This is a genomic window from Aquamicrobium sp. LC103, from assembly GCF_001014615.2.
In the GTDB taxonomy this organism is placed as follows: Bacteria; Pseudomonadota; Alphaproteobacteria; order Rhizobiales; family Rhizobiaceae; genus LBCQ02.
Window position 1 is genome coordinate 113,386 of the sequence record NZ_LBCQ02000012.1, and the last position, 55,730, is coordinate 169,115.

Consider the following 55,730-nt stretch of genomic DNA (forward strand, 5'->3'; position numbering starts at 1 on the left):
GGATCGAGCCGAGGCCGAAGGACAGCGCGAGCGCGCTTCCCATCAGCCAGATGGTGTTGGGCAGCCTCTCCAGTATGACGTCGAGAATCGGACGGCCGAACGTCACCGACCAGCCGAGATCGAGCCGGGCGAGAGAGGTTAGGTAGAGCCAAAGCCGCGCGCCGAGCGACTGGTCGAGCCCGTAGCTGGCGCGCAGCGACTGAACCAGCGCCGGATCGCCGCCGCCGATCGAAAGCACATAGGCGTCCACGGCATCGCCGGGTGCGGCCTCGAGCAGCAGGAACGTGCCGACGATGACGATCAACAGCACCGGAATGCTGCTGATCAGGCGGCGTCTAAGCAGGTGAAAGGCGCGTTGCATGCGAAGCGGGTATCCGTCGGTTGGCCCGACAGTTCTATCATGGCGTCAACGCGATATCCGCCCAATTGGAAACCGCCCAGCGAGGATTGTTGGAGACGTTCCGCACATCGTCGCGGGCAACGGTGATGAAGCCCCATTCGGCGACGTTGATCAATGGCAAGTCCTCGGCGACGAGCCGCTGGAATTCCTTGAACAGTTCAGTACGCTCGGCCACGTCCATGGTTTCGTTGGCCTTTTCGATGAGCTGGTCGATCCGCGGGTTGACGTAGCCGCCCTGGTTGGAGAAGGGCACGCCGGCGGGTGTGCCGCTCTTCACCAGGATGGTGGTGGAGATAGCGGGGTCGTTTCGATAAACGGTCGGCGCGACCGCGAGGTCGAAATCGTGATCCGTATAGACCGCTTTCTGGTGGGCGGCGGAATCATTGTTGACCACCGTGGCGTCGATGCCGACCGAGGAGAGGGCCTGGCGCAGATAATCGCCGAACTGACGTGTTTCGGTGAAATAAGGCGCCGGCAGCAGCCGCAGCTTGAAGCGGATGCCGTTCGCGTCCTTGGCATAGCCGGCCTCGTCGAGCAGGGCGTTGGCCTTGTCGAGGTCGAAATCGTAGGTCGGCACGTCGGCGGTATAGAATTCCGGCGCGTTCTTCGGGATGATGCCGGTCGAAGGCGCGGCATAGCCCAGGAAGATCGTCTTGACGACGAAGTCCTTGTCGATCGCATGCGCGATCGCCTGCCTCACCTTGCGATCCGCAAGCTCCTTGCGGCGGTGGTTGACGTCGACGGCAAGTTGATAGGTGAGTCCCTCATAACCTTTGGAATAGACCTTGATGCCCTCGACCTTCGAGATGCGCTCCAGGTCGGTCAGCGGCACCTGGCTGAAGGCTGCGAGCTGTATTTCGTCGGCCTCCAGCGCGCCGGCCGCCGCTGCCCTGTCGGGCAATACACGGAAGATGATTTCATCCACCTTCGGCAAGCCCTCGGCCCAATAGTCCTCGTTGCGCTCCAGCCGGTAATATTCGCCGGGCCGGTGCTCGGTGAATTTGAACGGACCCGTGCCGACGAGCCGGTTGTTGGCGGGGCTCGCCGCGATGTCGGCCTCGCCCTCGAAGACATGCCTGGCCACGACGCTGGAGACGACCGGCAGCGCGTTTCGGATGAGCTGGAACGGGGTCGGCTTGGAGAATTTGAAGATGGCGGTGTGGTCGTCCGGCGTCTCCACCGCCTCGAGATTTTCGAAAACAAGCCGGCCGAGATTCTGGAGCGGTTTCCAGACCTCGAGCGCGGAGAATGCGACATCCGCCGAAGTGAAGGGCGTGCCGTCGTGCCAGGTGACGCCCTCGCGCAGCTTGAACGTCGCCGAAAGGCCGTCGTCTGAACCTTCCCACGATATCGCAAGGCGAGGTTCGAGGCCGTTCTCACCCTCGAACGACGCTTCGGCCAGCGGCTCTATCACCTTGCTGGAAATGAAGAAGACGCCGTTGGAGGCGACGATCGCCGGGTTCAGGTTCCTGGGTTCGGAATCGGAGGCCACGATCAGCCGTCCCCCATTCGCGGCTTCCTGTGCCATGAGCAGCGAGGGCATGGCGGTGGAGGCCATCAGGAATGCGGAACTCTGGAGCAATGCGCGTCGGGAAACTGGTCTTTCAATCATGGGGTCTCGTGCTCCGGAAAGCCGGCGGTGGAGGATGCCCGCCATGTTCGAGCTTATAGTCGAGCAGCGCATTCATCCAAGGCGAGAAATGAATTGTTGCACGGGAGGCCCCGCAGGGAAAATTCTCCTGACGGAGCAGGGGGCAGGGAGTAGGGGGAAGGCGGAGCAGCCGGCGGGCGCGATTCAGCACTTGGCGTTGGCGCGCCGCCAATCCTCTGCTACCTGACATATGCCTCTTTCAGGCACGCGCATCGATCCCCCGCATTCCGGAGCGAACATGACCGACCGCATACAGATATTCGACGGACATAACGACACCCTGCTTCGCCTGCATCTCAAGCAGGGCGAGGATCCGGTGAAGGCCTTCCTGGAAGGTGACGGCGCCGGCCACATCGACCTCCCGCGCGCGCGGGAGGGAGGGCTGGTCGGCGGTCTTTTCGCGATCTTCGTGCGTTCCCCGGAGGGCAGGAGCGCCGATGTCGAAGCCATGATGCAACAGCCTCGATACGACGTGCCGCTGCCGGCGGGTTTCGGGTCCGAAAGGGCCTTGGCCGAAACCCTCGCCATGGCGTCGATCCTCTTCCGGATCGAGCGGAGCTCCGAGGGGCGGGTGAAGATATGCCGCGATACCGCCGACATCGCCTCCGCGGTCGAAGCCGGTGCGCTGGCGGCCGTCCTTCACATCGAGGGAGCGGAGGCGATCGACGCGAGGTTCGACAATCTGGAGGTGCTGTACCAGGCAGGCCTGCGCTCGCTCGGCCCCGTCTGGAGCCGGTCGAATATCTTCGGTCACGGCGTGCCTTTCCGCTTTCCGTCGACGCCGGACACCGGCCCCGGCCTCACCGATCTCGGCAAGGAGCTGGTCCGCCGCTGCAACGGGCTCGGCGTCATGATCGACCTGTCGCACATCACCGAGGCCGGTTTCTGGGATGTGGCCGAGATCAGCGATGCGCCGCTCGTGGCCTCCCACTCCAACGCCCACGCCGTCACCCCGCATGCCCGCAACCTGACCGATCGGCAACTCGCGGCGATCCGCGAGAGCGGCGGTCTCGTCGGCGTCAACTATGCGACAGCCTTCCTTCGTCCCGACGGGCGGATGACCACGGACACGCCGTTGGAGATGATGCTGCGCCATGTCGACCATCTGGTCGAGCAGCTCGGCATCGATCATGTCGGGCTCGGTTCAGATTTCGACGGCGCGGCGATCCCTCGCGAAATCGGCGACGCGGCCGGACTCCCGAACCTGGTCGTCGCCATGCGCGAGCACGGATACTCGGCGAAGGAGATCCAAAATATCTGCTTCGACAACTGGTTGTCGGTGCTTGAGCGGACTTGGAAGAATCCTCGCTAACTTATTGGATTCGTGCGCATGCTGGCGCTTGCGGCGGTTTCATCCGCCGCAATCCAGCCGGCTGCCTAGTCCCGGTGCTTGCTACGCGTGCAGCAGGCGTCCAGCCACGAAATCCTGTACGCGACTCCACAGGCTCGGCCGCTCGCTGCGCGCGATGTGGTGGCGCAGGCGTTTGGCAAGGCCTTCGCCGGTCATCGCTCCATGGTAGTGGCAGTCGCAAAGCAGGCGATGCGCGTCCGCGTCGGTGAGCTGGAAGAAATCCATCACGTCGCCGAGACGGTCGCTCTCCAGACCCTCCTCACGAAGGACCGGATCGGCGAAAGCCACCGAAAGCGGGGTCTGGTCGCCGCGCAGTGCCCGGCGTTCATAGGCGGACATGTATTCGATCCGGCGCAGCGCGTTGATCGGCTCGTCATGGCGGTCAAGCAGGCTGGCCCACCGTTCCAGACGCTCGCTGCGCGTCATCTCCGCGGGCGCATCCACGGACGCAACCGCCTGTGCATTGGATACGATAATACGAGGATCTTGGTGCTTCATAGCAGCCTCCGCACGAGACACTATTGAGGCGCAGGAGAATAGCACGAGCACCCTGCATGAGAAAAAGAATTGATCCCTCGGCGGATCACGATTCTTTGCATGCGGGCGCCCCAGTCGGCGACGGAGCCGTTCTCGCTTCCCTTAAATGCCGAACCGCGAAGGCGAGAAAGGTGCCATTGGGATTGCCGGCGTTTCGCCCGATAGCATCTGTGCCGCCACCAGCCCGGTGATCGGGCCATTGGAGAAGCCGATATGGCCGTGCCCGAAGGCAAAGAACAGGCGGCTGTTGCCACGGGGATGGCCGATGACCGGCAGGCCGTCGGGCGTCGAGGGCCGGCTGCCCATCCAGATCTTCTCCCCGGGAGTATCCGCTAGGGGAAGGCTGCGCTGAGCATCCGCGACGACGGCGCGGATTTGGCGCTCGTCGCGCGGGTCGTCGGGCCGGGCGAGTTCGACCCCGCTCAGCACCCGGACCAGTTCGCCCATCGGAGACATCACATAGCCGCCGGCGGCATCGAAGACCGGCCGGTTGAGGAGCGCGTTGCCTGCCGGGCGCAAATGGAGATGATAGCCGCGCTCCGCCGCCAGCGGGATGCGGCAGCCGAGCGCACGGGCCAGGCCCGCCGACCTGGTGCCTGCGGAAAGGACGACCTTTTGCGCGACGATGGTCTCGTCTCCGGCCCGTACCGTTACCGCGTCGCCGCCCTGTTCGATGGAGCGGGCGGCAGCTTTTACGAAAGCCGTGCCGCGCGCCCGCAGATGGTCGGCATAGGCTTCGACCAGCGTGCCGGGGCTTTCAACCGATCCGGAATCCGCAAAGAAAAGGCCGCTCGTGAAACGGGGGCGCAGATGCGGCTCGAGATCGATTATGGCTCCGGCGTCGAGCTCCTCGACGCGCACCCCGTGCTCGGCGAGTACCGAGCGTTCCAGCTTGGCGGCGGCGGCACCCCGTTGGTCGCGATAAAGCCGCAGATAGCCATTGCGCTTGATCATGTGGCGCGCGCCGACGCGCTCGGCGAGCGCCATGTGCCGGCTGTAGCTTTCGGCGACCAACGGGTTGAGCGCCGACGCGGCGCGCCGCCACGCAGGCTCGTTCGCGGCGGCCAGGAAGCGGGGCAGCCAGGCGGCGAAATCGGGAAAGGAGGTGAGGCGAATGCGCACGGCGATGTCGCGCCCCATCGCATAGCGCGGCAGCTTGGCCAGCAGGCCCGGTCCGGCGACCGGAAAGATGGAGCCTCTGCTGATCACGCCGGCATTGCCGTAGGATGCGCGCGCGAGCGCGTCATCCGGGTCGATCACGACGACCGAACGGCCGCGCTCGACAAGTTCCAGCGCCGTTGACAGACCGACGATGCCCGCGCCTATGATCGCAATGTCGGTGCGATGTTCTGCCATGAAACGATCCGGCTTTTCTGAAAAAATTTACCGGCAGAAGTAAACGGGGGTTGTCGTTGTGGCAATCCGCCCGATTTTGTCAGGAGCCGACATTTCGGATGCGTTTTGTGAAGTTCCGGACTTTGACATCGTGCAAATATGTTGATATCAACCTAGTTAGGGTTTGGGGCTGTCCACAACGTCCAAGGGAGATACCAATGAAATATGTAGAAGGGTTTGTCGCGGCCGTTCCGGTAGCCAACAAGGACGCCTATCGCAAGCACGCCGCCGAGGCTGCACCGCTGTTCAAGGAGTTCGGCGCGACCCGTGTGGTCGAATGTTGGGGAGACGACGTGCCCGAGGGCAAGGTCACCGACTTCCGCCGCGCGGTGAATGCGGAAGACGGAGAGGTCGTGGTCTTTTCCTGGGTCGAATATCCTTCGAAGGAAGCCCGCGACGCCGCGAACGAAAAGATCATGTCCGACCCGCGCATGAAGGAGATGGGCGGCCAGATGCCGTTCGACGGCAGACGCATGATCTTCGGCGGTTTCGCACCTATCCTCGATGCCTGAGGAGGAGGCAATGGGCAATCAACATGGCGAATTCATCTGGTACGAATTGATGACGTCCGACGCGGTCGCGGCAGCCGATTTTTATGGCGCGGTGGTAGGCTGGAAGGCGCGTGCCTTCGACGAGTCGGCTGGCGGCTATCGGATACTGGCCGCCAGCGACGCGGATGTGGCGGGGCTGTTGCCCATCACGCCGGAGATGGCGGCGAAAGGCGTGCGACCGGGGTGGCTCGGCTATATCGGCGTGGACGACGTCGATGCGACGGCCGCTGCCGTCGTCGAGGCCGGTGGTACGCAGCACCTTCCGCCGACGGACATTCCGGGTGTCGGGCGCTTCGCGGTGCTGGCCGATCCACAGGGCGCCGTATTCCAGATCATGCGCGGTTCGATGGAAGGGACGAGCACGGTGTTTGCGCCAATGGAGAGCGGTCATTGCAACTGGAACGAGCTCGCCACCAGCGACCAGAACGCCGCCCTTTCCTTCTATATTGACCGCTTCAACTGGGAAAAAGGCGACGCCATGCCGATGGACGGCGCGGGCGAATACCGATTCATCAACCGCAATGGCGAGATGATCGGCGCGGTGATGAACCGCATGGACGAGGCCGCGCCACCGGCCTGGACGTTCTATTTCGGCGTGGACGACATCGATGCCGCGGTGAAGGCGGTCGCGGAGAAGGGCGGGGCAATCCACTACGGTCCCGCCGAGGTGCCCGGCGGCGCCTTCATAATCGTGGTTGCCGACCCTGAAGGAGCGATGGTCGGCTTCGTTGGGCCACGCAGGCAGTGAGGACGCATGATCATGAAAGTCAAACAGCATCTCTGGTTCGAAAAGGATATGGAGGCGGCGATCAGCCTCTACACCTCGCTCATTCCCGGCTCGAAGCTGGAATGGACCTCGACTATCCCGGCGGAAACGCCGAGCGGACCCTCAGGCAGCGTCAAGCTGGCGGAATTCACGATCGGCGACCAGCGTTATATGGCGATCGAGGCCGGACCGCTCGATCCGTTCAATCACAGTTTTTCGATCATCGTGGAATGCGACGACCAGGAGCAGATCGACCAACTTTGGGACGCGCTGAAGGAAGGGGGTTCGGTCGAGCAATGCGGCTGGCTGCGCGACCGCTGGGGGCTGAGTTGGCAGATCACGCCGAAACGGCTCGGTGAACTGATGAGCGACCCCGATCCGGCAAAGGCGAAGCGTGTGACGGAAGCGATGCTGAAGATGGTCAAGTTCGACATTGCCGGGCTCGAGGCCGCGGCGGAAGGCGAGGTTTAGGTCGCGGAACCGAGCTTCCTGACCTCGATGCTCCTTCCCCTCGCTGCGACCGAAATCTCGAAATGGTCTGTCTGCAGGACGTCGAGAACGAGCGAGGGGCGAAACGTGGCGACGTTGATGCCGCCGCGCAGCCTGACGCTGTCGTAGAGGATGCCGGCCCGTCCCGACGTCCTCACGCCTTCTCCGAAGGATTGCGAGGCGGCGTAGCTGTCCGACAGATAGAACTCGGGGTGGGCTGCTTGCTGTCCGCGGATGTCGACATGTTCCCCGCCGATCCGCGCCGAATAGGCGCGGTAGGTGCGCGACAGTTCCGGCAGGTGCCGGGCGACCGCTTCGCGGCGCAGATGATGGCCGACCTCGGCCGCCGAGGTCCTGACATCCACGGCGGCGTACCAGGCGCCGAGATCGCCGGTGTTGAAGCGCATGCCCGTCGGCGAAACGTGAAGGAAGGCCGCCATCACGACGCTGGCGTTGGCGCGACCATAGACCCACTCGCTCCGCGGCAGGCGATCGACGCGCTCGGCGACGAGGCGATCGTTGGTCCAGCCGGCAAGCTCCATTACGGCCGCCAGATCGGCCGCGGTGGCGACCGTGTCGAACAGGCCGATTGGCGGAAACCGGGACGGGATGAGGCGGTGTGTCGGCTGCGGTGCCGGCGCGAGGGGAAACGTCACCTGAAGACGATATCCGCTTCGCCATAGGGCTGGAACCCGGCGTCCGCCGCGTTCGGCTCCATATATTGTCCGCCTCTCGCCGCGTCGAGGAAGCGGCGGACCATCACCAGACCATCCTGAGAGCCGCTGGTTATCAGCGCGAGCGGCGGCTTGCCGCCGAATATCGTTCCCTCGTGCGGGCCGCGCAGCCAGGCGATCGCCTCGCGCTCGCTCGGGTAGAGCACGCCCAGCGCCTGATGAATGCCGAGAACCACGGAGATGCGCGTCAGCACGTCGACGTCGAGCGTGAAATCCTGATGCTCGCGCGCCAGCTTTGCCCAATTGTGATAGGTCGAGCGCGAGGGATAGCCGAGGATCAGCCGGCGTTCCTCCTCGTTGAGGCCCCACAAATCCGCGATCGTCAGGAAAGTCCTGAGCGCGGGTGCGCTCAACCGGCGGCGATTGGCCGGCGCGAACCTGGAACGGTCGAGCCGCCGCGGCGCTTCCTCAAAGATTTCACGAGGCTTGAGTGCCGGTCCCATGACAGGGTCTCCTTGTCTTTATCCAGATATAGTCCAAATCTGGACAAAAGAAAAGGGCATCGCTTCACGAAGCGGCGCAAGGCGTGGTCCAGTCGGAAGTCGGCGCTGCGTCGAGCATATCGCAATTTTCGCCGATATCGTGCATCGCAAAGGCATCACACGGTTTGCCTGGCGGCTTGCCTCCTCGTCGCGCTGTACCGCAGCCCGCCAGGGAGGCGGCCGGTTCGAGCGCATGCCGTGACCGCATTGCCGTATAGAGGGAAAAACGCCGCATGAGCTTTGCAAACGGAAGACGCTATCTTGCCATTCCCGGGCCCTCCGTCATGCCGGACCGCGTGCTGGCCGCAATGCATCGCGCGGCACCCAACATCTACCAGGGCGAGCTCGTCGAGATGACGCGGGGGATCATCGCCGACCTGTGTCGCGTCGCGAATTCCTCCGGCCACGTCGCCATCTACATGTCGAACGGGCACGGTGCATGGGAAGCGGCCAATGCGAACATGTTCTCGCGCGGCGACCGAGCGCTCGTCGCGGCAACGGGGCATTTCGGCCATGGCTGGGCCGAGAGCGCCCGCCAGATGGGCATCGCGGTCGATGTCGTCGATTTCGGCAGGAGCACCGCGCTCGACGCGAACCGGATCGCGGAGGCGCTGGAAGGTGACCGCCGACATGAAATCCGGGCCGTGCTGATGACCCATGTCGACACGGCCTCCACCGTCCGCAACGACGTGGCGGCGGTTCGCGCAGCGCTCGATGCCGTCGGCCACCCGGCGCTGCTCGCCGTCGACGCTATCGCCTCGCTCGGCTGCGATCCCTTCCATTTCGACGAATGTGGTGTCGATGTCATGATTTCGGCCAGCCAGAAAGGCCTGATGGTGCCGCCGGGTCTCGGCTTCGTCTGGTTCTCGCAAAAGGCGCTGGAGGCCTCGCGCTCGTCGAACCTCGTCACGCCCTATTGGGACTGGAAGCCGCGCGCCTCGGCGACGGAGTTCTACCGCCATTTCGGCGGCACCGCGCCGACGCACCATCTCTATGGATTGCGCGAATCCCTGACGATGATCCTCGATGAGGGGCTGGAACGGGTCTGGGCGCGCCACAAGGTGCTGGCGCAAGCGGTGTGGGCGGCGTTCGACGTGTGGGGCGGGGCCGGCAATATCGCGCTCAACGTCCGCGACCCGCAAATGCGCTCGCATGCGGTCACCGCAGCGCGCATCGGCGACGGCGGGGCAACCCGGTTGCGGGCCTGGCTCGAGGAATATGCCGGCGTCACCCTCGGCATCGGTCTCGGCATGGCACAGCCGACGGAACCGACCTACGACGACTTTCTGCGCGTCGCTCATATGGGCCATGTGAACGCGCATATGACGCTCGGAACGCTGGCGACCATGGAGGCCGGCATGCAGGCGCTCGGCATTCCCCACGGAAACGGCGCGCTCGACGCGGCGGCGGGCATCATTGCCGAGGCGGCGAAGGCAACGGGCGAGGCTTGACGAATATCCTTCCGTGGAGGCCGGCGCCTCGGTCTAGCCGCCTCCGGCGAAGAAGTTCATCCGGGTAATCGCCGTGTGGTCTGCCTCGACCGCCATGATGGCGACGAAGACGAGCACGGCGATCGGCGGCAGCAATATCGCCCAGGACAGCGCCCATCGCTCCCACACCATGTGCATGAAGATGGCGACGATCAGCCCCGCCTTCAGCACCATGAAGAGCAGGATCAGGCTCCATCGCAGGTAGCCCTGAAGACCGATGTAATCGACGAGATAGGAACATGCGCTGAGAATGAACAGCCATGCCCAGACGATGAGATAAATCCTGATCGGGTGATGCTGCCCTTCGGCATGCTCCGCCGCATCGGCGGTGTCCGAAATCAGAGTATCGTGCTCGCGTGCGGATGCCTCTGCCATGTCGTCCTCTCACCAGAGATAGAAGAACGCGAAGATGAAGACCCAGACCAGGTCGACGAAGTGCCAGTAGAGCCCCATGATTTCGACATGCTCGTAATCGCCGCGTCGGCTGGTGAAGAAGCCGCGCGTGCCGCGGTCGTAGTCTCCGCGCCAGACCTTGCGGGCCACGATCAGCAGGAAGATCACTCCGAACGTCACATGCGTGCCGTGGAAGCCGGTGATCATGAAGAAGCTCGACCCGAACTGCGCCGCGCCCCAGGGGTTTTCCCACGGACGTACGCCCTCGGAGATCAGCTTCGACCATTCGAAGGCCTGCATGCCGACGAAGGTCGCCCCCATCAGCGCGGTCAGCAGGATCATCAGCACGGTCATGCGGCGGTTGCGCCTGTAGGCGAAGTTCACGGCCATCGCCATGGTGCCGCTGCTGGAGATGAGCACGAAGGTCATGATCGCGATCAGAAGGAGAGGCACGCTGACATCGCCGACATGGAGCCCGAACACCTCGCTTGCATTCGGCCACGGCACGGTCGTCGACATCCGCGCCGTCATGTAGGCCAGGAGGAAGCAGCCGAAGATGAAGGTGTCGCTCAGGAGGAAGACCCACATCATGGCCTTCCCCCAGGAGACGTTCTTGAAGGCGCGCTGGTCCGACGACCAGTCGGCGGCGATGCCGCGCAGGCCGTCGGGCCGCTGATGCGTCGTTCCATTGCTGGTTAGCGTTTCGGCCATTCGCTCGATCCTTCAGCTCAGCAATTGGCGGCAGATGTCGATGAAGTCGCTTGCCCAGCCGGCCAAAAGGACGAGGACGGCAACCCAGATGAACAGCAAAAAATGCCAATACATGGCGCAAAGCTCGACGCCGAGCTTCAACCGTCCGTCCAGCGGCTTGGTCCAGGTCCTGTAGGTCGTCAGCGCGAGAGCGACCAGGCCGCCCAGAATGTGCAGCCCGTGCATGCCGGTCAGCAGATAGAAGAAGCCGTTGGCCGGGTTCGAATCGACGAAATAGCCGGCAGCGGCCAGCTCCCTCCAGGCAAGCAACTGCCCGGCGAGAAAGGCAAGCGCGGTCAGCCCTCCGGTGATCAGCGCGAGCCTCGTCGTCCTGATCTCGTCGTTACGCGACGCCAACACCGCGCAATGCAGCGCCACGCTGCTGAGGAAGAGGATGCCGGTATTGAGCCACAATAGCCGCGGCACCGGGGGCGCCTGCCAGTCCGACAGCTCCATGCGCATGAAATAGGCACTCGCAAACAGCGCGAAAAGCGCGCCGACGACGGCGAGGAAGACGCCGAGGCCGATCTTCGCGGTCGGCATGCCGGTGACGTCCTCTTGCGCGAACGCCACGTCCGGGCCGTGCTCGAGCCAGGGCTTCGACATCAGCCGCTGCTGGGAGAGCCACCAGCCGGCAATGCCCGCGATCACCAGCAGGAAGACGAGGATGACGCTCATGCGTGCCTCGGCAGGTTCGGAGGACCCGGATCGTTCTGGGCGATGAAGTCCTGTGGCGCGCCCGGCACGCTGTAGTCATAGGCCCAGCGATAGACGACCGGCAATTCCTTGCCCCAATTGCCGTGCGCCGGCGGCGTCTGCGGCGTCTGCCATTCCAGCGTCGTCGCCCGCCAGGGGTTGCCGCCGGCCTCCTTGCCGTAGCGCAAGCTCCAGAACAGGTTGAACAGGAACACCATTTGGGCGAAGCCGACGATCAGCGCGGCCACCGTGATGAAGGCGTTGAGGTCGTGGACGGAATCCGGGATGAACGCCGTCTCGCCGAGCTCGGGATAGCGCCTTGGCACGCCCACGAGACCGACATAGTGCATGGGGAAGAAGATCGCGTAGGCGCCGATGAAGGTGACCCAGAAATGGAAATGGCCCATTGCGTCGTTGAGCATGCGGCCGGTTATCTTCGGGTACCAGTGATAGATCGCGCCGAAGATCACCATGATCGGGGCCACGCCCATGACCATGTGGAAATGCGCGACCACGAACATCGTGTCCGACAGCGGCACGTCGACCACGACGTTGCCGAGGAAGAGACCGGTGAGGCCGCCATTGACGAAGGTGACGATGAAGGCGAGCGCGAACAGCATCGGCAGCGACAGGTGGATGTCGCCGCGCCACAGCGTCAGCACCCAATTGTAGACCTTGATCGCCGTCGGCACCGCTATGATCAGCGTCGTGGTGGCGAAGAAGAAGCCGAAATAGGGATGCATGCCGCTGACATACATGTGGTGCGCCCAGACGATGAAGGAGAGGGCGCCGATCGCGACGATCGCCCACACCATCATCCGGTAGCCGAAGATGTTCTTGCGCGCATGCGTGCTGATGAGGTCGGACACGATGCCGAAGGCGGGCAGGGCGACGATGTAGACTTCCGGGTGGCCGAAGAACCAGAACAGATGCTGGAAGAGGATCGGGCTGCCGCCGCCATAGGAGAGCTGCTCGCCCATCTCGACCAGCGCGGGCATGAAGAAGCTTGTGCCCAGCAGCCGGTCGAAGAGCATCATCACGCAGGCGACGAAGAGGGCGGGGAAGGCCAGTAGCGCCATCACCGTCGCAGTGAAGATGCCCCATACGGTGAGTGGCAGCCGCATCAGCGTCATGCCGCGCGCGCGCGCCTGCAGCACGGTGACGACGTAGTTCAGCCCGCCCATGGTGAAGCCGATGATGAACAGGATGAGCGAAAAGAGCATCAGGAGGATGCCCCAGTCCTGGCCGCCCGGCGTGCCGGAAAGGATGGCCTGGGGCGGGTAGAGCGTCCACCCGGCTCCGGTCGGACCTCCGGGCGCGAAGAAGCTCGCGACGAGGACCAGCACCGCCAGCAGGTAGATCCAGTAGCTGAGCATGTTGGCGTAGGGAAAGACCATGTCCCTGGCGCCGACCATCAGCGGGATCAGGTAGTTGCCGAAGCCGCCGAGGAACAGCGCCGTCAGCAGATAGACCACCATGATCATCCCGTGCATGGTGATGAACTGGTAGTAGGCCTCGGGCGTGATGAAATCGAACGTGCCCGGAAATCCGAGCTGGAGACGCATCAGCCAGGAGAGCACCAGCGCGACGAAACCGATCGCCATGGCCGTGCCGGCATACTGGATGGCGATGACCTTGGCGTCCTGCGAGAAGACATAGGTCGTCCACCAGCTATGCGGGTGATAAAGCTCGACGTCGGGGACTTCGGCGGGCGGGACCGCGTCGCGACTTCCGGGTGTGACATCGACCATCCATTCACCTCCCTCGTTGCGCCGGTCGGGAAGTCCCGCCGGCCCGGCACCTACGCTTTCGCCTCCCCGCTCACGGCCGCTCCTCCTCGAGCGTCCCGACCTGCTGGGCCTCCGAAAGCTGGGCGAAGGTCGACTGTTCCGCCAGCCAGGCGAGATAGTCTTCCTCGTTGTCGACCATGACGATGCCGCGCATGAAGGCGTGACCGACCCCGCAAAGCTCGGCGCAAAGCACCTCGAAGGTTCCCGTCCGCGTCGGCGTGAACCAGAAGTAGGTGACCGAGCCCGGCACCATGTCCATCTTGGCGCGGAACTCGGGCACGTAGAAATCGTGCAGCACGTCGATCGAGCGCAGCAACATCTTCACAGGCTTGTCGATGGGAAGATGCAGGTCGGCGGCCTCGACGACCACGTCGTCCTGGCCGTTCGGATCCTCTGGATCTATGCCGAGCGGATTTTCAAGGCTGACCAGGCGGTTGTCGGATTTTCCTAATCGGCCGTCCTCGCCCGGCAGGCGGTAGCTCCACTGCCATTGCTGCGCGATCACCTCGACCTCGGTGGCGTCGTCCGGTACCGAGATGAACTGGCTCCACACATAGAGCCCCGGCGCCAGCATGGCCGCGACGCCGATCGCGGTGATGACGGTGAGCCAGGATTCCAGTTTCCTGTTTTCCGGCTCGTAGGCCGCCTTCGAGCCTTCCTTGTGCCGAAAGCGAAAGACGCAATAGGCCATGAACAGCACGACGGCGGCAAAGACGATACCGGTAATCCAGAAGGTAATGACGAGGGTGTTGTCGATATAGCCCCAGTTCGACGCGATGGGCGTCCACCACCAAGGGCTCAGGAGGTGGAACACCACCGAGCCGACAACTACCAGAACCAGTACAACCGCAATGGCCATGACCCAGTTCCTCCAGGCATTTCCGTGGCGCACAGAAGGCTTTTTCGGAGATGCCGGGGCATAATGCTTGATTTATCTTCGAAATTCCAGAGCCTCGACTTGCGAAACCGGCTGCGAGCCTACCACCACTTCGATGAAGTCGGGAAAAAACCTGCTCAACCTCTGGTATGAATTCATGGAAACCTGACTGGATGGCTCATGGAGTGGCCTTTCCAAAGCTGTGCATAGTTGACGCAAAACGTGATCGATAATGATCGTTTGCCGTTGACTATGCCAAAACGATCATAAACAATCATCACCATGAGGAGAGGGACGGATCCCCAGGTGAGCGTGGTGCGCGTAAGATTTCCGCAGGAGCGGCATCAGCAGATGATCGATCTGATCGCCGAGCGCGGCCGCGTCGCGACCGCGGAGCTGGCGACGCTGTTTGACGTTTCGCTTGCCACCGCGCGACGCGATCTCGACGTGCTGGAACATGCCGGTCTCGTTTCCCGTACCCATGGCGGCGTCGTGCTGCGCGGAAGGAACGATGGCTCGACGGAGCCGCTGTTCCTGGAGAAGCTGCGCCAGCACCAGAACCTCAAGCAGCGCATAGGCATCGCCGCCGCCGAGGAGCTGCCTGACGGCAAGGTCGCCATTCTCGATTCCGGCACCACGACGCTGGCGATAGCGCGCGCGATAGCCGGCCGCCCTGTGACGATAGTGACGATCGATCTCAAGGTGGCCGAGGCCGCCGCAAGCGGGGCGACCGAGGTCCACCTCGTCGGCGGCCACGTGCGCAACGGCTATTTCAGCATCGTCGGCGCGTGGGCGACCTCCGCCCTGCAGTCGATCAGGGCCGACGTCGCCTTCATGGCGGCCGACGCGATCGACGAGGCGGGGATCACCAATTCGACCTTCGACGAGGCCGAAGTGAAGCGTGTCGTGCTCTCCCGGGCATCGCGCTGCGTCCTCGTGGCCGACCACAGCAAGCTCGGAGCGCGCAGCTTTGCCGACGTCTGCCCGCTCGATGAGGTCGATCTTTTCGTCACCGATCGCGGCGCCGAGCCGATGATCGGACCCTATCGTCAAAAAATCAGGGATATCCGGCTGGTGTGACCCCAAGCGCGCCGCCCATGAAGAAAGGCAGGAAATGACCAAGTTCGAGAAGTTGTTCGGCAAGAAGAAGCCGATCATCGCCATGGTGCACCTCAATCCGATGCCCGGCACACCGCTCTATGATGCCGAAGCCGGCGTCGAAGGCATGGTGGAGGCCGCGCGTCGCGACCTGCAATACCTGCAGGACGCGGACGTCGATGCGGTGATGTTCGGCAACGAGAACGACCGTCCGTACGAGCTCAACGTCGATATCGCCTCGACGGCCACGATGGCCTACATCATCGGCCGCCTGCGTCCCGAAATCCGCAAGCCGTTCGGCGTCAACGTGCTGTGGGACCCGATGAGCACGGTGGCGCTCGCAGCCGCGACCGGCGCCTCCTTCGTGCGCGAAATCTTCACCGGCACCTACGCTTCCGACATGGGGCCGTGGACCCCCGATGCCGGCAAGGCGCTGCGCTACCGCAACGCGCTGCACCGAGACGATCTGGTGATGCTCTACAACGTCTCGGCCGAGTTCGCCGATTCCATGGACAGGCGCAGCCTGCCCGACAGGGCACGTTCGGCCGTGTTCTCCTCGATTCCCGACGCGGTCCTGGTTTCGGGCGCGATCACCGGCGAGGCTGCCGAGATGTCGGATCTCGAGGCGGTCAAGGCGAAGCTCCCGGACACTCCGGTTCTCGCCAACACCGGCGTCCGCCATGCTACGGTCGCAGATATCCTCAAGATCGCCGATGGCTGCATCGTCGGCTCCTCGCTCAAGGTCGACGGTAATACCTGGAATTCGGTCGACCCCGAGCGGGCGAAGGAGTTCATGAGCATCGTCAAGAAAGCGCGCGGCGAATAATCGAGGCGAGGTACGCGATGGACGCACGACAGGATACGACAAAGGCCTATCTGCAAAGTCTTGCGGTTCTGACGATCGCCGTTTTCACGGCGATCGCCCTGGCAAGCCCGAGCTTCCTGTCTTTCAACAATCTGCGTTCCATGGGCTTCCAGTTTCCCGAATTCGGGTTGCTGGCGCTCGCGGTCCTGCCGACGATGATCACCGGCGGCATCGACCTGTCGGTGGTCTCGGTGGCGAACCTCGCCTCGATCATCGCCGCCGTCATCCTGCGCGCCGGGCCGGAGGTCGCCTGGCTGGCAGTGCCGGCGGCGCTCGCCGTCGGCCTCGCCTGCGGAGCCTTCAACGGCTTCCTCGTCGCCTATCTGCGGCTGCCGCCGATCCTCGCCACACTCGGCACGATGCAGCTCTTCGGCGGCATCGGCATCATCATCACCCAAGGGCCGGCGATCACCGGACTTCCTTCCTGGTACACCGCCTATGGTTCCTGGTCGATCGGGGGCTATGTTCCGCTGCCGCTGGCGATCTTCACGGTGGTGGCGCTGCTGCTCGCCTTCATCCTGCGCCGCACGGGGATGGGGATTCATGCCCGGCTTTACGGCTCCAACCAGGTCGCCGCGCGCTTTGCCGGCATAAGGGAAAAACGGCTCATCGTGCGCGTCTACGCGCTTGCCGGCCTGATCGCGGCGATTGCCGGGCTGGTGGTGCTAGCACGCGTCAATTCCGCCAATGCCGACTACGGCAGCTCCTACCTGCTGCTCGTCATCCTCATCAATATTCTCGGCGGGGTGAACCCGGCGGGCGGCTTCGGCACGGTCAGCGGCGTCGTCATGGCGGTCGTCTGCCTGCAGTTCATCTCGAGCGGGCTCAACATTCTCGCCTTCAGCGCTTTCACACGCGATCTCTTCTTCGGCGGGCTGCTCGTGCTCGTGATGTCGGTTCGCGCGCTGACGGGATCGTTCAGCTTCGGCACATTGTTTCGTAGAAAGGCTTCGACCCCATGAAGGGAAGACTTGGTACCATCCTGCAATCGCTCATGCTGACGCCGGGGCTTTCCGGCCATGAGGACAGGGTGCGCCGCCTCATCGCCCGCGATCTTTCCGACCTTCCCCTGAAGATGCGGACCGACACGCTGGGCAATCTGATCGCGACGCTGGAGGGTGATGCGGGAGCTCCGTCCGTCATGCTCTTCGCGCATACCGACCAGCTTGGCTTCGTCGTGCGCAAGGTCGAGCAGAACGGGCTCATTCGCATCGAGCGGCTGGGCGGCATTCCCGAGAAGGCGCTGCCCGCTCAGGCGGTGCTGTTCTGCGTCGGCGAGGGCAGGGACGTCCAAGGCGTCGTCGCCAACAAGAGCCATCACGCCACGCCGGCGGAGGAGAAGTACAAGGTCACGCCCTATGCGGAGCTCTTCATCGACGTGGGCGCCGAAAGCGCGGAGGACGTGCGGACGCTCGGCATCGAGATCGGCACCGCCGTCGTCTACGACCCGCGCTTCATCAAGCTCAACGACAACCGCATCATGGGCACCTCGGTGGACGACCGCGCCGGCTGCGCGGTGGTCATGGAAGTCGCCCGACAGATGGCGGGCGAGGGTCCGCGTCCGACGATCCATTTCGTCTTCGCGGTGCTGGAGGAGTTCAACCTGCGCGGAGCGATGGTGGCGGCGCAATCGATCAAGCCGGACATCGCCATTCAGCTCGACCTGGCGCTCAACTCCGACACGCCGGACATGGCCCATCGCGGCGAGGTCGCGCTTGGCGGCGGGCCAGCCATGAGCCTCTATTCGTTCCACGGCCGAGGCACGCTGAACGGCACCATTCCGCATCCGGCGCTGCCGAAGCTCTTTTCCGACACCGCGCGCGAGGAGAACATCCCGCTGCAGCGCACGGCGCATACCGGCGCGCTCACGGATTCCTCCTATGTCCAGCTCGTGGAGCAGGGCGTCGCCTGCATCGATCTGTGCTTTCCCTGCCGTTACACCCACACGGCTCTGGAAATGTGCGACCTGCGCGACCTTGAAAGCCTCACCCGCCTGCTCGTCGGCGCGCTCCGCCGCATCGATGCCAAGTTCAGCCTCGACAGGGATCTCTACACCTGATGAAAGCCTATCTCGGCATCGATATCGGCACGTTTGAATCGAAGGGCGTCCTCGCCGACGCAGACGGTCGGGTGATTGCGACCGCGCGCAGGGCGCACCGCATGCTGGTTCCGCAGCCGGGCTGGGCCGAACACGATGCCGAGAAAAACTGGTGGGGAGAATTCTGCGAGATCAGCAACGAGCTGATCGCGACTTCCAGGTACGACCCCTCCGCCATCAAAAGCGTGGCGGTGAGCGGCATCGGCCCCTGCATGCTGCCGGTGGATGGCAACGGTGCGCCGCTCATGAACGCCGTGCTTTACGGGGTCGACACGCGTGCCAGCGAGGAAATAGCGGAACTGACGGCCGAGGTCGGGCTCGACGAACTGCTGGCAAGTGGCGGCAATGCGCTGACGTCGCAGTCCGTCGGGCCGAAAATTCTGTGGCTGAAGAAGAACCGGCCGGAGATTTTCGCGCGCACGCGCTGCGTGCTCAACTCCTCTTCCTTTCTCATCCATCGGCTGACCGGCCGCTTCGTGATCGACCATTATTCGGCGGGCTCCTTCAACCCGCTCTATGACATCCGCGCCCAGGGCTGGAGCGATCGTTATGCCGAGCGCATCATCGCGCCGGACCGGCTGCCTGAGCTTTTGTGGACCACGGAGATCGCCGGCGCGGTAACGCCGGAAGCGGCGCGGCAGACCGGGCTCGCAGTCGGCACGCCGGTCACGGCCGGCACGATCGACGCCGCGGCGGAAGCCGTCAGCGTCGGCGTGAAGGACGCCGGCGAAATGATGATGATGTACGGCTCCACCATGTTCATCATCCTGGTGGCCGACCGCCGTATCGAGGATCCCCGCCTCTGGTACGCGCCCTGGTTGTTCGAGGGCCAGCACGCCTGCATGTCGGGCACGTCGACCAGCGGCACGCTGACACGCTGGTTCCAGGAGCAGTTCGCGCGCGAGCTCGATCCCGAAACGGCGCTGGCCACCTTGGCGGCGGAGGCCGAAAACTCGCCACCCGGCGCCAACGGGCTGGTCGTCCTTCCCTATTTCTCGGGCGAGCGCACGCCGATCCACGACCCGGCGGCCCGGGGCGTGGTCTTCGGCCTCGACCTCACCCACAGCCGATCCGACATTTACCGCGCGCTCCTCGAGGGCATCGCGCTCGGCGTCCGCTCGGTGATCGAGACCTACGAGGAAGCAGGCGCTCCCTTGAAACGGATCGCCGCGGTTGGCGGCGGCACCAAGAACAGGATCTGGTCGCAGGCGATTTCCGACACGACGGGGTGGAAGCAGGACGTCTGCGCGAACACGATCGGCGCGGCCTACGGCAACGCTTTCCTGGCCGCGCTCGCGATCGGCGACGCGGCGCGCGACGACATCATGCGGTGGAACGAGGTGGAGCGCGAGATAGCGCCAGACGCGGAAAGTGCCGCGGTCTATCGGCGCGGCTATCCGGTCTTCAAGGAGCTCTATTCCCGCACGCAGGATCTCATGAAGGGTCTTTCGACACGAGATGCATGAAAATGGTCCGGCTGGAAGCCATGGTGGCAAACGGGACCAGAAAACAGAGCATAAATAACAAGGAGGACGACATGAAATTCGATTTCAAGAAATTGGCGCTCGGCGTCGCGTTGGGCTTTACGCTTCTCGGCGGCGCCGCCGCGGTTGCCCAGGACGCCAAGCACGAGATCGTCACCGTGGTGAAGCTGTCCGGCATCGCCTGGTTCAACCGCATGGAGGCCGGCGTCGCGGAATATGCCGAGGAGACCGGCAACAACGCGACGCAGGTCGGTCCGGCCTCGGCCGATGCCGCGCTTCAGGTCCAGATGATCGAGGATCTGATCGCCCGCAATGTCAACGCGATCACGGTCGTTCCGAATTCTCCGGAAGCACTCGAGCCGGTTCTTGCCAAGGCGCTCGAGGCAGGCATCAAGGTCGTCGGACACGAGGCGTCGAGCCTCGAAAACGTGACCTACGACGTGGAGGCCTTCGACAATGCCGCCTATGGCGTGCATCTGATGGAAGCGCTCGCCCAGGACATGGGCGGCGAGGGCGAATACGCCGTGTTCGTCGGCCATCTGACGGCAAAGACGCACAATGAGTGGGTCGACGCGGCGATTGCCTATCAGAAGGAAAAATACCCGAAGATGACGCTCGTCGGGGGCAAGATCGAGAGCAACGAGCAGCAGCAGACCGCCTACCAGAAGACCAAGGAACTGCTGCGCACCTATCCGAACCTGAAGGGCATCCAGGGTTCGGCCGGTGAGGACGTCGTCGGCGCCGCGCTCGCCGTCGAGGAAGCCGGGCTCACCGGCAAGGTCACGATCGTCGGCACCAGCCTCGTCTCGGTGGCCGGTCCCTATCTCGAAACCGGCGAGATCAAGATGATCTCGTTCTGGGATCCCGCCAAGGCCGGCATCGCCATGAACAAGGTCGCCGCCATGGCGATCGAGGGCAAGGAAGTCACCGACGGCATGGATCTCGGCGTCGAGGGCTACAACTCCGTCAAGCTCGACGGCAAGGTGATCTACGGCCAGGCCTGGGTTGACGTGACCAAGGACAACATGGACGAGTACGACTTCTGAAGTCGCGCCAAGTCCGCCGCCGGGCTTCACCGCTCGGCGGCATTCCTTCGGTCAACGAGTGGTCACGATGGCGACATCACAAGACAATGAAGGGCGCGTTCTCGAAATGCGCTCCATCCGCAAGGCCTATGGGCCGGTGCGGGTTCTGGAGAATGTGGACCTGACGCTGGACAGGGGCGAGGTGCGTTGCCTCGCGGGCGAGAACGGCTCGGGCAAGTCGACGCTGATCAAGATCCTCTCGGGCGTGGTCACGGCCGATGCGGGCTCGGTGTCGTTCGCCGGGCGCACGCTGGGCGCCGATCCCGTCGCCGCCATCGATGCCGGCCTGTCGGTGATCTACCAGGACTTCTCCCTCTTCCCCAACCTGACGGTATGGGAGAACATCAGTTTTCTTTCCGCCGTGAACCGCGGCGACTTTGTTCATCGACGTTTGTCGCGGCGCGGCCGCGCCATCGAGACGCTGAAGCGCATGCAGGTGGAGATCGATCCGGACATGCCGGTCGAGCTGCTGCCGGTCGCCTCAAAGCAACTGGTCGCGATCGCCCGTGCGCTCGCCAATGATGCCCGCGTGATCGTGATGGATGAGCCGACCACCGCGCTGACGCGCAGCGAGGTCGCCCATCTCATGGAAATCGTCGGCGCGTTGAAGAAGGACGGCGTCGCCTTCCTGTTCGTCAGCCACAAGATCGAGGAGGTCTTCGCGGTCTGCGATTCCATCACCGTGCTGCGCGACGGTCGTGTCGTGGTCGAAGGCCCTATCGGCGAATTCGACAGCGCGCGCCTCGTCGAGGCGATGACCGGTCGCTCCATCGACAGCCAGCGTCTGCCCCGCGAGGACATGGCCGAGCAGACGCCGTTTCTTGTCGCGAGGGGGCTCGGCAGGCGCGGCGAATATGCCGACGTCGATCTCGAATTGCGGCCGGGGGAGATCGTCTCCGTGGTCGGCCTTTTGGGCTCCGGCCGCACCGAGCTTGCGCTCAGTCTGTTCGGCTATCTTGCGCCCGATGCCGGCGTGCTCGAAGTGGCCGGCCGGCCGGTTTCCTTCCGCGGCCAGAACGACGCGATGGATGCCGGCATCGCCTATGTGCCGGAGGACCGTCTGACGGAGGGGCTGTTTCTCAGTCAGCCGATCCGCGACAACATCGTGGTCTCAACGCTGGACAAGAATACGCGCGGCTTCGCGATCAACGCGAAAGGTCTTACGCAGCGCGCCGCCGCCGCGGTCAAGCGCCTGCGCATCAAGACGCCCGGCGTCATGCCGGCGGTTGCGACGCTGTCGGGCGGCAACCAGCAGCGCGTGGTGCTGGCGCGCTGGATGGAGCGCTCGCCGAAGCTGATGATCCTCAACGGGCCAACCGTCGGCGTCGACGTCGGCTCCAAGCGCGAAATCCACGAATTGCTCGTCTCGCTCAGTCGTTCCGGAACCGCCGTGATGGTGGTGACCGACGATATCAGCGAGGCGATCGCGCTTTCCGACCGAATCCTCGTGATGGTGCGCGGCCGCATCACCGGCAGTTTCGATGCGCGGAGCGTCGACGAGGAAACACTCTACGAGGAAGTGATCAAAGAGGACCGCGCATGAGTTCGGTTTCGCGCATATTGGCAACCCCGCAGGGCGTCGTCTTCCTGACCGCGCTACTGTTCGCGCTGGTGCTCAGCCTTCTCAATCCAGCGTTCTTCACGCCCGCAACGCTGATCGATCTCCTGCGCAATTCGCTGGTGACCGGCATCTTCGCGCTTGGCGTGATGATGGTGCTCGCGTCGGGCGGCATCGACGTCTCCTGCACCGCGATCGGCGCGTTCGCGATGTATGCGACGATGAAGATCATTCTCGGCATCGATTTCGACATGCCGATCATCGGCTATTTCCTGCTAAGCGCGGCGATAGGGGCGGGACTTGGCCTGCTCAACGGCATCCTGATCGGCGGTCTCGGCCTGCCCACGCTCATCGTGACGTTGGGCACGCTCAGCCTATATCGCGGCGCGCTGCTTACCTTTCTCGGCACGACATACATCACCGCCGTCCCGCGCAAGGTGATCACCTTCGCGAGAAGCGTGCTGGTGCGCATGGAGAACGCCGTCGGGCAGATGGTCTCCTTGCCCTATTCCTTCCTGGTGCTGCTTTTCGTCGCCATCGGCGTTGCGGTGCTGATGAACTTCACCATGTTCGGCCGCAAGATCTATGCGATCGGCGGCTCGGAGGAAGCGGCCGCCCGCATCGGCATCCGCATCAGACGCGTGAAGGTGCTTATCTACGTGATCGCCGGCGCAATCGCCGGCCTTGCCGGAATGACGCACCTGACGCTGTCGCGCATGGCCAATCCGTTCGACCTGGTCGGCATGGAGCTCAACGTAATCGCCGCCGTGGTGCTGGGGGGCGCCCGCATTACCGGCGGCCATGGCACGGTGGTCGGAACGCTGCTCGGCGTCTTCGTCATCACCATGATCAACACCACCCTGCTCATGGCGGGCGTTCCGTCCTACTGGCAGAAATTCGTGATAGGCTGCCTGATCGTCGTAGGCACGGGCCTGCCCATCCTCATCGACCGTTTTGCCCGCCACCGCGAGCGCATCTCGCGCCCGATCGGCGCCTGACATTCCGGAGGAAACGCATCCATGAAGAAGATACTCAACAATCCCGCCGACTACGTGGACGAGATGCTCGAGGGAATGGTCGTGGCCCATCCCGAAATCTATGCGCAGCCGGTGCGCAGGGTGATCGCGCGCGCCGGCGGCGCCACCGCGGGCAAGGTAGGCATCGTCACCGGGGGCGGTTCCGGCCACCTGCCGATCTTCACCGGCTATGTCGGAAAGGGGCTGCTGGACGCCTGCGCGATCGGTGACGTCTTCGCCAGTCCGTCGGCCGAGCAGATGGCCGAGGCGATCCGCCTTGCCGACGGCGGGGCTGGCGTGCTGCGCCTCTACGGCAATTACGGCGGCGACGTCATGAATTTCGACATGGCCGGCGAGATGGTCGAGATGGAGAACGACATCCGCACCACCACCGTGCTGCTCACCGACGACGTGGTCTCCGCCGCGAAGGAAGAGGCGGAGAAGCGCAGGGGTGTCGCCGGCATGGTCTATGCCTTCAAGATCGCCGGTGCCGCGGCCGAGGCAGGCTCGGACCTCGACGAGGTCACGCGCGTCGCGCAGAAGGCCGCCGATTCTTGCCGTTCGATCGGCATGGCGCTCACGCCCTGCACCATTCCGCAGGCCGGCAAGCCGACCTTCGAGATCGACGAGGGCGAGATGGAGATGGGCATGGGCATCCACGGCGAGCCGGGAATCTGGCGCGCCGCCATCAAGCCGGCCGACGAGATCGCGGACGAAATGATGACGCGCCTGCTCGACGACCAGCCACTGGCCAGGGGCGACAAGGTCTCGATCCTCGTCAATTCGCTGGGCGCGACGCCTGCCGAGGAGCTCTACATCCTCTTCCGCCATGCGAAGAAGCGGCTCGATGCGGCCGGCGTCGAGATCGTCATGCCGCTCGTGGGCCGCTACGCGACCTCGATGGAGATGACGGGCGCGACGATCACTCTCATCAAGCTCGACGACGAGCTCGAGGGGCTCTTGAAGGCGCCCGCCCATTGCGCCTTCTGGACCGTTTGAGGAGGGTGGCGATGATCGACAGCAAGGCGATCGCCACGGCGCTCGGACGCATCGCCCGGCACACGGCCGGTGCCACCGACGAACTGTGCTCCGCCGATGGCGCGCTGGGCGACGGGGATCTCGGCATTACCGTCTCCAAGGGTTTTGCCGAGGCCGCCGCCGCCGATCTGCCGGCCGATGTCGGGCTCGCGCTGCTCGAGATCGCCAAGGCATTCCAGCGTGTGTCCTCGTCCTCCTACGGAACGCTCGTCGCGACCGGCTTCATGGCGGCGGCCAAACAGTCGAAGGGGAGGGAAGCGATCGATCCGGCCGATATTCCCGCTCTCGTCACGGCCGCCCGCGATGCGATGATCCAGCGCGGCAAGGGCGCGCTCGGCGACAAGACGGTGCTCGACGGCATGGATGCGATCGCCCGGGCTCTGGAAGGTTTGGAGGCGGCAGGCATGATCGACGCGGCGATCAGGGCCGCCGGCGCGACCGTCGAAGAATACCGCGGCAAGCCCAACAAGCTCGGCCGCGCGCGCATGTTCGGCGAGAAGAGCATCGGCCTCGTCGATCCCGGCCAGCTCGCCCTTCTGCGTATCGTCGAAGGCTTGAAATCCTGAAGGTTCACGCGGCAAAGACCGGCGAACGGCGACGATCCCGCTTGAAACATCGCTCCGGATATCTGAAAGGATGTCCGGACGATTAGCTGCATCTCAGTCCCGGGGGAACGAAACATATGTCCGATCCGCAAATCCTGTGCATGGGTGAACCTTTGATCGAGTTCAACCAGGTCGACGCGGGCGGGCACTATCTCTTCGGTCATGGCGGCGACACCTCCAATTGCGCGATAGCCGCGGCGCGAGCGGGCGCTTCCGTTTCCTATTTCACCGCTCTCGGGCAGGACGAGTTCGGCGACAGCATCATGCGGCTTTGGGCGGAAAACGGCGTCGACGCGTCGCGCGTCATCCGCGATGCGCAGGCCCATACCGGCATCTATTTCGTGACCCATGGGCCGGACGGCCATGTCTTCTCCTATTTGCGGGCGGGATCGGCGGCAAGCCGGGTAGGCCCGCGCGATCTTCCCCGCGATCTCATTTCCAAGGCAAAGATCTTTCACGCTTCGGGCATCAGCATGGCGATCAGCGCCTCGGCCAGCGATGCCGTCCTGGAGGCGATTGCGGTCGCACGGGAGGCCGGCGTGCGGGTCTCCTTCGACACCAATCTGCGGCTGAAGCTGTGGCCGCTGGAGCGGGCGCGGGCGCTGACGGAGGCCGCGATGCGACTGACCGACATCGCCCTGCCGGGGCTGGAGGACGCGCATCAATTGACCGGGCTCGATGACCCCGATGCGATCGCCGATCATTATCTCGAGCTCGGTGCCAGGATCGTCGCGCTGACGCTCGGCAAGGAAGGCTGCCTCGTCGCGACACCCGAGGAACGGCGCCGCGTGCCAGGCATCAAAGTCGATGCGGTCGACGCAACGGGGGCGGGGGACACGTTCGACGGAAATTTTCTTGCCGAATATCTGCGCGTCGGCGATCCGTTCCAGGCGGCGCGTTTCGCCAATGTGGCCGCCGCGCTTTCGACATGCGGCTATGGCGCGGTGGCGCCGATGCCGTCCCGCGAGGATACGCTGAAGGTGCTGGGCGCCTAACGGCGCAGGTACGCGCCACCGCCTTGCCAAAAGCAATGGTTTCCATTTGGCTCTGGAGAGCCAAGCCGAGCGGGATCGAGCGCCGGCACCCTCTGCTTCCATGCCGCTGAGCGCTCATATTCTTGAGCAATTTTCGGTTGTGTCGTCGTTGACCTATACGACTGGGCGCGCAGGCCGCGTCGTCTTCCGAAGTCGTCGCTAATCCTGAATCGCGCCACGCCCTTGCGTTTTCAGCAGTTCGATATTCGTCTGCAACGCCCGGCCTCGAGCCTGGCTTTGGCGCCGGTTGAAATCCACGAGCATATGTTCGAGGTCAATATTTTGGCCAAAACATGCCTTGGTGGCCGGCATTTTTCCACGCTTCCGTAAAAAATTATTGCCAGCGATTCCAAGCAGATGGCGATTGATTGCCGGCGAACGGGCGACGTGCGTCAAACACCCCCCGTTGACAGGTGGCGCCGTGCGAAGAATTATATTCGAGATGCATACGTCATATTCTAATAGAATACAAGAGCAAAGCGGCGTGCGGCCGCTCTCCACCGTCATAAAGACGCTGGCGGTGCTCGACGTGCTTTCTTCGAGCCCGAGAGGCATGCGCCTCCCGGAGATCGCCTCGGCGATGAACCTTTCCCGTCCGACGGCCTACCAGCGGCTTCTCACATTGATCGAGGCCGGTTGGGTCGAGCAGGACGAAGACATGCGATATCGCCTGTCGATGCATGCCTGTCGGCTTGCCGCGTCGGCCCTGGAGCATGCCGACCTCGGAACGCGCACGCAGCCCGTTCTGGAAGAGCTCGTCAGGAAGGTGGGCGAGACGGCGTCTCTCGCCGTCCTCGATCGCGGCTTGCCGTGCATCGTCTCGCGCGTCGACACCGAAAGCCTCCTGCGCGCCGAGCAGAAGATCGGCACGACGCTATCGCTTGAAGGCTCAGCCTCGGGGCGCGTGCTCGCCGCCTTCGCCGACGAGGCGACGCTGGCGCGCCTCAAGGCGAGCGGGGAACCCTTCGCCTCCGAGGAGGTGCTCGCCGCGGTTCGCATCGACGGCTATGCGATATCGAGCGGCTATACCCGCAGCGGCGTCATCGCCATCGCCGCCCCGATTTTCGACATTCGCCACAGATGCCTGGCCACGCTTTCGCTGGTCATGCCGGAGACGCGCTTCAAGCTCGAAGCTTTCAAGGAGCCGCTGCTTGAAGCAGCCGCCGTCATCACAAGCATACAGCAGGGAAAGCATCGGTGAGATGACCATCACGCCGCAACACAAGGACGAGGCCGCCAACAGGCCCCGGCCCCGGCCGGGATCGAAGGTAATGAGGCCGGAAAGCCTCGCCGCGATTCAACCGTCGCGCTTCAGCGGCGCCCGCGCGTTCATGAACAGGATGCTGCGTGAGCGCTGGGATATATCGATCGAGCGTTTCGACGTCGACGAGAACGCTTCCGGCACGATCGTCTATTCGATCAAGAGCCCCGGTCGCGAATTCAGCTTCATCTGCTTTTCCCGACCCCCGAGCCGCACGGCGCGCACGGGCCGCATCATCGGCCAGGCCTGGGACATGATGGGCACGCTCAACGAAGGCCCCGCCACCGAAGCCGACATCCAATCGGCGCGCGAGGAACTGCCCAAGCTCTATACCGGGCGCGCAACGCCCAACGCGCTGATCTGGTGCCGCTCGAATCGCTCCATGCGGGTGTTCGACCAGACCCTGGAAGCTCTTGCCGAAGGCCGGCAGCCATCCGTCGATGATCTCGCCAAGGTCTGCTACCTGATGCGCAATACCGGCCTCGACGGCAACGGCACCTTCGGCACGCGTTCCTTCCCGTCGCTCGGCAAGGACCACCCGCTCGGCGGCGTGCTGCAGGCGCAGCTTCTCACAGCCTATATGATGCGCGAATATTCCTGCGATCTCGTGGAGCATCTCGCCCGTCTCAAATCCGAAAAGGCGGTTTCGCTCGATCCAGGCATCCGTCGCTATCTCGGCGTCGGCAACGGTTCCGCGCTGGGCCTGATCTTCTTCGTTCATCGCCATCCGCGTCTCGTCGATGCCTGGATCGGCGCGCGTGAAGCGTCGATCGCGAAGGCGCGGGCTCTCGAGCTCGGCGCCGGCGATCCGCGCATCGGGCGCCTTCTCGAACTGGTGCGCCGCGCGGTCACTTTCCGCGGGCAGGACCGCATGGTCTACGAAGCCTTCACCTCCAGCAGGGAGGTGGCGTCAGACCTGGAGAAGGCCGCGGATGCGCTGGTCGAGCTTCGCGACAACGGGCTCGTCGATGGTAAGAAGCATCAATTCCCCCTGGACGCTCTGGTCGATCGTTTCGAACGATCCGCCAAGCCGGAATCGCTGGAAACGCTGCTTTCGCTGCTGATCGAACTGGTTCCGGAAGAGGCCGACAGGCTCTTCATCGATATTCATGGACCCGATGAGTTCACGATCACCCCGGCGGAGACGCTTGCGAGCCTGGGGCACCTCATCGAGGACGAATATTGCTGGGCGCTCGACACCGACATGTCGGGACCGGACGCCTACAAATATGTCTGGTACAAGTCCGAGACGGCCGAGGAGCCGCGCCGCGGAGCGCGCGAGGAAGTGCCCGACGCGCACGATCTCGGGCTCGACATTTGCGGCGGCGTGAAATCGCTGATGGCGGATATCGAGGCGGAAAGCCCGTCGATGACGGTTGCGCGCTTCCTGTTGAAGCATCCCGAGCATCGCCATCTGGTCGCGCGCATCCAGAGCCTTCGCGGCCGCGAATACCACACGCCGCGCGCCAATATCAACGCCGAGGCCTTCGTTCCGATCGACCTCGTGCGCCTGATGAATTGCGGCATCCATGGTGTCGACAAGACCCGCGACTTCCTGAACCGCAACCTGCGCGGCGTGCTTTACCACGGAGCCCCGACGCGGGACGAGATCCGGTCGGGTTGCGCCGAGACCTGGTTCTATCCGGCGGAGCCCCTCCAATGAGCACAGCCCAGACCGGCCCGACCTTGCGCGTGATGCCGCGCGAGATGAGGCTCATGTCCGAACGCATCTTCTCCATGACCGGCCTTCCCAAGGGCTTCTTCATGGCCGTGCAGGACGTGGTCATGTATTCGCAGAAGCTCGACCTCGGTGGTTTCGCGATGCTGGAGGAGCGTTTTCCTACATTGCGCGACGCCCGGCCGGACCGGATCTCGATCGCTTCCGAGGACGGCGCAAAGCTGTGTCTCGACGGCGGCGGGCAGCATGCCTGGTCCGTGCTTCCGGCCCTGATCGATCTTCTAGGCGAGCTGGTCGCGAGGTTCGGTGAGGCAGAAATCTCCGTCGTCAATGCACTCGATCCCGAGGAATTGAGGATCGCCGAGGCGCTCGGCGGCCGCACCGGCCTTGCCGTGAACGTCATCGCCGGCACGCCGGTCGTTCTCACCGCCGAGGCTCGTCCGGTGACGGGCGACGTCGGCAGGGACGATCCGCTTCTCTGGGACGTCCTTACGAACGGCGTCCAGATCGATGCCGAGCTGTGGTGGCGCATCTACCATCTCGCCAAGAAGGCGCTTACGCCCGACAGCGTCGTATCGCGCCGCCATGCCGGTCCGATGATCGTCAATCAGGACGGCACCGTCATCGGCCGCAAGGACAATGACGACGAAACCGACATCAGCTTCCTGATGTCGCCGCGCTCCACCGAAACGGAAGCTGAAAGCACCAAGCAATGATCATAGACGGATTACAGTGCGGCCACTTCGACCGGGAAGCCTTTCAATCGCTGCAGACGGCGAAGGTCGGCGGCGTGGTGGTGACCTGCGGGTTCTGGGAAGGCGCGGTGGAATCGCTGGATTCGCTGGGGAAATGGCGCGACCTGGTGCGTGAAAACGCCGATGTCGCGGAGATCGCCACCACGGCCGAAGCCGTGCGGCGCATCGGCGAGGAAGGCAAGGTCGCCGTCATCCTCGGCTACCAGAACGCCAACCTGTTCGAGGGGCGTATCCGCTTCGTCGAGCTCTTCGCCGAACTCGGCGTGCGTGTCGTCCAACTCACCTACAACAACCAGAACGAATTGGCGGGAAGCTGCTACGAGGCCGAGGATTCCGGGCTCGCCCGTTTCGGCAAGGAAGTGGTGCGCGAGATGAACGCCGCCGGCATCCTCGTCGATTGCAGCCATGTCGGCGATCGTTCGACGCTCGATGCGATCGAAGCCTCCTCCAAGCCGATCGCGGTGACGCATGCGAACGCGCGCTCGGTCTTCGATCACAAGCGCAACAAGTCGGATGCCGTTCTGAAGGCGCTGGGAGAGACCGGCGGCGTGATCGGCTGCGCCGCCTATCGCAACATCACCGGGGACGAATACTGCAAGTCGATCGAGGCCTGGTGCACCATGGTGGCCCGCACGGTGGAAATCGCCGGCATCGATTCCGTGGCAATCGGCACCGACCGCAGCCACAATTTTACAGCCCCCGATTACGCGTGGATGCGCCAGGGCCGCTGGACACGCGGCGTCGACTACGGCGCCAGTGCCGCCGGCCGTCCGCTCAAGGCGCCGCCGCCGGACTGGTTCCACAAAGTGGAAGACATGGGCGTCATTCCCGGAGGCCTGCGCGCGGTGGGTTTCTCCGAGGAGGAAGTCGCCAGGATCACGCATGGGAACTGGCTTCGTCTCTACGAGGCCACCTTCAGGAAATCCTGAAGTTTCAAGAGGAGAGGAATGGAAATGACCAATATCAGAAACAGGACGCCGGGCTTCCTGGTCTCCGATCGCCGCACTTTCCTGAAGGGCGCTGGCGCCGCCATGGCCGGCACGCTGGCTATGCCGTACATCGCCAGGGCGCAGGACAACACGCTTTACATCAATACTTGGGGCGGACCGTGGGAAGAGGCGGCTCGCGCCCATCTCTTCGACCCGTTCACGGCCGCAACCGACATTCAGGTTCGCACCGTTTCGCCCGTCTCCTTCGCCAAGCTGGCGCAGCAGACGCGAACCGGCGTCTATGAGTTCGACATCACGACGCTCGGCGGCGCGGAGCTCGTCCGCGCCAACCAGGCCGGCATCATCGAGACGCTCGCGGAGCCCTATCCGGGCGGCCTGTTCCAGAACGGCGTCGCCTCGCACGCCTTCGCCACCGTGATCTCCTGGCGCACCGACAAGTTCCCGGAAGGTCCCAAGAACTGGGCCGATTTCTGGGACGTCGAGCGCTTCCCCGGCGCGCGCTCGCTGCAGCGCTATGCCGCCCGCGTTCTGCCGATCGCACTTCTGGCCGACGGTGTCGAGGTCAAGGATCTCTATCCGCTCGACGTCGAGCGTGCCTTCGCCTCGCTGGATCGCATCAAGGAACATATCCGCGTGTGGTGGACGGCGGGCTCGCAGTCGACGCAGATCCTGCGCGACGGCGAGGTCGATCTCATCGGCATCTGGCATGGCCGCCATTACGAGGCCGAGGCCGCCGGCGCGCCGGTTGCCATGACCTGGAACCAGGGCGAGATCGATCGCGCCTACTGGGTGGTCGCCAAGGGCACGCCGAATGCCGACAACGCCAAGGCCTTCATCCAGTTCGCGACCGGCGGCAAGCCGCTGGCCGGCTTCGCCACCCAGGCAGACTACGGCCCGCTCAACCCGGCCGCCAACGAGTTCATTTCGGAAGAGGACGCCAGGCGCATGCCGACCTCGCCGGAGAACTACAAGCAGACCTTCGAGCAGGACATGGTGAATTTCGGCGGCGACCCCGCTCAGATCGCCGAGCGCTTCGAGGAGTGGGTGGCAAGCTGAGCCGCGAAAACGACCTGCCGCGCGTGTCGGGCGCAAGCCGGCGCGCGGCTGATTTTCATAGTCGAAAGCGAGAGGAACGGCGATGGGAGTGAACATCGCGAAACTGACCCAGAGGACCGATCTGTGGCCATGGCTGCTGCTGACGCCGCTTGCGGTCTACATGGCGATATTCTTCGTCGTTCCGCTTGCCGACGTGGCGATCATGAGCTTCACGGAGCCGAGCCCCACCCTGTCGAACTACGAGCGGGTGCTGACCGGTGGGCTTTATCTGCGCACGTTCCTCAACACCTTCGTGACGGCGATCACAGTCACGCTTTGCTGCCTGTTCGTCGGCTATCCGCTCGCTTATCTGATGGCGAGCAGCAAGCCGCGCACGGCGATGCTGATCCTGCTCCTCGTCACCATGAGCTTCTGGACCAGCTTCCTCGTGCGCACCTATGCGTGGATGGTGCTACTGGGCAATAACGGGCCGGTGGTCTGGCTGCTCCAGACGATTGGCATGGAGCGGCCGCCGCAACTGCTCTTCACCCGCTTCTCCTCCACGCTCGCCATGGTGCATATCCTCGCACCCTACATGATCATGAACATCTACTCGGTCATGCGGAAGATCGATCCGACGTTGATCCGTTCCGCGGAAAGCCTCGGCGCGCGCGGTTTTTCGCTGTTTCGCCATGTCTACCTGCCGCTCACCGCGCCGGGCATCGCCAACGGTTCAGTGCTCGTCTTCGTCATCTGCCTCGGCTTCTACGTGACGCCGGTCCTTCTCGGCAGCCCGCGCGAGCAGATGATAGCCGGACTGATCGGCAATCAGATCGACGAGTTCCTCGCCTTCGGCATGGGGTCGGCGATGGCGATGGTGCTGCTCGTCGTGACGCTGGCGATCCTCGCGATCTACCACCGCCGTTTCGGCCTCGACAAACTCTGGGGTTGACCATGAACCGCTTCCTGCGCTGGCTCGGCATCGCGGTCCTCGTCTTCATCGCCGCGCCGCTCGTCATCGTCATCCCGATGTCCTTCTCGGAGGCGCGCTCGCTGCAGTTCCCGCCTCCGGGATACTGGCTCGGCTACTACACGGCCTATTTCACCGATCCCAACTGGCTGCGCCCGACCTGGAACAGCATCCTCATCGCCAGCGCGACGACCGTGCTGACCATGGCGCTGGTGGTGCCGGCAACCTTCGCGCTGGTGCGCCATCGCTTCCGCGGCAAGGGCATCGCCGACTTGATGATGCTGATGCCGCTCGCCGTCCCGCATATCGTCATGGCCGTCGGCTACTATTCCTATTTTGGCAGTTTCGGCATCGTGCATACCCATCTGGGCGTGATCCTGGCGCATAGCTGCCTGTCGGTGCCGATCGCCTTCCTCGTCCTTTCCGCCAACCTCAAGGGGTTCGACAGGACGCTCGAGCGCGCCGCGCTCAGCCTCGGCGCGAGCCCGACCAAGACGTTCATCCACGTCACGCTTCCGATATTGCGCCCAGGCCTGATCATCAGCGCGCTGTTCGCCTTCGTTCAGTCCTTCGACGAGACGGTGGTTGCGATCTTCATTTCCGGACGCGGTGCCGAAACGCTGCCGCGCAAGATGTTCGACAGCATCCGCCAGGAGGCGGATCCGGTGATCGCGGTCATCTCAACTCTTCTGTTTCTCGCGGTGATCCTCGGCGTGACGGCGCCGCTGCTGATCTCGCGCATCCGCAGCAGGCGCACGCGCATCGCCGCGACCTGAACCCGAAAATTCGGGCATGCCTCGCATGCCGCCCAGGAGTCGTTATGAGCAGCTATCTTCAGCTATCCGGCATTTCCAAGGTCTACGGACAGTTCACCGCGCTCGAAGGGGTGGACCTGGACATCGGCAAGGGCGAATTCGTCACTTTCCTCGGGCCGAGCGGCTCGGGAAAGACCACGACGCTGATGATCATTGCCGGTTTCGAGAGCGCCACGTCGGGCACGGTCGAGGTCGCCGGCAAGTCGCTCTTCGGCCTTGCGCCGCATGAGCGCAACATCGGCATCGTCTTTCAGAACTACGGCCTGTTCCCGCACAAGACCGCGGCGCAGAACGTCTATTTCCCGCTCCAGATGCGTGGAATGAAGAAGACGGCAGGCCTGCGCAAGGCCGAGGAGATGCTGGATCTCGTCGGCCTCGAAGGTTTCGGCCATCGCTATCCGAAGGAACTCTCCGGCGGTCAGCAGCAGCGCGTGGCGCTCGCCCGTGCCCTTGTCTTCGAGCCGTCGCTGCTGCTCCTCGACGAGCCGCTCGGTGCGCTCGACAAGAACCTGCGCGAGCAGATGCAGATCGAGATCAAGCGCATCCAGCGCGCGCTGGGCGTGACGACGATCTTCGTCACGCACGACCAATCCGAGGCGATGTCGATGTCCGATCGCATCGTGGTCTTCGAGAAGGGCCGGGTGCAGCAGGTCGCGACGCCACTGGAGATCTACCACGAGCCGGAGACCAAGTTCGTCGCCGGGTTCATCGGCGAGAGCAACCTCATCGAGGCCAAGGTCACCGATGCCGAGAAGGGCGAGGCGTCCAACGCCGCCCTCGGCGCCATCGAATATGCCCCCACGGGCAAGACTTCGACCGGCAAGGACGTGACGCTGATGATCCGGCCGGAACACATCCGCCTTTCCCGCAAGCCCGTCGACGGCCGCAAGAATGTGACGATGAAGGTCGAGACGATCGTCAACTACGGCGACAACGCGCTGGTGATCGGCAAGGTTGGCGATCTCCCCATGCGCGTGCGCGTCCTTGGCGCGGACGTCGTCATCATCCAAGAAGATGAGGAGTGCTTCATCAGCTGGACGCGCGAAAACGTCTATCTGATTGCAAAATAAGCGTTTCCCATCCATTCAAAAATCAAACAGGACGGCTCACATGGACCAGATCGACAGCGAAGGCGGCATCGCCGCGCTCATCAGCCGCTTCGGCGTCGGGAAACGCGCAAGCATCGCGGTGACGCACAACGGCACCGGCTATTTCGCGGTCACTCCGCAGGCGCCTTACGACGCGGACCTCAGCACGCACGAGCAGACGGTGCAGTTGCTGGCAAAGGCGGAGGCGCGGCTGCGCGAGATCGGCAGCGGCAAGGACAAGCTGCTCTTCGTGGCGATCATCCTGGCCGACATGGCCGACTATGCGGCGATGAACGAGGTCTGGGACGGATGGGTCGCCGATATCGAGCCGCCCGCCCGTGCCTGCTTCAACGCGCAGCTCGCGAGCCCGGCGCTGAAGGTCGAGATGATCATGGTCTGTGCGGCGCCGGAAGGGCAGGGGTAGCCCGATCCCCTGCTAGCGCGTCTGCAAGCCTTTCACGAAGCGAGGCCGGCGCGGCTCCCCTGGGGCGCATTCAAGATTGCCACGGTCCCAGCCGCCGAGGTCGGCCGCGGCGCGGTAGGTGCTTTCCAGGAAGCTCAGGAGCATCGCATCGGGGTCGCTCGACTGCCGCACGGCGTCGTAGCGCAACAGGAACTCTCCCAAGGTCCGGTCGAAATAGGCCTCGTTCGGGGCGACGGCCGCATTCGAGAATTCTTCCGGCGTCGGATAGGCGTAGGAATAGAAGGCCGGAAAATCGATGCCGCCGCCACCTGGCCAGAAGCCGGCGGACGAGACCTCATGGCTGTAGGCCTCGCAAGTCACCTCGTCGGGAAGGGCCGGAACGCCACCGGGATGAAGCGGCGTGCCTTTTCCTGAAAAGCGGGTGACGGCGAGATCGAAGCTGCCCCAGAAGAAATGGACCGGGCTTACCTTGCCGAGAAAGCCCGTGCGGAACTGCTTGAACACCCGGTCGACCTGCACGCAGGCGCGGAAGAATCGCGAGACCGCCTCGGCGTCGTAGGGGCGCTCGGCCTGATCCTGCGCGAAGGGAACGGGATCCGCCACCTCGTTCGGACCGCCGTGAAACTCGGCTGTAGCACCGATCTCCGCCAGAAGCTCCAGGAAACGTCGGTGAAACTCGGCGACGGAACCCGCCGCGATCGGGAACCGCGCGGTTTTTCCGTCGGTGGCCATGCCGATCACCTCGTGATCGATCAGGTCGAGCACGATCTCGACGCCGCCAGGATCATCGGGAACGAGCGAGGTCGTCAGCCCGCGCCCGTTGACGTAGAGGGTCGCGTGCCAGGAATGGTTGATCCACGGCGTTCTGGCGAGCCGGTACTTGCCGACGATCTGGCAATAAAGATGCAGGGCGGAACAAGTTTCCCGCCAGGCGGGATAGGGGATTTCCGGCCAGGTCGCCTTCATGAAAATGCTCCGATCGAAAAATCTGCCTCGTGCGGCCGCCGCTCTCTTCAGCCTTGCAGCACCTCGCGTAGAACGACGGCATCGTTGTGTTCCTCGTCATGGGCGGCGTAAACCAATGTCACCGTGCCTTGCCGCGCCATCGTTCGCAGCCTGTCCAGATCTTCCACGTGCTCCCTGAGCTCCGACTTGTAACGCCGGCGAAATTCCGCCCAGCGGGCGGGATCATGGCCGAACCATTTCCGCAACTCGGTGCTCGGCGCGATCTCCTTCATCCACTCGTCGATCGCTGCATCGGCCTTGCTCACCCCGCGCGGCCAGAGCCTGTCCACCAATATCCGCTTGCCGTCGTCGTCGGCCGGCGCTTCGTAGGCGCGCTTGATCCTCAATCTTCCTTCCGCGATTTCCCGGCTCATAACGAACCTTCCTGTCCGTGTCCTCGGCGGCCTTTCCGCCGGCATACTGAACCAAACCAGGCTCGCTCGCCAGTCGGACCGGGCTCGCGGGTTGGCCGTGTGTGGAGCGCATGCGGCGAATAAGCGGGAGATTTACCCTAAACGCAGGTTTTGTATGGCGTTTCTGTCCCGTTCGATCTAGATTCTCGTCCGTGAGACCGAACCCAGGTTACATTCAAGAACAGGGGTTGAAGATGAAACGTTCTCATTGCATGACCTCGGCCTTGCTGGCCCTCTCGCTTTGCGCCTCCCCCTCCATCGCCGATCCCTTGAAGAATATGGGCGAGGTGGGCGATGCGATCCGCACATGCTGGAAGGCGCCCGCCGATCCCAAGGGTGCGTCGGTGACGCTGAGCTTCAGCTTGCGGCGCGACGGCTCGCTGATCGGGCAGCCGCGCCCGACCAGCATAGACGTGCCGGGAAACGACGAGGAGAAGCGCAAGTTCGTCGATGCCGCGGTTGCGGCGCTTCGCGATTGCACGCCGCTGGAATTCGCGCCCGATTTCGCCGAAGGCGTCGGCGGCCAAGTGTTCACGATGCAGTTCGCAGCGCCAAACGGCTGACGGGGATAGGCGGCTTCTAGAGGGCTGCGAGGCGACTCGCGGCGCCCTCGGCGCATGCGCGATTTCGTTGAAGAACGATGGTGAAGCGCGCGAAAGAGCGGTGAAAGGCCGCCGGCATGCGACAACCTGTGCTTGATTTCGCTGCTTAGGCTCCTATAGATGGCAGGAGTTGCAGAATATTCCATTCTGTTTTCGGCATAGCCCCCATGCCCTTGTATTCGATGTGTTTTACCTCCCCGGGGCAGTTGCGCCCAAGTGTAGTTTCCAGCGCCATCTTCCCGATAAGACTGCATATTTGAAAAGGAGCCATGTCCATGGCTGAAAATTCGAGAAAGGCGGCCCTCGCTTCCTGGCCGCTTCTGGCTTTGGCCGTCTTGATGATCGTCGGCGGTGCCGCGTTGCTGTTCGGCGGCGCCTACCTGATCACCCTCGGCGGGTCCTGGTACTTCGCTCTTGCCGGGGCGGGTCTTCTGCTCTCCGCATTCCTGATCGCCACCTCCCGGGCGGCGGGCTTGTGGGTCTTCGCTGTCGTCTTCATCGGAACGATCCTGTGGGCTGTCTGGGAAGTCGGCTTCTCCTTCTGGCCGCTCGTGTCGCGCCTTTTCGCGCCGGGCGTGCTTGCCGTTCTCGTCCTGCTTGCCGCGCCCTCGCTCCATCGCGGGACATGGCGACTTTCGCGGGCGCCCGCCTATGGGCTGGCATTGCTTGTCGTGGTTGGCCTCGGCGCGACCGTCTACCGCGCCTTCAATCCCGGGCCGCTGATCGCGGCGACGGGCGAGCCCGCGCAGGTGGCCACTGCCGATCTGCCGGCGCAGCCCGAAAATTGGGAATTCTACGGCCGCAAGCCGAGCGGCACGCGTTATGCGCCGCAGGACCAAATCACTCCGGAGAATGTGGGACAACTCGAGGTCGCCTGGACCTTCCGCACAGGCGATGCGCCGATCAACGCTACCGGCAGCGGCGCCGAGGACCAGAACACGCCGATACAGATCGGCGACACCGTTTATGTCTGCACCGTCAGCAATATCGTCTATGCGCTCGACGCCGACACCGGTGAAGAGCGCTGGAAGTTCGATCCCCAGGCGTCCTCGCCGCTGTGGCAGCGGTGCCGCGGCGTCGGCTACTACGAATCGACGGCCACGACCGCGCCCGCCGCGCCGGATACGCAAACGGCCCCCGATGCCGTTCCGGCGCCGGATGAAGAACAGGATGCGGAAGCTCCGGCTCCGCAGGCTCCTGTCGCACCCGTCACGCCGCAGGTGGCCCAGGCGCCTTCGATCTGCGCCACCCGCATCGTGCTCAGCACGATCGACGCGCGCCTCATCCAGCTCGACGCGAAAACCGGGGAACTCTGCCCGCAATTCGGCGACAACGGCACCGTCGATCTCAAGCTCGGCATGGGCGAGGTGCGGCCGGGCTTCTATTTCCAGACCTCTTCTCCGACGGTCGCCAACGGCATCATCATCATCGGCGGCTGGGTCGTGGACAACGTCTCCGTAGGGCTGCCGTCCGGCGTGGTGCGCGGCTTCGACGCCGAAACCGGCGAACTGCTCTGGGCCTGGGATCTCGGCAATCCCAATATCACGCGCCTGCCGCCGGAGGGCGAGAGCTACACGCGCGGCACGCCGAACGTCTGGTCGACGCCTGCTTTCGACGCCGAACTCGGCCTCGTCTACCTGCCGACCGGCAATGCGACACCGGACTTCTTCGGCGGACATCGTACCGAGGCGGCCGAGGAGTATACGGCGTCGATCGTGGCGCTCGACATCCGCACCGGCCGCGAGCGCTGGAAGTTCCAAACCGTCCATCACGACCTTTGGGACTACGACGTTCCGGCCCAGCCGGCGCTTTACGACGTGCCCGACGGCAATGGCGGCACGACCCCGGCGCTGATCCAGATCACGAAGCGGGGCCAAACCTTCGTGCTCGACCGCCGCACCGGCGAGCCGATCACCGAGGTCGAGGAACGGCCGGTGCCGCAAGGCGCGGTCGAGGGCGACTGGACCGCGCCGACCCAGCCATATTCGGTCGGCATGCCGGCGATCGGCGTCGACAGGCTGACGGAAGCATCCATGTGGGGCGCCACGCCGTTCGACCAGCTCTATTGCCGCATCGAGTTCCGCAAGATGCGCTACGAGGGCGAATTCACCCCGCCCGGACTGACGCCAAGTCTGCAATGGCCCGGCTTCTACGGCGGCATGAACTGGGGCAGCGCCTCCGTCCACGAGCCGAGCGGCTACCTGATCGTCAACGATACCCGCTCGCCTCACCGCGTCCAGCTCGTGCCGCGCGAGGACGCGGACCGGGAGGATGCCCGCTCCTCGCATGAAGGACTGTCGGCACAGCTCGGTACGCCGTATGGCGCGGCGAAGGTGACCTTCATGTCGCCGCTCGGCATTCCTTGCCAGAACCCGCCCTACGGCTCGCTGACCGCGATCGACATGGCGACGAAGCAGATTGCGTGGCAGGTGCCGCTGGGTACGGTCGAGGACACCGGCCCGCTCGGCATCAAGATGCACATGGCGATCCCGGTAGGCATGCCCACGGTGGGCGGTCCGATCTCCACCGCGTCGGGATTGGTCTTCTACGCCGGCACGCTCGACTACAACATCAGGGGCTTCGACCTCGCCACCGGCGCAGAGCTGTGGAAGCATCGGCTTCCGGTCGGCGCGCAGGCGACGCCGATCACCTACACCTCGCCGAAATCCGGCAAGCAGTACGTCGTCGTCTCGGCCGGTGGCGCCCGACAGTCGCCGGACCGCGGCGACTATATTATCGCCTTCAAATTGCCCGATGGCGAATGAGCTGGCGTATCGATCGGGCACGGTGCCCGATCGATACCCGACAAGAGAAAGGCCAGCGGCGTGAGAGCGCCGCTGGCCTTTTCCGCATCGTCAGGTTCGCCGGGCCGGGAGGATCGAAGGCGGCCGTGATCGCGCGACATAGCGTTCACGCGATCGCTTCGCCTCAGCGGGTTCACACCTTGAAATCGGCTTTGGAGACACCGAGATGGTGCTCCAAAATCTCCGGATCGGAAAGCAGCGCCGCGCTTTCGCCCTCATAGACGACGGCGCCACGCTCCAGCACGATCGCCTTGTCGGTGAGCGGCAATATCTTGCGCGCCTTCTGCTCGATGATGATCGCCGACATGCCCTCGTCGGTGACGATCCTGCGCAGCACCGCGAGCAATTCGTCGACGATGATCGGCGCGAGGCCTTCCAGGGGCTCGTCGAGGAGCAATATCTTCGGATTGAGCATCAGCGCACGGCCGACCGCCAGCATCTGCTGCTCGCCGCCGGACAGGTGGTTGCCGAGATTGCCCCTCCGCTCCTTCAGGCGCGGGAACATCGAATAGACGCGCTCCAACGTCCAGCTTCCATCGCGTGCGATGGCGGTGAGGTTTTCCTCGACCGTCAGCGAGCGGAAGATGTTGCGTTCCTGCGGCACCCAGCCGATGCCGGCCGCGGCGCGGCGTTCGGGCCGCATGCGCGTGACATCTCCGCCGGCGAAGCGGATCGTTCCGGAATGATGCGTGGTGACGCCGACGATCGTGTTGACCAGGGTCGTCTTTCCCGTGCCATTGCGGCCGAGCAGCGCCAGGGATTGGCCTTCGCCGAGCGTCAGGTTGATCTGCGACAGCACGCGCGCCTCGCCATAACCGGCGACGAGCTTTTCGATTTGCAGCAGGGTCGTGGCCATCAGGCGTCCTCTCCCAGATAGATCGCCTTGACGCGCGGGTCGGCGGAGATTTCCGACACGCTGCCTTCGGTAAAGAGCGCGCCCGCCACGAGCACGGAGATCCGGTCGGCGAAGGAGAAGACCAAATCCATGTCATGCTCGATGAGAATGACGGTGACGTCGGCCGGCAGGTCGCGCACGATGGCGAGGACCTCGTGGCGCTCCTCCTCGGGAACGCCCGCCGCCGGCTCGTCGAGAAGCAGCACGCGGGGCTTGCTGGCGATCGCCAGCGCGATCTCGAGCAGCCGCTGCTTGCCGTAGGGCAGAACGACCGTGCGCTCGCCCATCACGTCGGCAAGGCCGAAACGCTGAAGGAGGGCCGCGGCCTCCTCGACGACTTTCGTGTGGGCTACGAGCGGCGCCCAGGCCAGGCCGCCGATCTTCTCGCGCTCGTTGATTGCCAGCACCACGGATTCCAGCGGGGTGAATTCGCCGAAGAGCTGGTTGATCTGGAAGGTTCGCGCGAGGCCCTTCCGCACGCGGCGGTGCGCGGGCAGGGCGGTTATGTCCTCGCCGCCGAGGATGATCTGGCCGGAGTTCGGTTTCAGCACGCCGGTCAGAAGGTTGATCAGCGTCGTCTTGCCGGCGCCGTTCGGTCCGATCAGCGCGTGGCGAGCGCCCTGGCGCACGGAGAGCGAGACGTCGTTCGTGGCGAGGAAGCCGCCGAAGCGCTTGACGAGATTGCGGGTTTCGAGCGCGACCGTCATCGGCTTCCTCCAATCTTCGCGCCCGGCCGCCAATTGGCGATCCGCGTCATTGCCCGCCGCAGCGGTTCGGGCAGGAAGGTGTGCCAGCGGGCGAGATTCTCGCGGCCGATCATGACGATGACGATCAGCACGAAGCCGATCCAGAACATCCAGTATTGCGGGGTGATGACCGACAGCCAGTCGCGCAGCAGCGTGAACAGGATCGCGCCGATGATGCCGCCATAGAGATAGCCGACGCCGCCGAGCACCAGGACGAGCAAAACGTCGGCCGAGCGATGGAAGGCGAGAACGTCGGGCGAGACGAAGCTGGTCGTTTGCGTCAGGAGCGCACCGGCGATGCCGGCATAGACGGCGGCGATCGTATAGACCGCGACGATCCTGTGCCTCGACGGAATCGCCACCATGGAAGCACGCACCGGGTTGGTCTTGATCGCCTTGAGCGACAGGCCGAAGGGCGAATTGACCAATCGCCGCGCCGCCCAGGTCAGGATGAACAGCGTGACGAGCGAGTAGATATAGCCGGTCCTGCCCCAGAGATCGAATTCGAACTGCCCCAGGATCGGTCCGATGATCACCCCGCTCAGCCCGTCGGCGCCGCCGGTCAGCCATGCCATCTGGTTTGCGAGCTCGGCGAGCATCAGGCCGATGCCGAGCGTGGTCATCAGCCGGGTCAGGTCGGAGCCGCGCAGCACCAGGAAGCTGGTCACGAAGCCGAGCACGCCGCTGGCAATGCCGGCGACGAGCAGTCCGGTGACCGGTTCGGCAAAATAATGCTTCGCGAAGAGCCCGGCCGCATAGGCGCCGAGTCCGAAGAAGGCGGTATGGCCCAACGACACGATGCCGGCGTAGCCGAGGATCAGATCGAGCGACACGGCAAACAGCGCGACGATCGTGATCTCGGTGAGGATCAGCGCCTTGGACGGCATCGCGAAGATCATCGCGAAGGCGATCAGCCATAGAACGATCTCATAGGCCCGCCAGCTATTGCGCCGGCGCAACAGCGCCATGGCGGTGGTTTCGGGTTTTCCGGCGGTGGAGGACATCAATGTTTCGCTCGCCGAACTCATCGCGTGCCCTCCCGCGAGAACAGTCCGTGTGGACGCAGGATCAGCACCAGAACCATGACCGCATAGATGACGAAGGCGCCGATCTGCGGCACGTAATATTTGCCGGCCACATCGGCGATGCCGAGGAGGAGCGCGGCGAGGAAGGGCCCGGTGATCGAGGACGTGCCGCCCACGGTGACGACGATGAGGAAGTAGATCATGAATTTGAGCGGGAAGTTGGGATCGAGCCCCAATATTTCCGCGCCGAGCGCGCCGCCGAGCCCGGCAAGGCCGGAGCCGAAGGCGAAGGTGAGCGCGAAGACGACCGGCACGTTGATTCCCAATCCGCGTGCCACGCGCCCGTCGTCGACCGCGGCGCGGAGCTGGCTTCCGAAGCGCGTCTTGGTCAATGCGAGCTGCAGCGCCACGGCCAGAAGCGCGCATATGACGATGATGAAGAGGCGGTATTTGCCGATGCCCACGCCGAACACTTCCCATCGCCCCGACAGTTCGCGCGGCAGGTGGATGAGCTGCTGCTGGCCGCCCATGAAGTAATCGACCGCCGCGATCGACATGAAGACGAGGCCGACGGAAAAGAGCACCTGGTCGAGATGCGGCGCCGAATAGAGGCGGCTGTAGAGCGTGCGTTCCAGCACGAGGCCGATCGCCGCCACGACCAGGAAGGCGATCGGCAGGCACCAGTAGAACGAGACGCCGTAGCGGTTCATCAGCACGACGGTGATGTAGCCGCCCGCCATCGCAAATGCACCATGGGCGAGATTGATGAAGTTCATCAAGCCCAGCGTGATTGTCAGTCCGCAGGCTAGGACGAACAACAGCATTCCATAGGCAACGCCGTCGAACAGAATGGTCAGCATGAATTACCGCTCGGCCTGTTGTGTGGAGAAGCGGCGGGAGCTTGTCTCCCGCCACATGCGTGAGGGCTCAGTTTCCGGAGGCTGCCGCCGCCTTGACGGGGTCCTTCACCGCCTCATAGGTGGCGAATTCCACGTTCTGGAGTTCGCCGTCCACTTCCTTGACTTCGCGCATATACACGTTCTGCACTATGTCACGGGTTTCCGGGTCGATCGAGATCGGTCCGCGCGGGCTGGTCCAGGACAGACCCTTCATCGCCTCCAGCAGCGCCTCGCCGCCAGTGTCGCCCTTGGTCGCCTCGATCGCGGCGTAGATGAGGTGCATGCCGTCATAACCGCCGACGGACATGAAGTTCGGCCGCATGCCCTTGTTCGCCGCCTTGAAGGCCTCGACATACGCCTTGTTCTCCGGGCTGTCGTGCGCGGCGGCATAGAAATGGCCGGTGATCGCGCCGAGCGCGGGCTGGCCCATATCGTTGAGGATGTCGTCGTCGGTGACGTCGCCGGTCGCGATCAGCTTGATGCCCGCATCGGCCAGGCCACGTTCGGCGAACTGCTTCATGAAGAGCGAGCCGACGCCCGACGGCAGGAAGACGAACACCGCATCGGGGCTCGCGTCGCGCACGCGCTGCAGGAAGGGCGCGAAATCCGGGTTCTGGAGCGGAACGCGCACGGCTTCGACGATCTCGCCGCCCTTGCCGGTGAACTCCCTGGTGAACCAGGTCTCGGCATCGATGCCCGGACCGTAATCGGAAACCAGGGTGACGACTTTCTTGATGTCGTTCTCCAGCGCCCAGGTGGCGACCGGCACGGCCGATTGCGGCAGCGTGCCGCTGGAGCGCACGTAGAATTCCGACTGCTCGGTGATCGAGGACGTCGCGGCGGCCATGACGATCGCGGGAACCTTCGCCTGCGTGGCCACCGGGCCGACCGCAAGCGCCAGCGGGGTCAGGCCGAAGCCGGCAAGCGCGCCGGCGCCTTCGTTGACGACGAGCTCCTGAGCGATGCGGCGGGTCTGATCGGCGGTGCCGGCATCGTCGCGTACGACGAGCTCGATCTTCTTGCCTGCGACCGTGTCGCCGTGCTGGGCGATATAGGCGCGCGCTCCGGCCTCGACCTGGCGGCCGGTCGACGCGAACGGACCGGTCATCGGCAGGATAAGCCCCACCTTGAAGACATCCTGCGCGAATGACGGGCCAGCCGGCAGCGTGGCCATGGCGACACCAGCCGACAGCGCGGCTATGATTGCACGTCTTGTAAACATTCACTTCCTCCTGCTTGCGACCGGTTCAATCGTCCGGTCTTTTCGGTTCCAGCCTGTCCGGCCATGCCGGAAAACGCTGGTGGATGTCATGGTCGCGGAGAACCTGTTCGGCCTCAAGCCGAACCATGCGCCCCGCCTTTGCGGAGACACCAGCCAGATCGCGGAGGAGGGCGCCGACAAGCGCTCCGTTCCACTCGATCTCAGCCCCCGCCGCCTTTGATCTCAATGCTTATGCTCTTCTGCTCGGCGCTACTCCGCTATTCGATCGACAAGACGTTTCTCATGTGGACACGAGCGCGAGGCCGGGGACGCGCCCGATCAGGCTGCGGTCCTCGTTGATCACGAATTCGAGATTGTGGCGCGCCAGACGCGCGTGCTCACGCGCGAGCGCTTCGGCGCGCGTCCCCTCGCGCAGCTCGATCGCGGAAACCATCTCCTTGTGCTGTCGCTGGGCATGAACCAGCGAGGCGCGGAAGGCATAGACGTCCTCCTGCTTGACGAGGAAAGCACTGGGTGAGGCGAAGGGAAGCTGCACCACGCGCTCGACCTCCCTGCGGATGATCTCGCTGCCGGCAAGGCTCGCGAGCATGGTGTGGAATTCGGCGTTGAGTTCGACATATTGGGAAAAGAGCATGTCTTCCAGCCGGTCGCGGAAGCAGCCTTCCAGTTCCTCGACGAGGAGCTTCATGGCTCTGAGCTTGGCCGGCGTCACGCCGCGCTCGGCCGCGAGGCGGGCGGCCGTGCCCTCCATCACGCCGCGCAATTCGATCGCGTCGAAGACGTCGGCGATGGTGAAGCCGCGCACGGAATAACCGCCGGAGGGAATCTGCTCGAGCAAGCCCTCCTGTTCCAGGCGGGCCAGTGCCGCCCGCAGCGGGGTGCGCGATATTCCGAGCTGTTCGGCGAGCGCGACCTCGGAAAGCCGCTCGCCCGGCGCCACGGACCCGCCAAGGACAAGGTTGCGCACGCCGAGAAGGCCCTTGAGAGCCTGGCTGTCCCGCTTTCGGTCGCCGCCCGTGCGCAATCCGGTCATCCTCCCTGCCGCGGCAGCGTCTCGCTCCCGCCGCTTCGTTCCTTGTCGCGAAGCACCGGGTTTATCCGGCGCCGTCTTCTCCTCCTGACTGCACCAGATTCCGATGAATCGCAATCCGTCCAGTTCCGTTTCGATACTGACTGTATACCATTAGTTGATTTCTGTCGATAAAATAGAATGTAAGCGTAGCCTAATAGTCCGAAAACCAGCGATATGCGCGATTTTTAACAGAAATAAGACCAAGAATCCTGATTGACAGGCAGTTGCGCAATCTACATTGTATACAGGTGGGACACCGATTGGGTGGCTGAATCCACAGGAGGAGACAAGATGGCGCCAGGCGAAGCGCAACTGAAAGAGGAGTGGAGCGCGCTGCCGGCGCTCCTGGAGAACTATTCGGTCGAGTTGACCGCGCGCGATCGCAGGTCGGTTGCCGACGTCGCCGCGCATCTGCAGCGGGGCGTCGAAGTCTTCGTCGCAAATCTTCCCAACGAAAGCGCCGACGTGCTCGTCGAGGCCGTCACGGCATTGCGGGAGGCCGGCCTCGTGCCGGTGCCGCATATCGTTGCTCGCAACACGCGGCACGCCCACGAACTCGACGAGACGCTGGGCAGGCTTGTGAAGGAAGCGGGCGTCGACCGCGTCCTCGTTCTGGGCGGCGATCGTGACGATCCGGTCGGCGAGTTCACCTCGGCGCTGCAACTGCTCGAAACCGGCCTCATCCAGAAACACGGCATTCGCAAGATATTTCTCGCCTGCTATCCCGAGGGTCACCCCCGCATCAGCGACACCGTTCTGCAGGAGGCGCTCAAGGCGAAGCTGGCCGCGGCGCGGGAAGCTTCGCTGGAGGTGACGCTCGTCAGCCAGTTCGTCTTCGATCCGAAGCTGGTGGTCGAACTCGCGAAATGGCTGCGCGCCAATGGCATCGAGGCTCCGCTGCGGGTCGGCGTCGCCGGGCCGGCCGACCGTGGCAAGCTCATCAAATATGCGATCCGCTGCGGCGTGGGCGCTTCCCTGCGCATTCTCAAGGAACGCGGCGAACTGGCGAAGAACGTCCTTGCCGGTGAGACGCCGGACGAACTGCTGGGCGAGATCGCGGAGGCGCAGGCCTACGACCCGTCGCTCGGCATAGACGGCGCGCATTTCTTCACGTTCGGCGATCCGGTGAAGTCGGCCCGCTGGGTTGAGGGTCAGCGCTAGAACGCTAATTCGATCCTAAACATCGCGTCCCGTGCCAACCATGGCGCGGGCGAAAAACGACTATCCATTCCTAGGGAGTTGAAACAACCATGACTGCTAAAAATCTGGAACAGAAGCTGCATGGCGCCGGCAACACGGTAGAGATGCTGCGCAACTCGCGCATCGGCGCCTATATCTATCCGGTCGTTCCGCCGGAATTCACCAACTGGCGCGACGAGCAGCGCGCCTGGCGCGAGACCGCCGTGCTCTTCGACCAGTCGCACCATATGGCCGAGATCATGATCGAGGGACCGGACGCCCTCAAGCTGATCTCGCGTCTCGGCATCAACAGCCTCAACAATTTCTCGGTCAACAAGGCCAAGCAGTTCGTGCCCTGCAGCCCCAGCGGCCATGTCATCGGCGACGTGATCATGTTCCATCTCGCCGAGAACCAGTTGCTGCTGGTCGGCCGCGCGCCGACGATCAACTGGGTCCAGTTCAACGGCGAGACCGGCGGCTACGATGTCAAGCTCGACCGCGACGACCGTTCGCCGTCGCGGCCGATGGGCAAGCCGGTCGTGCGCAAGCGCTATCGCTACCAGATTCAGGGTCCGAACGCGCCGAAGATCCTCGAAAAGCTGAATGGCGGGCCGCTGCCGGACGTCAAGTTCTTCAACATGGACCACATCAACATCGCCGGTCGCAAGGTGCGTGCGCTGCGTCATGGCATGTCGGGCGTTCCCGGTCTCGAGATATGGGGGCCCTATGAGGAAGGCGACGAGATCCGCAATGCGATCCTGGAAGCGGGCGAGGAATTCGGTATCGTTCCGGTCGGCTCGCGCGCCTATGCGACGAACACGCTGGAATCAGGCTGGATCCCGTCCCCCCTGCCGGCCGTCTACAGCGACGAGGAAATGAAGGCCTATCGCGAATGGCTGCCGGCCGACAGCTATGAGGCGACCGGCTCGATCGGCGGCAGCTTCGTCTCTGACGATATCCGGGACTACTATCTGACGCCTTATGAACTCGGCTACGGGCCGTTCGTGAAGTTCGACCACGACTTCATCGGCCGCGAGGCGCTGGAGAAGATTGCCGGCAAGCCGCATCGTCGCAAGGTCACCTTCGAGTGGAACCCCGACGATGTCGCCAAGGTGCACCGTTCCTTCCTCGAGCCGGGTGGCGAAACCTACAAGTTCATCGACCTGCCGCTGTCCAACTACGCCTCGTCCAACTACGACAAGGTGATGAAGAACGGCAAGGTCGTGGGCCTGTCGATGTTCAGCGGCTATTCCTACAACGAACGCGCCATGCTCTCGCTCGGCACGCTCGACCCGAGCATCGAGGTCGGCGATGTGCTGACGCTCGTCTGGGGCGAGGAGAACGGCGGCACGCGGAAGACGACGGTGGAGCCGCACAAGCAGTTCGAAATTCGCGTCAAGGTGTCGCCGGTGCCGTATTCGCGCGATGCCCGCGAATCCTATGTCGACAGCTGGAGAACCAAGCAGAGCGCCTGACGCCCTGCCGTCGGCTGCCGGAAATCTCCGGCAGCCGTCCGGTTCGACGAACGTCACAGTCGCATTTGCAAGCGGAGCGTCGCCGCCGGAGGCGGCCGGCCCGGTGACCAGGCCGTCACCGGCTGAATGCGAACGCCCGGAGTCTTCCAGAGGACGGAATGACCAATCGATCCCTCGTGCTGACCGCACATTGCATGAACCGTCCCGGTATCGTGTCGGCGGTTTCGACCGCCGTCTTCGAATTTGGCGGCAACATCCTGGATTCGCAGCAGTTCGACGACATCATCACCAATCGTTTCTTCATGCGGCTGGTGTTCGAGCACGCCGAGGCCGACGAGGCGGAGGCGCGTGCGGCGCTCGCGCCGGTCATGGAGCGTTTTTCCATGACCTGGGCCGTGCGCGACACGGCGAGCCGCCGCAAGGTGCTCCTGCTTGCCTCGCGTTTCGACCATTGCCTCGGCGACCTGCTCTACCGCTGGCGCAGCGGCGAATTGGCGATGGACGTCGTCGGCATCGTCTCCAACTATCCGCGCGACATCTACAACAATCTGACCCTCGGCGAGGTGCCTTTCCATTATCTGCCGATCACCAGGGAGACGAAGGCCGAGCAGGAAGCCAGCATTCGCGGCGTCATGGCCGAGACCGGCGCCGACCTCGTGGTGCTGGCTCGCTACATGCAGATACTCTCGGACGAGATGGCATCGCATCTGGCCGGAAGATGCATCAATATCCACCACTCCTTCCTGCCCGGCTTCAAGGGCGCGAAGCCCTATCACCAGGCGCATGAGCGCGGCGTGAAGCTGATCGGCGCGACCGCGCATTACGTGACCGGCGATCTCGACGAGGGGCCGATCATCGAGCAGGACATCGAGCGCATCAGCCATCGCGACACGCCGGCCGATCTCGTCCGGAAAGGGCGCGATATCGAGCGTCGCGTGCTGGCGCGCGCCGTACGCTACCATCTGGACGATCGCGTCTTGCTCAATGGCAACAAGACCATCGTCTTTCCGGAATAGGGTTCGCTATCATAGGGGACCCCGGCCTTGGCGGCCGTTAGTCCTACTCCTCGGTGATGCGCGAAAGAAGCTCAAGCAGCTGGTCGCGCACCTCCTCGCCTCCGAGCTTTCTGATAAGCCCGTTCTCATGCGTCTCGAACAGTTTCATCGCTTCGCCGAGAAGCGCCTCGCCCTTGGGCGTCAGGTGCAGTGCGTGGGAACGCCGGTCGGTCCCCGACTTGCGGCGGGTCGCAAGTCCACGCTTCTCCAGGGCGTCCATCAGCGAGACGAAATTGGTGCGCTTGATGCCGAGCATGCCGGCGACCTCGGCATGCTTCAGGCCGGGTGTCTCGTGCAGAATGCGCAGCACCGAGAATTCGGCTGGGCGAAGGTCGACCTCCTTGAAGTGATGGATGAAGTCCTGGAAGATCGCGACCTGCGCGCGGCGCACCTTGTATCCGATCACCCCGTCCAGCGGATTGCTTCTCGCGCCAAGCGCATCGGGTGTCTCGGTGGTATGTTCTTGCCGGGGAGCCGCAGCCTTTGACTTCCTTGCCGCCGTCGTCTTGGCCATGTCGCCGAGCCTCCCGTTGTTCTTGTTTTCCAATAGTATAGACAATTGGTCCGCCGCTCGCCATCGTGCAGCCATACGTAGAAAGTCGTACGGTAAATCGCCTTCCAAATGGACTGCGGATTTCGCCGTAACCATTTGTCGCCGCGGCCTTTTCCCGCCTTGACGCTGTTTTCGATCCGAAACGTGGTCAGCCCTTCAAAGCGTTAACAACCTCGTCCGGGATCGTAACGGCCTTCAGCCGACTCGAATCGGCCGGATCGCGACCTGTCCACACGCGCGTCTCGCGCGCTTCGATCGCGAGCGTGCCTTCCTTGAAGACCTTGTGGCTGATGTCGAAGCTGGAACGTCGGATATCGGTGGCGGAGGTCTCGATGGTGATGACGTCGCCATAGCGCGAGGGGACGATGAACTTCGCTCCGGTATCCACCATCGGTATGCCCGCGATACCGTATTTCTTCGTCCAGGCGATCTTCTTCAGCCCGGTCGCGCGCTCGAAGAGATAGGCGGTCGAGGCATCGAACATGGCGAAGTAGCGCGGATAGAAGACGATGCCGGCGGCATCGCAGTCGCCCCATTCGATCTCGACCTGACGGCTGTTGACCAGCATCAGCGTTCTCCTCAAGCCGCCGCGGGATTTTCGACCAGCAGCGCGATGCCCTGGCCGCCGCCGATGCACGCGGAAGCAATGCCGTAGCGCAGCTTCGAGCGGACGAGCTCGCGCGACACCGTCAGTGCCAGGCGCACGCCCGTCGCGCCGAGCGGATGGCCGATCGCGATTGCGCCGCCATTGACGTTCACCTTTTCCTCATCGAGGCCGAGCTCGCGGATGCAGGCCATGACCTGGGCGCCGAACGCCTCATTGATCTCGAAGCGATCGATGTCGGCGAGTGCCAGCCCGGTCTCTTCTAGAACCGCGAGGATGGCCGGCACCGGCCCGATGCCCATGATGTGCGGCGGAACGCCCACGGATGCGCCGGCAACGATGCGCGCGAGCGGTCGCGAACCGGCCTTGGCGCTGTTGGCGACGACGACGGCCGCCGCGCCGTCGACGACGGCCGACGAATTGCCGCCGGTCTGAACGCCGCCGAAGGCCGGCCGGATCTTCGCCAGTGTCTCATAAGGGGAGGGTCGCACATGGCTGTCCTCGCCGACGCTTTCCATGCGCCTTGGAAGGCGGATACCGCGCGGTTCGAAACCCGGCTGCTCGAAGCTCTCGCTCACCACCGGCACGATCTCGCCCTCGAAATAACCTTCGGACCTGGCGTTCACCGCCCTGGCAAAGGAGCGCTCGGCGTAGCGATCGACCTCTTCGCGATGGATGCCGTATTGCCTGGCAAGGTTTTCGGCCGTATCGCCCATCGTGCAGGAAACGGCCGGATCCAGAAGCGCTTCCCAGAGGAAGTCCTTGAACTCGACCTGGCCCATCCTGAAACCGGAGCGGTGGGTGTAGGCGGCCACCGGATTGCGGCTCATCGATTCCGTGCCCGCGCAAAGCACCGCGCCGGCGCGCTTCTGCGAAATCAGATCGGCCGCCTGGATGATGACTTCGATGCCGGTGCCGCAGATGCGCTGGACGAGATGCGCCGGGCGCTCGGCCGGCACTCCGGCATAGAGGCCGATATGGCGCGGCGTCATGTAGGCGTCGAATGAAGCCTGCGCCATCGAGCCGACGATCGTCGTGTCGATGTCCTCGGCCGCCACACCGGCTTTGGCGACAGCGGCCCGGGCCGCCTTGATGCCGAGATCGATCGGCGAAATGGAAGACAGCGCGCCGGTATAGTCGACGAAAGGCGTCCGCGCGCCTTCGACGAGCCAGGCGTCCGAGAAACGATAGCGCAGAGCGCCTTTTGTCGAAGTCATTTCCTGGTCCTTTCAGCGACGATCACATGCGGCGGAACCGGCTCGGCATAGAGGTCTTCCACCAGCTCGTGGCGTCTCGCCATGACGGCCCGCTGATTGATCGAGCCCTTGTCGGTCATCTCGCTGGCGTCGATGGACGGCGGCGTATCGAGCACGATGACCCGCGCCACGAAGTTCGAGCTTCCCGTCGAACGGCGGGCAAGATCGTTCAAGCGTTCCTGGAGGAGCGCACGCAGGGCAGGGTCGTGCGCCAGCGCTTTCTCGTTGGCGTTCCTCGCGACGCCGGGTATCGAGCGCGCTGCTTCGACATCGAGGAAAAGGAGGGCGCCGACGTGATTGCGGTTGAGCCCGGTCAGAACGGCGTCACGGACATAAGGAGCGAATGCCGCGACGATCGCGCCGCGAACCTGGCCCAGATTGACCCACGTGCCGGTCGAAAGCTTGAAGTCCTCCGATACGCGGCCGTCAAAGAGCAGGCCCTTGCCGGCGTCGTCGGGATCGACGAATTTCAGTGCGTCGCCGATGCGGTAGAAGCCTTCCTCGTCGAAGGATTCGGCGGTCTTGTCCGGTTGGCGCCAGTAGCCCGGCGTGATGCTGGGGCCACGCAGCCGCAGTTCGAGCTTTTCGCCGTTCGGCACCAGCTTCAGCTCCAGCCCATGCGCCGGCAGCCCGATTTCCCCCGGCCGGTTGACCGGCCAGGTCGTCGTCGCGGCGAAGGGCGCGGTTTCGGTGGATCCGTAGCCGGTGATGATCATCACCTTCTGCCCGGTCGCCGCGATGGCGTGGCTTTCGAGCGCGTCCCACACATGCTTCGAAAGGCCGGCGCCCGCATATTGCAGGAGCTGGAGGCGGGAATAGAAATTCTGCCGCAGCGCCTCGTTGGCCGACATGTGGTGGCAGAGAAGCTCGAAGCCCTTCGGAACGTTGAAATAGACGGTCGGTGCGATCTCGGTCAGGTTGCGCACCGTCCTCTCGATGCCTCCGGGCGTTGGCGACCCGTCGTCGATATACATCGTGCCGCCATTGTGGATGGTGATGCCGAAATTGTGGTTGCCGCCGGCGGTGTGGTTCCATGGCAGCCAGTCGACCAGCACCGGCGGCTCGTCCTGCAGGAAGGCGAGGGCGGAGGCGATCATCACCTGGTTGCAGCAGACCATGCGCTGGGTGTTGATCACCGCCTTGGGCATCCCTGTCGAGCCGGAGGTGAAGAGGAATTTTGCGATCGTGTCCGCCGTGACCGCCGAGTGGGCGTCATCGACGGCCGAGGTCGGCATGGTCGCGATCATCTCGTCGAAGAGCGCCGTCGTCAGACCATCGACAGGCGAGCGGGCCACCACCACGCCGACATCGTCGGGCACCACGGCCTTCAAAGCGTCGGCGAAGGCGCCGCCGTCGGCGGCGAAGACCAATCCCGGTGTCAGCAGTTCGAAGATGTATTTCAGCTTGGAATGGTCCTTGGAGACCAGCGAATAGGCCGGAGAGACGGGCGCGTAGGGTATGCCCGCCCGCATCGCTCCCAGCGCGGCGAGCGCATGCTTGAGCCCGTTGCCCGAGAGTATGACCAGCGGGCGCTCGGCCGACAGACCCCGGTCGAGAAGGTATTGGGCGATAGCGCGCGAGCGTTCCCGCGCCTCGGCATAGCTCAAGCGCCGCCATTCGCCGTCAGGCCCGCGATCGGCGAACAGGGTGCGGTCGGGTGCCTTGTCGGCCCAGTCGTCGAGGCTGTCGACGAGCGAACGGGCGTAGCCGGGAAGGGCGGCGCGCGATCTTATGTAGATCGCCCCATCGGCGCTCCGGCTCGTTTCGACATCCATGCTGCCCATCCGGACCGGGCGGAGTCCGCCCTGCATGGCAATTGTCATCTCTACCTCCCGTTTCCGAATTTGCGAGCCTCGAACGGGTGGTTTCCTCCTCCGCCCCAGGCCAATCCGTTTCAAGCCGCCTTCGGCGGCGAATGCCAGTAATCACGTTCTGCGCAGGTTCTCCGTGCCGCTTTCCAAGGTCGGACCGAACCTCAGCGGAATTGCGGCTTGCGCTTCTGAAGGAAGGCTTGGAGACCCTCGCGCGCGTCCGGTCCTGTCTGCGACAGAGCCGCGCTCAGGCTTTCGGCGAAGAACCCGCCCTGTCTCGGCATGTCGCTGATGTTGGAGAGCGACTGGATGATGAGATAGTTGACGAGCGACGAATTGTCGGCGACCTGGCGGGCAAGTTCGCGCGCCTTGTCGAGCCCGGTTCCTTCTTGAACCAGATAGTGCGAAAGGCCCAGCGACTGCCCTTCCTCGCCGGAATAGCGCCGGCCGGTCAGCATCATCTCGGTCATCCGGTCGGCGCCGAGAATGCGCCCGATCCTCACCGTCGCGCCGCCGCCGACGAAAATGCCGCGTTTTCCCTCGGGAAGCTGGTAGATTGCCGAATGCTCGGCAATCCGGATATGGCAGGCGGAGGCAAGTTCGAGGCCGCCGCCCATGACCGCGCCCTTCATCACCGCGATCACCGGCAGTCCGCCCAGCTGGATCATGTCCATGACCGCATGCCAGCTGCGCGAATGCTTCAGCACTTCCTCGGCCTCGCGCTCGACCTGCTCGCTGAGGTCGAGTCCGGCGGAGAAGTGCGCGCCTTCACCGCGGATGATCACGCAACGCACCTGCTTGGGAGGCGCGGAGAAGAAATCGCGGAAGGCCGCAAGAACGCTGTCATTGATCGCGTTGCGCTTCGCCGGGCGGCAGATCGACAGGACCGCGACCGCGCCGTCGATCTCGACAGTCACGCCGGTGTCGGGAATTCTCGCAACATGTTCCATCAAATCTCATGCTCTCCATGCCTGCGAGGACTCATATCGCCGCGGGTCGGCGCAATCAAGAAATAATTCTATTACATAACAATATGAGTCCGGACCGTTCGTGAAACGAGAAAATTCGCTTGCGCCCGAAAGGCCGAACGAACAAGTTGATGCTTGCGATGAGGCTAGGAGACGACCGATTGCGGGATATCGACGCGGACACCTCCGCAGAGGTGGACTCGCGGGTCGCGCGGTTGTCGCCGCAGCTTTTCAGCCTGCTGTTCCAGGGCTGCGGCACCGAGCGCTACGCCGAAGGTCAGCATCTCTTCATGCAGGAGGATCTGCCCGACCGTCTCTACGGCGTCGTCAGCGGCACGGTCGAAATCTCCATCTATTCGCCGGGCGGCCGCAAGCTTGTCGCGAATATCGAGCTCGTGCAGAGCCTCGTCGGCGAGATCGGCGCGCTCGACGGTCAGCCGCGCACGGCGACCGCCACCTGCCTTTCCGATTGCGAGGTCGTCTCGATCAGTCGCGGCCAGCTCTTCGACAGGATCGAGAAGAACCCGCCATTGGCCCGTGCCATGATCGAGCTGCTTTGCGCGAGGCTGCGCTGGGTGAGCGCCGAACTGGGCGACCATGCCCTGCTGAAGATCGAGGCACGGCTGGCGAAACGGCTCATCCTCCTTTCCGGTCTCTTGGCCGACAAGGAGGGATGGATTCCGATCTCGCAATCGGATCTGGCGGAATTTCTCGGTGCGACGCGCGAATCCGTCAACAAGACCTTGAACCACTGGCGAAGCCGCTCGCTCATCGCCATCAAGCGCGGCGGCATTCGGGTAAGTGATCGTCAGGCCTTGCAGGACATTGCCGATTTCGAGGACGACTGACCGTCTCGTTGGACAGGCGCGCCACCAGGAAATGCATGGCCGAGCGGCTCGGCAGGAAGAAATAGCCGCCGCCGCGCGTCGTCACGAAG

58 protein-coding genes (2 of these 58 only partly in view) are annotated in these 55,730 nt (G+C 64.0%); 32 read left to right on the forward strand and 26 right to left on the reverse strand.

All coding sequences use genetic code 11. The features are described from left to right. Both XW59_RS22325 and XW59_RS22330 read right to left on the reverse strand, forming a co-directional pair. Positions 1–361, reverse strand: partial view of an ABC transporter permease gene (locus tag XW59_RS22325; protein WP_047147949.1) — the start only. Its footprint begins 629 nt before the window's first position; only the first 361 of its 990 coding nucleotides appear in the window; its start codon is at positions 359–361; the stop codon falls past the left edge of the window. Positions 362–398: 37 nt separating this feature from the next. Next, positions 399–2,012, reverse strand: a complete 1,614-nt coding sequence (locus XW59_RS22330) for an ABC transporter substrate-binding protein (RefSeq protein ID WP_137327077.1) — start codon at positions 2,010–2,012, stop codon at positions 399–401. Between the two features lie 277 nt (positions 2,013–2,289). On the opposite strand from XW59_RS22330, the gene XW59_RS22335 reads away from it, so the two are divergent. Next, a complete protein-coding gene (locus XW59_RS22335) occupies positions 2,290–3,363 on the forward strand; it encodes a dipeptidase (protein ID WP_047148055.1) in 1,074 nt (357 codons plus the stop codon). Between the two features lie 81 nt (positions 3,364–3,444). Here XW59_RS22335 and XW59_RS22340 read toward each other — a convergent pair whose 3' ends face one another. Together XW59_RS22340 and XW59_RS22345 are read right to left on the reverse strand one after the other, a co-directional pair. Continuing rightward, positions 3,445–3,900 carry a hypothetical protein gene (locus tag XW59_RS22340; RefSeq protein WP_137327078.1) on the reverse strand — a complete coding sequence of 152 codons (456 nt, stop codon included), beginning with the start codon at positions 3,898–3,900 and terminating at the stop codon, positions 3,445–3,447. Positions 3,901–4,041: 141 nt separating this feature from the next. Continuing rightward, a complete protein-coding gene (locus tag XW59_RS22345; protein WP_047147947.1) occupies positions 4,042–5,295 on the reverse strand; it encodes an FAD-binding oxidoreductase in 1,254 nt (417 codons plus the stop codon). A gap of 197 nt (positions 5,296–5,492) precedes the next feature. Here XW59_RS22345 and XW59_RS22350 point away from each other — a divergent pair, with 197 nt between their 5' ends. Genes XW59_RS22350 through XW59_RS22360 form a run of 3 tightly spaced genes read left to right on the forward strand, consistent with a single transcriptional unit; the run spans position 5,493 to position 7,122 of the window. Beyond that, on the forward strand, positions 5,493–5,846 hold the full coding sequence (locus XW59_RS22350) for a DUF1428 family protein (protein ID WP_047147946.1): 354 nt from the start codon (positions 5,493–5,495) through the stop codon (positions 5,844–5,846). 10 nt (positions 5,847–5,856) lie between these two features. After that, a complete protein-coding gene (locus tag XW59_RS22355) occupies positions 5,857–6,633 on the forward strand; it encodes a VOC family protein (RefSeq protein WP_047147945.1) in 777 nt (258 codons plus the stop codon). A gap of 9 nt (positions 6,634–6,642) precedes the next feature. After that, the gene (locus XW59_RS22360) at positions 6,643–7,122 is read left to right on the forward strand and encodes a VOC family protein (RefSeq protein ID WP_206077738.1); all 480 of its coding nucleotides are present in this window, start codon (positions 6,643–6,645) and stop codon (positions 7,120–7,122) included. On the opposite strand, the gene XW59_RS22365 is transcribed toward XW59_RS22360, so the two are convergent. Continuing rightward, complete coding sequence (locus XW59_RS22365) at positions 7,119–7,796, reverse strand: RES family NAD+ phosphorylase (protein ID WP_047147944.1); 678 nt, start codon at positions 7,794–7,796, stop codon at positions 7,119–7,121. The two genes, XW59_RS22360 and XW59_RS22365, sit on opposite strands and share 4 nt — an antisense overlap. Then, entirely contained in the window at positions 7,793–8,317 is a 525-nt protein-coding gene (locus tag XW59_RS22370; RefSeq protein ID WP_047147943.1) for an MbcA/ParS/Xre antitoxin family protein, read from the reverse strand. Before XW59_RS22370 ends, XW59_RS22365 begins: the two co-directional genes overlap by 4 nt. Before the next feature lie 272 nt (positions 8,318–8,589). Here XW59_RS22370 and XW59_RS22375 point away from each other — a divergent pair, with 272 nt between their 5' ends. Then, positions 8,590–9,807 carry an aminotransferase class V-fold PLP-dependent enzyme gene (locus XW59_RS22375; protein WP_047147942.1) on the forward strand — a complete coding sequence of 406 codons (1,218 nt, stop codon included), beginning with the start codon at positions 8,590–8,592 and terminating at the stop codon, positions 9,805–9,807. A 33-nt stretch (positions 9,808–9,840) separates the two neighbouring features. On the opposite strand, the gene XW59_RS22380 is transcribed toward XW59_RS22375, so the two are convergent. The 5 genes from XW59_RS22380 to coxB all read right to left on the reverse strand — a co-directional run bounded on the left by XW59_RS22380 (position 9,841) and on the right by coxB (position 14,334). Next, positions 9,841–10,221 (reverse strand): cytochrome C oxidase subunit IV family protein, encoded by a 381-nt coding sequence (locus tag XW59_RS22380; protein ID WP_047147941.1) that lies wholly within the window; start codon positions 10,219–10,221, stop codon positions 9,841–9,843. Positions 10,222–10,230: 9 nt separating this feature from the next. Then, on the reverse strand, positions 10,231–10,950 hold the full coding sequence (locus XW59_RS22385; protein ID WP_047147940.1) for a heme-copper oxidase subunit III family protein: 720 nt from the start codon (positions 10,948–10,950) through the stop codon (positions 10,231–10,233). Positions 10,951–10,962: 12 nt separating this feature from the next. Next, positions 10,963–11,667 carry a cytochrome c oxidase subunit 3 gene (locus XW59_RS22390; protein ID WP_047147939.1) on the reverse strand — a complete coding sequence of 235 codons (705 nt, stop codon included), beginning with the start codon at positions 11,665–11,667 and terminating at the stop codon, positions 10,963–10,965. Continuing rightward, the gene (ctaD, locus tag XW59_RS22395) at positions 11,664–13,436 is read right to left on the reverse strand and encodes a cytochrome c oxidase subunit I (protein ID WP_047147938.1); all 1,773 of its coding nucleotides are present in this window, start codon (positions 13,434–13,436) and stop codon (positions 11,664–11,666) included. Before ctaD ends, XW59_RS22390 begins: the two co-directional genes overlap by 4 nt. A gap of 70 nt (positions 13,437–13,506) precedes the next feature. Next, positions 13,507–14,334: a cytochrome c oxidase subunit II gene (coxB, locus tag XW59_RS22400; protein ID WP_047147937.1), complete on the reverse strand. Its 828-nt coding sequence runs from the start codon at positions 14,332–14,334 to the stop codon at positions 13,507–13,509. Positions 14,335–14,658: 324 nt separating this feature from the next. On the opposite strand from coxB, the gene XW59_RS22405 reads away from it, so the two are divergent. The 11 genes from XW59_RS22405 (at position 14,659) to XW59_RS22455 (ending at position 26,194) form a co-directional block, all read left to right on the forward strand. Further along, positions 14,659–15,432, forward strand: coding sequence for a DeoR/GlpR family DNA-binding transcription regulator (locus XW59_RS22405; protein WP_170990199.1), 774 nt, complete (start codon positions 14,659–14,661; stop codon positions 15,430–15,432). Positions 15,433–15,466: 34 nt separating this feature from the next. After that, on the forward strand, positions 15,467–16,276 hold the full coding sequence (locus tag XW59_RS22410; protein WP_047147935.1) for a BtpA/SgcQ family protein: 810 nt from the start codon (positions 15,467–15,469) through the stop codon (positions 16,274–16,276). Positions 16,277–16,293: 17 nt separating this feature from the next. Then, positions 16,294–17,277, forward strand: a complete 984-nt coding sequence (locus XW59_RS22415; protein WP_047147934.1) for an ABC transporter permease — start codon at positions 16,294–16,296, stop codon at positions 17,275–17,277. After that, on the forward strand, positions 17,274–18,374 hold the full coding sequence (locus tag XW59_RS22420) for a M42 family metallopeptidase (protein WP_047147933.1): 1,101 nt from the start codon (positions 17,274–17,276) through the stop codon (positions 18,372–18,374). Before XW59_RS22415 ends, XW59_RS22420 begins: the two co-directional genes overlap by 4 nt. Beyond that, complete coding sequence (locus XW59_RS22425; protein WP_047147932.1) at positions 18,374–19,879, forward strand: FGGY-family carbohydrate kinase; 1,506 nt, start codon at positions 18,374–18,376, stop codon at positions 19,877–19,879. Before XW59_RS22420 ends, XW59_RS22425 begins: the two co-directional genes overlap by 1 nt. A 71-nt stretch (positions 19,880–19,950) precedes the next feature. Next, positions 19,951–20,943, forward strand: coding sequence for an autoinducer 2 ABC transporter substrate-binding protein (locus XW59_RS22430; protein WP_047148052.1), 993 nt, complete (start codon positions 19,951–19,953; stop codon positions 20,941–20,943). Between the two features lie 67 nt (positions 20,944–21,010). Further along, the gene (locus XW59_RS22435; protein ID WP_047147931.1) at positions 21,011–22,525 is read left to right on the forward strand and encodes a sugar ABC transporter ATP-binding protein; all 1,515 of its coding nucleotides are present in this window, start codon (positions 21,011–21,013) and stop codon (positions 22,523–22,525) included. Beyond that, positions 22,522–23,538: an ABC transporter permease gene (locus tag XW59_RS22440; protein ID WP_047147930.1), complete on the forward strand. Its 1,017-nt coding sequence runs from the start codon at positions 22,522–22,524 to the stop codon at positions 23,536–23,538. The genes XW59_RS22435 and XW59_RS22440 overlap by 4 nt, the downstream gene beginning before the upstream one ends. A gap of 21 nt (positions 23,539–23,559) precedes the next feature. After that, positions 23,560–24,555 (forward strand): dihydroxyacetone kinase subunit DhaK, encoded by a 996-nt coding sequence (locus XW59_RS22445; RefSeq protein ID WP_047147929.1) that lies wholly within the window; start codon positions 23,560–23,562, stop codon positions 24,553–24,555. An 11-nt stretch (positions 24,556–24,566) separates the two neighbouring features. Next, entirely contained in the window at positions 24,567–25,160 is a 594-nt protein-coding gene (locus XW59_RS22450) for a dihydroxyacetone kinase subunit L (RefSeq protein WP_047147928.1), read from the forward strand. A gap of 116 nt (positions 25,161–25,276) precedes the next feature. Next, on the forward strand, positions 25,277–26,194 hold the full coding sequence (locus XW59_RS22455) for a sugar kinase (RefSeq protein WP_047147927.1): 918 nt from the start codon (positions 25,277–25,279) through the stop codon (positions 26,192–26,194). A gap of 198 nt (positions 26,195–26,392) precedes the next feature. On the opposite strand, the gene XW59_RS22460 is transcribed toward XW59_RS22455, so the two are convergent. Continuing rightward, positions 26,393–26,629, reverse strand: a complete 237-nt coding sequence (locus tag XW59_RS22460) for a hypothetical protein (RefSeq protein WP_136068439.1) — start codon at positions 26,627–26,629, stop codon at positions 26,393–26,395. 88 nt (positions 26,630–26,717) lie between these two features. On the opposite strand from XW59_RS22460, the gene XW59_RS22465 reads away from it, so the two are divergent. The 9 genes from XW59_RS22465 (at position 26,718) to XW59_RS22505 (ending at position 35,209) form a co-directional block, all read left to right on the forward strand. Further along, positions 26,718–27,434, forward strand: a complete 717-nt coding sequence (locus tag XW59_RS22465) for an IclR family transcriptional regulator (RefSeq protein ID WP_246666174.1) — start codon at positions 26,718–26,720, stop codon at positions 27,432–27,434. Position 27,435: 1 nt separating this feature from the next. Continuing rightward, positions 27,436–29,157 carry a hypothetical protein gene (locus XW59_RS22470; protein WP_047147925.1) on the forward strand — a complete coding sequence of 574 codons (1,722 nt, stop codon included), beginning with the start codon at positions 27,436–27,438 and terminating at the stop codon, positions 29,155–29,157. Beyond that, a complete protein-coding gene (locus tag XW59_RS22475; RefSeq protein ID WP_047147924.1) occupies positions 29,154–29,888 on the forward strand; it encodes a hypothetical protein in 735 nt (244 codons plus the stop codon). Before XW59_RS22470 ends, XW59_RS22475 begins: the two co-directional genes overlap by 4 nt. Further along, positions 29,885–30,856: a membrane dipeptidase gene (locus XW59_RS22480; RefSeq protein ID WP_047147923.1), complete on the forward strand. Its 972-nt coding sequence runs from the start codon at positions 29,885–29,887 to the stop codon at positions 30,854–30,856. The genes XW59_RS22475 and XW59_RS22480 overlap by 4 nt, the downstream gene beginning before the upstream one ends. Positions 30,857–30,880: 24 nt before the next feature. Continuing rightward, the gene (locus XW59_RS22485) at positions 30,881–31,933 is read left to right on the forward strand and encodes an ABC transporter substrate-binding protein (protein WP_052958408.1); all 1,053 of its coding nucleotides are present in this window, start codon (positions 30,881–30,883) and stop codon (positions 31,931–31,933) included. A gap of 82 nt (positions 31,934–32,015) precedes the next feature. Further along, the gene (locus XW59_RS22490) at positions 32,016–32,864 is read left to right on the forward strand and encodes an ABC transporter permease (RefSeq protein ID WP_047147921.1); all 849 of its coding nucleotides are present in this window, start codon (positions 32,016–32,018) and stop codon (positions 32,862–32,864) included. 2 nt (positions 32,865–32,866) lie between these two features. Then, a complete protein-coding gene (locus XW59_RS22495) occupies positions 32,867–33,658 on the forward strand; it encodes an ABC transporter permease (RefSeq protein ID WP_047147920.1) in 792 nt (263 codons plus the stop codon). A 44-nt stretch (positions 33,659–33,702) separates the two neighbouring features. Then, positions 33,703–34,767: an ABC transporter ATP-binding protein gene (locus tag XW59_RS22500; RefSeq protein WP_047147919.1), complete on the forward strand. Its 1,065-nt coding sequence runs from the start codon at positions 33,703–33,705 to the stop codon at positions 34,765–34,767. Positions 34,768–34,807: 40 nt separating this feature from the next. Next, positions 34,808–35,209: a RidA family protein gene (locus XW59_RS22505; RefSeq protein WP_047147918.1), complete on the forward strand. Its 402-nt coding sequence runs from the start codon at positions 34,808–34,810 to the stop codon at positions 35,207–35,209. A gap of 12 nt (positions 35,210–35,221) precedes the next feature. Here XW59_RS22505 and XW59_RS22510 read toward each other — a convergent pair whose 3' ends face one another. Together XW59_RS22510 and XW59_RS22515 are read right to left on the reverse strand one after the other, a co-directional pair. Further along, positions 35,222–36,175, reverse strand: coding sequence for a DUF5996 family protein (locus tag XW59_RS22510; protein WP_047147917.1), 954 nt, complete (start codon positions 36,173–36,175; stop codon positions 35,222–35,224). A 47-nt stretch (positions 36,176–36,222) separates the two neighbouring features. Then, the gene (locus XW59_RS22515) at positions 36,223–36,588 is read right to left on the reverse strand and encodes a DUF488 domain-containing protein (protein ID WP_047147916.1); all 366 of its coding nucleotides are present in this window, start codon (positions 36,586–36,588) and stop codon (positions 36,223–36,225) included. A 233-nt stretch (positions 36,589–36,821) separates the two neighbouring features. On the opposite strand from XW59_RS22515, the gene XW59_RS22520 reads away from it, so the two are divergent. Together XW59_RS22520 and XW59_RS22525 are read left to right on the forward strand one after the other, a co-directional pair. Then, positions 36,822–37,190, forward strand: coding sequence for a hypothetical protein (locus XW59_RS22520; RefSeq protein WP_052958385.1), 369 nt, complete (start codon positions 36,822–36,824; stop codon positions 37,188–37,190). Between the two features lie 314 nt (positions 37,191–37,504). After that, positions 37,505–39,994 (forward strand): membrane-bound PQQ-dependent dehydrogenase, glucose/quinate/shikimate family, encoded by a 2,490-nt coding sequence (locus XW59_RS22525; protein ID WP_047147914.1) that lies wholly within the window; start codon positions 37,505–37,507, stop codon positions 39,992–39,994. A 172-nt stretch (positions 39,995–40,166) separates the two neighbouring features. Here the strand turns inward: XW59_RS22525 and XW59_RS22530 are convergent, their stop codons facing one another. The 5 genes from XW59_RS22530 to XW59_RS22550 form a co-directional block, all read right to left on the reverse strand. Then, positions 40,167–40,889 carry an ABC transporter ATP-binding protein gene (locus XW59_RS22530; protein ID WP_047147913.1) on the reverse strand — a complete coding sequence of 241 codons (723 nt, stop codon included), beginning with the start codon at positions 40,887–40,889 and terminating at the stop codon, positions 40,167–40,169. Continuing rightward, positions 40,889–41,635: an ABC transporter ATP-binding protein gene (locus tag XW59_RS22535; RefSeq protein WP_047147912.1), complete on the reverse strand. Its 747-nt coding sequence runs from the start codon at positions 41,633–41,635 to the stop codon at positions 40,889–40,891. The genes XW59_RS22530 and XW59_RS22535 overlap by 1 nt, the downstream gene beginning before the upstream one ends. Beyond that, positions 41,632–42,702 carry a branched-chain amino acid ABC transporter permease gene (locus XW59_RS22540; RefSeq protein WP_136068437.1) on the reverse strand — a complete coding sequence of 357 codons (1,071 nt, stop codon included), beginning with the start codon at positions 42,700–42,702 and terminating at the stop codon, positions 41,632–41,634. Before XW59_RS22540 ends, XW59_RS22535 begins: the two co-directional genes overlap by 4 nt. Beyond that, positions 42,699–43,559, reverse strand: a complete 861-nt coding sequence (locus XW59_RS22545) for a branched-chain amino acid ABC transporter permease (RefSeq protein ID WP_047147910.1) — start codon at positions 43,557–43,559, stop codon at positions 42,699–42,701. Before XW59_RS22545 ends, XW59_RS22540 begins: the two co-directional genes overlap by 4 nt. Before the next feature lie 67 nt (positions 43,560–43,626). Next, a complete protein-coding gene (locus XW59_RS22550; RefSeq protein WP_047147909.1) occupies positions 43,627–44,820 on the reverse strand; it encodes an ABC transporter substrate-binding protein in 1,194 nt (397 codons plus the stop codon). A gap of 79 nt (positions 44,821–44,899) precedes the next feature. Between XW59_RS22550 and XW59_RS29415 the strand changes: the two genes are divergently transcribed. Next, positions 44,900–45,040 (forward strand): hypothetical protein, encoded by a 141-nt coding sequence (locus XW59_RS29415; protein WP_170990200.1) that lies wholly within the window; start codon positions 44,900–44,902, stop codon positions 45,038–45,040. Positions 45,041–45,100: 60 nt separating this feature from the next. Here the strand turns inward: XW59_RS29415 and XW59_RS22555 are convergent, their stop codons facing one another. After that, entirely contained in the window at positions 45,101–45,853 is a 753-nt protein-coding gene (locus XW59_RS22555) for a GntR family transcriptional regulator (protein ID WP_047147908.1), read from the reverse strand. Positions 45,854–46,183: 330 nt separating this feature from the next. Here XW59_RS22555 and XW59_RS22560 point away from each other — a divergent pair, with 330 nt between their 5' ends. The 3 genes from XW59_RS22560 (at position 46,184) to purU (ending at position 49,562) form a co-directional block, all read left to right on the forward strand. Then, complete coding sequence (locus XW59_RS22560) at positions 46,184–47,053, forward strand: methylenetetrahydrofolate reductase (RefSeq protein WP_047147907.1); 870 nt, start codon at positions 46,184–46,186, stop codon at positions 47,051–47,053. An 89-nt stretch (positions 47,054–47,142) separates the two neighbouring features. Beyond that, positions 47,143–48,546 (forward strand): aminomethyltransferase family protein, encoded by a 1,404-nt coding sequence (locus XW59_RS22565; RefSeq protein ID WP_047147906.1) that lies wholly within the window; start codon positions 47,143–47,145, stop codon positions 48,544–48,546. A 158-nt stretch (positions 48,547–48,704) separates the two neighbouring features. Next, the gene (purU, locus tag XW59_RS22570) at positions 48,705–49,562 is read left to right on the forward strand and encodes a formyltetrahydrofolate deformylase (RefSeq protein ID WP_047147905.1); all 858 of its coding nucleotides are present in this window, start codon (positions 48,705–48,707) and stop codon (positions 49,560–49,562) included. A 43-nt stretch (positions 49,563–49,605) separates the two neighbouring features. On the opposite strand, the gene XW59_RS22575 is transcribed toward purU, so the two are convergent. From XW59_RS22575 to XW59_RS22595, 5 genes are all read right to left on the reverse strand, one after another. After that, the gene (locus XW59_RS22575) at positions 49,606–50,115 is read right to left on the reverse strand and encodes a MarR family winged helix-turn-helix transcriptional regulator (RefSeq protein ID WP_047148051.1); all 510 of its coding nucleotides are present in this window, start codon (positions 50,113–50,115) and stop codon (positions 49,606–49,608) included. A gap of 187 nt (positions 50,116–50,302) precedes the next feature. After that, a complete protein-coding gene (locus XW59_RS22580; RefSeq protein ID WP_047147904.1) occupies positions 50,303–50,722 on the reverse strand; it encodes a thioesterase family protein in 420 nt (139 codons plus the stop codon). Positions 50,723–50,733: 11 nt separating this feature from the next. Then, positions 50,734–51,975, reverse strand: coding sequence for a thiolase family protein (locus XW59_RS22585; RefSeq protein WP_047147903.1), 1,242 nt, complete (start codon positions 51,973–51,975; stop codon positions 50,734–50,736). Beyond that, positions 51,972–53,837, reverse strand: a complete 1,866-nt coding sequence (locus tag XW59_RS22590; RefSeq protein ID WP_136068433.1) for a feruloyl-CoA synthase — start codon at positions 53,835–53,837, stop codon at positions 51,972–51,974. The genes XW59_RS22585 and XW59_RS22590 overlap by 4 nt, the downstream gene beginning before the upstream one ends. A gap of 152 nt (positions 53,838–53,989) precedes the next feature. Then, a complete protein-coding gene (locus tag XW59_RS22595; RefSeq protein WP_047147901.1) occupies positions 53,990–54,775 on the reverse strand; it encodes a crotonase/enoyl-CoA hydratase family protein in 786 nt (261 codons plus the stop codon). Positions 54,776–54,954: 179 nt separating this feature from the next. Here XW59_RS22595 and XW59_RS22600 point away from each other — a divergent pair, with 179 nt between their 5' ends. Next, entirely contained in the window at positions 54,955–55,641 is a 687-nt protein-coding gene (locus XW59_RS22600) for a Crp/Fnr family transcriptional regulator (RefSeq protein ID WP_246666175.1), read from the forward strand. Here XW59_RS22600 and XW59_RS22605 read toward each other — a convergent pair. Then, on the reverse strand, positions 55,571–55,730 hold the final stretch of the coding sequence (locus XW59_RS22605) for a cytochrome P450 (protein ID WP_136068431.1). The gene runs 4,094 nt beyond the window's last position; the window shows 160 of its 4,254 coding nt (coding positions 4,095–4,254); its start codon lies beyond the right edge, outside the window; it ends in the stop codon at positions 55,571–55,573. The two genes, XW59_RS22600 and XW59_RS22605, sit on opposite strands and share 71 nt — an antisense overlap.

Coding starts and splice junctions, on each gene's coding strand:
- XW59_RS22330 (WP_137327077.1), bottom strand. CDS start 2,012: ATGATTGAAAGACCAGTTTCCCGACGCGCATTGCTCCAGAGTTCCGCA.
- XW59_RS22335 (WP_047148055.1), top strand. CDS start 2,290: ATGACCGACCGCATACAGATATTCGACGGACATAACGACACCCTGCTT.
- XW59_RS22340 (WP_137327078.1), bottom strand. CDS start 3,900: ATGAAGCACCAAGATCCTCGTATTATCGTATCCAATGCACAGGCGGTT.
- XW59_RS22345 (WP_047147947.1), bottom strand. CDS start 5,295: ATGGCAGAACATCGCACCGACATTGCGATCATAGGCGCGGGCATCGTC.
- XW59_RS22350 (WP_047147946.1), top strand. CDS start 5,493: ATGAAATATGTAGAAGGGTTTGTCGCGGCCGTTCCGGTAGCCAACAAG.
- XW59_RS22355 (WP_047147945.1), top strand. CDS start 5,857: ATGGGCAATCAACATGGCGAATTCATCTGGTACGAATTGATGACGTCC.
- XW59_RS22370 (WP_047147943.1), bottom strand. CDS start 8,317: ATGGGACCGGCACTCAAGCCTCGTGAAATCTTTGAGGAAGCGCCGCGG.
- XW59_RS22375 (WP_047147942.1), top strand. CDS start 8,590: ATGAGCTTTGCAAACGGAAGACGCTATCTTGCCATTCCCGGGCCCTCC.
- XW59_RS22380 (WP_047147941.1), bottom strand. CDS start 10,221: ATGGCAGAGGCATCCGCACGCGAGCACGATACTCTGATTTCGGACACC.
- XW59_RS22385 (WP_047147940.1), bottom strand. CDS start 10,950: ATGGCCGAAACGCTAACCAGCAATGGAACGACGCATCAGCGGCCCGAC.
- XW59_RS22390 (WP_047147939.1), bottom strand. CDS start 11,667: ATGAGCGTCATCCTCGTCTTCCTGCTGGTGATCGCGGGCATTGCCGGC.
- ctaD (WP_047147938.1), bottom strand. CDS start 13,436: ATGGTCGATGTCACACCCGGAAGTCGCGACGCGGTCCCGCCCGCCGAA.
- coxB (WP_047147937.1), bottom strand. CDS start 14,334: ATGGCCATTGCGGTTGTACTGGTTCTGGTAGTTGTCGGCTCGGTGGTG.
- XW59_RS22410 (WP_047147935.1), top strand. CDS start 15,467: ATGACCAAGTTCGAGAAGTTGTTCGGCAAGAAGAAGCCGATCATCGCC.
- XW59_RS22415 (WP_047147934.1), top strand. CDS start 16,294: ATGGACGCACGACAGGATACGACAAAGGCCTATCTGCAAAGTCTTGCG.
- XW59_RS22420 (WP_047147933.1), top strand. CDS start 17,274: ATGAAGGGAAGACTTGGTACCATCCTGCAATCGCTCATGCTGACGCCG.
- XW59_RS22425 (WP_047147932.1), top strand. CDS start 18,374: ATGAAAGCCTATCTCGGCATCGATATCGGCACGTTTGAATCGAAGGGC.
- XW59_RS22430 (WP_047148052.1), top strand. CDS start 19,951: ATGAAATTCGATTTCAAGAAATTGGCGCTCGGCGTCGCGTTGGGCTTT.
- XW59_RS22435 (WP_047147931.1), top strand. CDS start 21,011: ATGGCGACATCACAAGACAATGAAGGGCGCGTTCTCGAAATGCGCTCC.
- XW59_RS22440 (WP_047147930.1), top strand. CDS start 22,522: ATGAGTTCGGTTTCGCGCATATTGGCAACCCCGCAGGGCGTCGTCTTC.
- XW59_RS22445 (WP_047147929.1), top strand. CDS start 23,560: ATGAAGAAGATACTCAACAATCCCGCCGACTACGTGGACGAGATGCTC.
- XW59_RS22450 (WP_047147928.1), top strand. CDS start 24,567: ATGATCGACAGCAAGGCGATCGCCACGGCGCTCGGACGCATCGCCCGG.
- XW59_RS22455 (WP_047147927.1), top strand. CDS start 25,277: ATGTCCGATCCGCAAATCCTGTGCATGGGTGAACCTTTGATCGAGTTC.
- XW59_RS22470 (WP_047147925.1), top strand. CDS start 27,436: ATGACCATCACGCCGCAACACAAGGACGAGGCCGCCAACAGGCCCCGG.
- XW59_RS22475 (WP_047147924.1), top strand. CDS start 29,154: ATGAGCACAGCCCAGACCGGCCCGACCTTGCGCGTGATGCCGCGCGAG.
- XW59_RS22480 (WP_047147923.1), top strand. CDS start 29,885: ATGATCATAGACGGATTACAGTGCGGCCACTTCGACCGGGAAGCCTTT.
- XW59_RS22485 (WP_052958408.1), top strand. CDS start 30,881: ATGACCAATATCAGAAACAGGACGCCGGGCTTCCTGGTCTCCGATCGC.
- XW59_RS22490 (WP_047147921.1), top strand. CDS start 32,016: ATGGGAGTGAACATCGCGAAACTGACCCAGAGGACCGATCTGTGGCCA.
- XW59_RS22495 (WP_047147920.1), top strand. CDS start 32,867: ATGAACCGCTTCCTGCGCTGGCTCGGCATCGCGGTCCTCGTCTTCATC.
- XW59_RS22500 (WP_047147919.1), top strand. CDS start 33,703: ATGAGCAGCTATCTTCAGCTATCCGGCATTTCCAAGGTCTACGGACAG.
- XW59_RS22505 (WP_047147918.1), top strand. CDS start 34,808: ATGGACCAGATCGACAGCGAAGGCGGCATCGCCGCGCTCATCAGCCGC.
- XW59_RS22510 (WP_047147917.1), bottom strand. CDS start 36,175: ATGAAGGCGACCTGGCCGGAAATCCCCTATCCCGCCTGGCGGGAAACT.
- XW59_RS22515 (WP_047147916.1), bottom strand. CDS start 36,588: ATGAGCCGGGAAATCGCGGAAGGAAGATTGAGGATCAAGCGCGCCTAC.
- XW59_RS22520 (WP_052958385.1), top strand. CDS start 36,822: ATGAAACGTTCTCATTGCATGACCTCGGCCTTGCTGGCCCTCTCGCTT.
- XW59_RS22525 (WP_047147914.1), top strand. CDS start 37,505: ATGGCTGAAAATTCGAGAAAGGCGGCCCTCGCTTCCTGGCCGCTTCTG.
- XW59_RS22530 (WP_047147913.1), bottom strand. CDS start 40,889: ATGGCCACGACCCTGCTGCAAATCGAAAAGCTCGTCGCCGGTTATGGC.
- XW59_RS22535 (WP_047147912.1), bottom strand. CDS start 41,635: ATGACGGTCGCGCTCGAAACCCGCAATCTCGTCAAGCGCTTCGGCGGC.
- XW59_RS22540 (WP_136068437.1), bottom strand. CDS start 42,702: ATGAGTTCGGCGAGCGAAACATTGATGTCCTCCACCGCCGGAAAACCC.
- XW59_RS22545 (WP_047147910.1), bottom strand. CDS start 43,559: ATGCTGACCATTCTGTTCGACGGCGTTGCCTATGGAATGCTGTTGTTC.
- XW59_RS22550 (WP_047147909.1), bottom strand. CDS start 44,820: ATGTTTACAAGACGTGCAATCATAGCCGCGCTGTCGGCTGGTGTCGCC.
- XW59_RS22555 (WP_047147908.1), bottom strand. CDS start 45,853: ATGACCGGATTGCGCACGGGCGGCGACCGAAAGCGGGACAGCCAGGCT.
- XW59_RS22560 (WP_047147907.1), top strand. CDS start 46,184: ATGGCGCCAGGCGAAGCGCAACTGAAAGAGGAGTGGAGCGCGCTGCCG.
- XW59_RS22565 (WP_047147906.1), top strand. CDS start 47,143: ATGACTGCTAAAAATCTGGAACAGAAGCTGCATGGCGCCGGCAACACG.
- purU (WP_047147905.1), top strand. CDS start 48,705: ATGACCAATCGATCCCTCGTGCTGACCGCACATTGCATGAACCGTCCC.
- XW59_RS22575 (WP_047148051.1), bottom strand. CDS start 50,115: ATGGCCAAGACGACGGCGGCAAGGAAGTCAAAGGCTGCGGCTCCCCGG.
- XW59_RS22580 (WP_047147904.1), bottom strand. CDS start 50,722: ATGCTGGTCAACAGCCGTCAGGTCGAGATCGAATGGGGCGACTGCGAT.
- XW59_RS22585 (WP_047147903.1), bottom strand. CDS start 51,975: ATGACTTCGACAAAAGGCGCTCTGCGCTATCGTTTCTCGGACGCCTGG.
- XW59_RS22590 (WP_136068433.1), bottom strand. CDS start 53,837: ATGACAATTGCCATGCAGGGCGGACTCCGCCCGGTCCGGATGGGCAGC.
- XW59_RS22595 (WP_047147901.1), bottom strand. CDS start 54,775: ATGGAACATGTTGCGAGAATTCCCGACACCGGCGTGACTGTCGAGATC.